This is a genomic window from Pseudoalteromonas sp. SR45-4, from assembly GCF_014163535.1.
Classification (GTDB): domain Bacteria; phylum Pseudomonadota; class Gammaproteobacteria; order Enterobacterales; family Alteromonadaceae; genus Pseudoalteromonas; species Pseudoalteromonas nigrifaciens.
Genome location: NZ_JACJDO010000010.1, coordinates 1 through 57,671 on the forward strand (window position 1 = coordinate 1; position 57,671 = coordinate 57,671).

Below are 57,671 nucleotides of genomic sequence, written 5' to 3' on the forward strand. Positions count from 1 at the left end.
AATAATAAGCAGTATCAGATTCTTACATCAATGCTTGATGTAATGCGTTACCCATCAAAAGAAATAGCTGATTTGTACATGCATCGCTGGGAAATAGAAATAGGATATCGAGAAATAAAACAAACGATGCTGCACTCAAACTATATCCTACGCTCAAAAAGGCCGGATATGATAAGGCAAGAGTTGTGGGGGTTACTAATTGCCTACAATATTATAAGAATAGCCATGCGTGAGGCAGCAGAGTTACTGGAAGTATGGCCAAATCAACTGAGTTTTTCTCATTGTTCAAGGCATATCAACGTATTTCTGTTAACTATCCCACTGACCAGTCCGGGAAATTTACCAAAACACTATGAGCATTTATTAGAAACGCTGACGCTATTTCAGTTACCGACAAGGCGTCATGAGCGCCGCTTTCCACGATGTGTGAAAAAGAAACCATCTAAATATCCGTATAAAAAAAAGCCAGTCAGTGTTAACTGACTGGCATTAGGCCTTTTAGCCCTTTTTTTTATGCCTAAAATATTTGTCAGCCTTGTTAATATTACAATCACATTTAATAATTGTAATAAAGTTAATCCACCTTAATAAGGTGGATTAACTTTTAGTTATTTATTTGGCTTTCAAGGCTTTATCGCCACGGCCAATGCCAACTGCACCAGAACGCACTACTTCAATAATGTCGGTTTCGTGGCGTAGCGTATCTAAAAATGATTCAATTTTATCTGTGCTACTCACTAACTGTAGGCTATAACTTAGCCGGCCCATATCTAAAATAGTCCCTTGGAATACATCTGCTACGCGGGTAACCGCTGCGCGTGTTGTTTCGTCTTGGGCAAATACTTTAACCAATAATAGTTCACGCTCAATATGACTCATTTCGGTTAAATCAATAATTTTTAGTACATCAACAAGCTTGTTTACCTGTTTGGTAATTTGCTCTACTACACGGTCATCACCCATAGTGGTAATAGTAATGCGCGATAAAGACTGATCATCCGTTGTGCCAACTGTTAGGCTGTCGATATTATAAGCACGCTGCGAAAATAATCCTACAATACGCGACAGTGCTCCTGGTTCGTTTTCTAATAATATAGATAAAATACGACGCATTATGCTTTTACTCCTTTACGTAGCCACATCTCATCAATGCCACCAAACTTAATTTGCATTGGGTATACATGTTCTTTTTCGTCTACAAGAATGTCTAAAAATACTAAACGATCGTTAATCGACATGGCTTTGTCGATAGCCGGTTGTAACTCATCTAGGGTGTTTACTTTAATACCTACATGGCCGTAGCTTTCTACTAATTTAACAAAATCAGGCAAAGACTCCATGTAAGATGATGAATGACGCCCGCCATACACCATATCTTGCCATTGGCGTACCATGCCTAAAGAGCGGTTATTTAATGACACGACTTTTACCGCTAAGTTATATTGTAAACACGTAGCTAGCTCTTGAATATTCATTTGAATAGAGCCGTCGCCAGTAATACATACCGATTCTTTATCCGGGAAAGCAAGTTTTACACCCATGGCTGCAGGTAAGCCAAAGCCCATAGTGCCAAGGCCGCCTGAGTTGATCCACTGACGCGGATGTTTAAACGGGTAATACTGGGCTGCAAACATTTGATGTTGGCCAACATCAGAGCTTACATAAGCATCGCCATTGGTGGCTTTATAAACTGCTTCAATAACGGCTTGCGGTTTAATTGCATCACCATCGGTGTTATAGCTTAAGCACTTTTGTTCGCGCCAGCTGATAATTTGACGCCACCAATCTTCTTGGGCGCTGCGATCAATTTGAATAGGGCTCTTATCAATACCAGCTTGTAGCTGCTCTAGTACGGTTGCAAGACAGCCAACTACCGGAATGTGAGCTTTAATTGTTTTAGAAATAGACGTTGGATCAACATCTACATGCACTATAGTGGCGTTGGGACAAAATTTTTGCACATTATTGGTGACCCGATCATCAAAACGCGCCCCTAATGCTAATATTACATCGGCATTAGCCATGGCTTTATTGGCTTCAAGGGTGCCATGCATACCTAGCATGCCTACAAAGTTTGGATGCACACCTGAAATGCCACCTAGCCCCATAAGGGTATTGGTAATTGGCGCATTTAGTGACTCTACCAAGTGAGTTAATTGCTCAGAAGTGTTTGAAATTACAATTCCGCCGCCAGAGTACACTACCAGCTTTTTTGCTTCTAGTATGGCGGTAACGGCTTTGCGTATTTGTTTTGAGTGGCCTTTAGTATTTGGGTTGTAAGTTCTTAAATCGGTAGATTTAGGAAATTCATAATCAAACTTTATCTCAGGGTTTAGCATGTCTTTTGGCAGCTCTACTACCACTGGGCCTGGGCGGCCTGTGCTGGCAATATAAAAAGCTTTAGCTAAAATAGTTGGGATATCTTTTGCGCTTCTGCAGTTAAAACTGTGCTTTACTATAGGGCGCGAGCAACCAACGATATCGGTTTCTTGAAAAGCATCATCACCAATCAAGTTGGTAGGTACTTGTCCTGATAGCACGACCATTGGAATGGAGTCCATATAGGCTGTAGCAATGCCGGTAATACAGTTTGTAGCACCTGGGCCTGATGTTGCCAATACTACGCCTACATCGCCAGTAGCACGCGCATAACCATCGGCCATATGTGTGGCGGCTTGCTCATGACGAACTAAAATATGTTCAATGTCGTCTTGCTGGAAAAGCGCATCGTATAAATCTAATACTGACCCCCCGGGGTAGCCAAATATGTATTTAACCTTTAATTCTTTTAATGCCTGAACAACTAGTTCAGAACCATTATATTGTTGTTTGCTCATCCTCATTCCTCTGCCGTTATTTTTATGCATAAAAAAACCCCCGCATGGGGCGGGGGTTTTTAAAAAGCAGTATCACCTTTCAATACATCCCCACTGGGCTTATAACTAAGACCAGTACGAGTACGACTAATAGGCGAATTATAGTATTCATAATTAATTACTCTATTACAAAGCGTTAATACTGCTTTAAACTAAAATTGTGTATGTGGTTATTTTTAAGGGTTTTGAGGGAGTATGTCAACCGTGAAATGGCTTTTCTGCATTATTTTTTCTCATCATGCTATTTTTGTGCTGGAGTTAGTTGTTTTTTGAGGTTTTAAAGTGAGTGGAGGGAGGTTTTATGCAGGTTTGCAATTTTGAATATTAAAAAGCCAGCAATTGCTGGCTTTTTATATCAGTACGCTTACAAGTACTTATGTATGTACTTTATACTTTATATTACAAACGGTCGATAACAGCTTGAGTAAAGTCTGTTGTACCGTGGCTGCCGCCTAAATCGCGAGTAGTACGATCGCCTGACTTAATCACATCAGCAACTGCACTTCTAATGCGCTCTGCGGTGTCGCCCATGTTTAAATGCTCAAGCATTTGAATAGACGCTAAAATTACAGAAGTAGGGTTAGCTAGGTTTTTACCTGCAATATCAGGCGCACTGCCGTGTACTGCTTCAAAAATTGCAGTATCTTCGCCAATGTTAGCACCTGGTGCCATGCCTAAGCCGCCAACTAAACCAGCACATAGGTCTGATAAAATATCACCAAATAAGTTTGTGGTTACTATTACGTCAAACTCTTCTGGCGTCATTACTAGTTTCATACAGGTTGCATCAACAATCATTTCGGTTGATTCAATTTCTGGGAAACGTTCTGCAACTTCACGCGCTACTTTTAAAAATAGGCCTGATGTAGATTTTAAAATATTTGCTTTATGTACCGCTGTTACTTTTTTACGGCCTTCACGTACTGCTAGCTCGTAAGCAAACGTTACGATTTTTTCTGCGCCTTCGCGAGTAATAACAGATTTTGCTTCTGCTTCGTTACCATCTTCACTTACAATTTGACCAGCGCCAGAGTACATACCTTGGGTGTTTTCACGAATAGTGATGATATCAATATCATCATAACGTGCTTTTGTGCCTACAAACGATTTAACAGGACGTACGTTTGCGTACAAACCAAATTGCTTACGTAGTGTTACGTTTATAGAAGTAAAGCCTTCACCAACTGGCGTAGTTAAAGGACCTTTTAAGGTGATTTTGTTTTTAGCGATAGTATCGATTGTGTCTTGCGGAAGTAACTCACCTGTTTTTTCAAGTGCAGCTAGGCCAGCATCAACAAATTCATAATCAAAATCGCATCCTGCGGCTTTTAGTATTTCAAGTGCTGAGTCGATAATGCTAGGGCCGATGCCGTCGCCTTTGATCACTGTTATGGTTTGTTTGGCCATTAACTTATCCTTTAAAGAGTTTGATTTGCACATAAATTGTGGCTCCGAGGGAGCAACTGCTTGTTAGAAAATTTATGTGAACGAGCTTGAGAATTCAAGGGCGCATTTATACCAATTATTAAGTCATTTTGCCAGTTTATACTATTAATACTGGGTATAACCGCTGTTTATAGTTAAAATAAGTAGCTTAAATGCTATCAAACAAAGCTAATGTTTGAAGTTTGTCATAAAAATCGGCTTGATTGTCCCAGCCCTGAGCTATTAATTGCTGCTTAAGTGTTTGCTGTTGCCAAGGAGTTAATGCTGTTTTTGGCTTAAACACGCTTTGCGCCACGACTTTAAATGCTACCCATAACTTACTTTGCTCAGTGAGTTCGTTTTTAGCTACTTGTTCGGCATCTAATAATGCAAAGGTCCATGGGTTATCGCTTAAAAGCGCTGATAACTGCTGATTTAAATGCTTACTATCCATGTTTTCTATGCCAAAAAATGCGCACATAGGTGTATCGGATGATTTATTTGGGGCGTGCGCTATAGGCGTCTTTCTTGAAAGTTGCGTACTACAATGTATTAATAAGTAATGCGCGTAAGCATATAAAGGCAAACAAATATGCTCAAACTGATATTGCTTATTGTTATAGACCAATAGCCTCATTATATCGACCATACATTTGAGTCGATTAACTAAAAAAGCATGTAAAGGATGCGGAATAGCAAAAACTAGTTGCTCAAACACCACGCGCTGTATAATAGCTGGGGCATTATTGTAGCCAACCATAGACAAACTATGCGTTAAATTTTTAGCGGCTTGATGCTCTTTGTTATACGGTTTAACTGCTTGGCATAAGCTTTTAATAACATTAGGGTGTGGGGCTAATAAAGTATTTATATTGTTAAAGCTATACTCTTGTTGCAGTTTAATAAGCCCAATTAGATCATATAATGTGTTTTGGGTACTGGGAGTTGCGGCTTTTATATTTACATATTCAGTATCCCACACTTTATAAAGTATACGTTTATCAGCGCATAGCCATTGTACTGCGTTATCGTTAAGCATTGCTTTTACCCTGTACCAAACTATTTTGTTCTTTAAGCTTTTAATAAGTATGTGGCGCTGCTCGGCGTCGGTTGCTAAATAAATCATTGCTTGTTCGGCATATAAAACTCGGCTCCCGGGGAGCAAAGGGCCAATATGCGCAATTAATGATTTTAAGAGTCGCTGAGCAAATAAATTTGGGGTTCGCAAATATAAGTCTGCTATCGCTTTATAAAAATTTATTTGCTGATTTGCTGCATTACACGTGAGGTTAACTGCCAAAATATTAGCTAACGCCACAATTATTGTGCCGCCATCGTATAACATTATTTTAGGGGTGCTAACTAAAGCGTGTTTATATTTACTCAGTTTAGCTAATACTTGAGTAATACTATGGGCAGGTTGCTTTGCGGTTAGTAATACGCGCGCTGCAAGTTTGTGGCGTAATTGCCATATTTGGCTTTCGGTACTGGTAAACGCTATTTGTTTGGACAGTTTATTAAGTTGAGCGCCTACGCACAAGTGCTCAATTAATGACGCACTAATATACAGCTCACTTAGTTCGTCATCGTAATTTTGGCTTACGCACAGTGCGGTTGTTAAAATACATTGGTTAATTACAAGGTTGGCAGCAAAGTCGTACTGAGTTTTATAAAGCATAAGTTGCGCTTGTAGAGCACTCGGATTTTGCTTATAAAGGGTTCGGTATTGCTCTGCAACTTTGCACACTAGCGGATAAAAGGTAGGCCATTGTTTTTTATTATTGTATGAAGCTAAAAATAGCTGCGTATGCTCAAGCAACCTTTTTAGCTTTATTGATACAGGCTCATCCATTATGCCGTTTCCCTAACCTGGTTTTAGATATTGATCGTAAGCACTGGGACCCCATAAAATGAGCTGCCCGTTTTTAAATAATAACCCGGTACATTCATCTATAGTAGTAATGCCGTCAGATGTTTTATGCTGGGTACGATAAAAAACAATTTGCCATACTTGCTCCTCATCACGCTTAGCAAAGGTAAGATCTGGGCTACCTAAATATTCGAGTACACTATTGAGGGTTGCAGTGTCTTCTATTTTTAGCTTTTCGATATAGCGTTTATTATAGGCTTCTCTGTCTTGCCAAATCATAGCTTGTGGATCATCTTTATAAAAAACGATCACTAACGTGGCTATTAGCGCATACAGCCCTAAACCTAAAATTAAATATCTAAAAAACTTTTTGAACATTACTTACTCTACTAACCATCACTGCTAATAGTATACGTATTGTCGTACGGCAGTGCTATTAACTTGCGACTAATTAAGCCTTAACTGCTTTAAACTAAAGCCTAAGTTTATATCGGTGCGTAAACTAACCAGTTGCTTTGAAATAACATACATATCCATATTCTCAGTTAGCTTTTTACGTAAGCTGGCACTAAGAGCATCGTCATTGAGTGCATCCTCGACAGAGCTATAGTTATTAACAAGTAGCTGTGCCGATTTAGTGCCTATGCCTTTTACGCCCGGAATATCATTGGTTTTATCGCCAGCAAATGCCCAAAAATCTACTAGTTTTTTTTGCTCAACGCCAAAGCGTTGCTTAATACTATCTTGATCTAAATAATGTTTTTTAAAATAATCATACACAGCTATATGCTCATTTAAAAAAGGTAAAAAGCCTTTATCAGTTGAGACAATCACACTGCTGATGTTGTTATGTGATGCCTTATTTGCGAGAGTTGCAATAATATCATCAGCTTCATCGTTTATTGGTTCAAACACTACAATACCGGTTTCTTCAATGGCGGCTTTAAATTGCACTAATGCATCTTTAAGTATTTGTGGCATAGGAGCACGGGAGTGTTTGTAATCTTTATAAAAATGATAGCGCCAACTTTTATCGCCATCAAATACGGCAATGGCATGGGTTGCTTTAGTGCTGCTTAAAAGTTTTGAGCAGGCATGCGCTACACGTGAGCAGCTTGCTTTAAGCATTTGCTCGTCACTGTGATGTTTTTGATTCGCGTCTACCGCGTAAATGCGCCTAATTAAATTAAGCGCATCAATAAGTAATAAATGGGGTTTCAATACAGAACTCACGCCTTGATTGTGTAGCAGGGGACATATTTACTGCCGGGCAGTTTCATTCTTCCCTCGTCAACATAAGCTTGTAATAACTTATCCATTGCTTTCATTAAACTAGGCTCGCCACTTAGAATATAAGGCCCATGTTGTTTAATTGCTTTTACGCCTTCTTCTTTAACATTACCGGCAACAATGCCCGAAAATGCGCGGCGTAAATTTGCAGCTAATAACTGTTTTGGTTGTTCTAGGTGCAAGTCTAGGTTCGCCATTTGTTCATGCGATGGTATAAATGGCTGTTGAAAGTCATTTTCTATTTTTAATGTCCAGTTAAAATAGTATGCATCGCCTTGGCTTTTACGATAGTCGCGAACATTAGCCATGGTCGACTTTAATTTTTGCGCTACTAATTGTGGGTTATCTATAATAACTTCAAATTTGCTGAGTGCTTCTACACCCAGTGTCATTTCAATAAAGTGGCACAGCTCTTTAAAGTAGGCTTCACTTTGTTTGGGTCCTGTTAAAATAACCGGTAGGCACTGCTTGTCATTTTCTGGGTGTAATAATATCCCTAATAAATAAAGAAACTCTTCAGCAGTACCAGCGCCACCAGGAAAAATAATGATAGCGTGAGCTGTGCGTATAAAGGCTTCTAAACGTTTTTCTATGTCGGGTAAAATGACTAATTCATTTACAATAGGGTTAGGCGGCTCTGCTGCAATAATGCTGGGCTCGGTTAATCCTAAATAACGATTGTTTTTAATGCGCTGCTTAGCGTGGCCAATAGTAGCGCCTTTCATTGGACCTTTCATAGCGCCAGGGCCACAGCCGGTACAAATGTTTAAGCCGCGCAGGCCCAGCTCATAGCCTACTTGTTTGGTATATTTATACTCAACTTCACTAATAGAATGCCCACCCCAACATACAATCATGCTTGGTTCGCTGTTTACTTTTAGTGCATCGGCATTTCTGAGCATATCAAAAACCATGTGGGTAATGGCTTTTTGTTCTTTAAGATCTTTTTCGTATTTTTGACATATAAATAAAATATCGCGGATCACAGAAAATATATGTTCGTGAATACCGGTAATAATTTCACCATCAACAAATGCGGTATCAGGTGCGTTAATTAGTTCTATTTTTATGCCGCGCTCACGGCTAACTAAACGAATATCAAAGTCTTGGTATTTATCGTAGATGTCGCTACTTTCATCTGTATGGCTGCCTACGTTGAGGACGGCAAGCGCGCAGTTTCTAAATAATCGATAGCGTTCACTAGCGGAAGATTGCTCTAATAAATCAACTTCTAATTGCGACAGTAAATCTAAAACCCCAGTTGGGTTTAACTGTATTAACATCGGCATTCTCCTTGCTGTTTAATACCAATTGGGTGCAAGTGTTGATTGTTCTAGCAGGTTAAGCTCATTAAGGGCACTTGAACTTATATAAGTAATATATAAGGCGCCGTACTTTTTTAGAGCGGTTGCTATAATTAACGACTCATTTAATACAATTGGCATAAAATGTAAAAAACTAGCTAGTTATAAAACTCAAAAAAATTGAGCTAAATAACATTATTTACGTATACACAGACGATCCCGACCTGCGTTTTTGGCTTCATATAAAGCATCGTCTGCTCTATCAAATGCCTTTAATAATGTGTCACCTTGTTTAAACTGAGTTGCACCAAGTGACACTGTAATTTCTATTTGCTTATCTTTAAACTTAAACGGGATCTTTTTTATATTCTTTTTAAGTTTTTCGAGTTGTGGAATGGCATGCTCTAAAGAGGTGCCTGGCATTAAGAGTACAAATTCTTCGCCGCCATAACGCGCTATAAAGTCTGTTTTTTCTATCGATTTTTGCAAGGCTTTAGCAATAACTTGTAGCGTAATATCTCCAGCCGTATGACCAAACCTGTCGTTTATTGACTTAAAATAATCTACGTCTATTACCGCTAGAGTAACATCGGATGCTTGCACATTAAATAAGTGCATTTCGTGATTATACCGCTCATCGAAGGCGGCACGGTTTGGCAGTTTGGTTAGGCTATCGAGCAGGCTTTGAAAACGTTGATCGTTAAGGCGCTTTTTATATTTAGTGAGTTTATTTTCTAAGCTGCCAATACGATTATTTATTTTATCAAAGCTGGTTATAAGTACTTTGCGATCTTTGCGTTCAAGTTCTTCTTTGGCAATAAAATCTTCACCGAGGGACTTTAGTTCATGATCAACCAATTTTCTTAACGATGAAATTGAGGTGGTACTCTTGGTTTGCTCATTAAGATTATTAATTTTAGTTTTAATACGTTTATTTAATGCGTCAAACTCAATCCCCATAGATTCGGAATGTTTACTGGTCGAAAAAATCGAATGGTGTAACTCTTCTAAGGTTTTATTTAAAGACACTAAAAAACTTTGCGCAGATTGGCGCTCGTTATTAATATTTTTTACAATAATACTAATAATTTCAATTGCGGCAGCGAGTAAGTCATCTACTGTATTACTTTGTAAAATGGCAGTTCTTATTGATTGAATTTGCTCTGCAGCTTCATCTTCAAGTACCAGCTGGTGGGCAAGTTCTAATAACTTTTTAGCAATTACTTGAGTGTCGGTATGTTGCTCTGCGGGTATTGCATTAAATTTAGTCTGTAACGCTTGGTTATAAATAGTAATTAATTGATTTAATAGCGGTATAAAACCATGGGTTGACTGAACGTTATTAAGCTCATTATCTAACAAGTTACGCAGCGCTCTGCGTGTGTCGTCAGGTAAGCCATTGGTTTTTTGTAATTGCTTGCCAGCATTTTTTACACTTGTGCGTAAATCTCGCTGATGGGCGAGTTGAGTGGCTTCTTGGCTTTTTAAAAGTACTAAAATATCATTAATTAACGGCGATAAGTGCTCAAAGCTAACCCCTTTATTAAGCGCGCTTCTAAATTTAGCTAGACGATTATCTAATTCAATATCAAGACCCTTACAGCTTAAAGACAATTTAGCTGCAAAATTTGACAGAGTGTCTACTTGAGTTTTCCTTGCGCTCTCAATTACTATTCGTTGCTCAATAGCTTGTTTGAGTTTTTTGTCCATAGAATTAGATTTATCAGGCACCTAAACATACCGCCATTGTGTTAATTAGTATCAGTTAAGTTTACAACAAATTTATATTAAGTGTAGTTATCTCATTAAAAACTTTGCATTTTAATAAGATATTGTCAATAAACGTATCTAAAAGTCTATTTATCGCTTTTAATTCACTTTTAAATAGCGCCTTGTTAGTCTTCTTTACACACTAAGTTATCTTTATGAGCCATTATGAAAAAGCTATTAGCGCTGTCTATTTTAGCCGCATGTTCTGCCCCTACGTTTGCTGATGTAAATTATTCATTAAACATTTCTCAGCCACAGCACCACTTAGGTAATGTTACGGTAGAGTTTCCCAAAACGGCACAAGCGCATTTAGACATTAAATTACCTGCATGGCGCACTGGGCGTTACGAAATATTAAATTTAGCCAATGGGGTGCGTTACTTTGATGCAAAAGACAGTACGGGTAACCCCCTAAAGTGGGAAAAAATTGATCACAGCACCTGGCGTGTACATTTAAATAAGCCAACTAAAGTTAACTTAGCATATCAAGTATACGCAAATGAGCTTGGCAAACGTGCGCGTCATATTGATGACAGCCATGCATTTATTGATGCATCAGGCTTTTTTATGTTTAGTGACTCATTTCGACTAGAGCCCGTTACGGTTAATTTAGAGGTGCCTAAACAGTGGCGATCTGTTTCTGGAATGAAAAATTACAAAGGTAAAAATACATTTAAGGCGGCAGATTATGACGTACTTGTAGATTCACCAATCGAGACAGGTATTAACCAATTACACACCTTTAAAGTTGATGGCCGTGAATACGATTTAGTTATATGGGGTGATGGTAATTATGATGTAGAGCTCATGCTAACTGATCTAAAAAAATTAGTGGCTACTGGCAATGTAATTTGGGACGGCTACCCGTATGAACGTTATGTATTTATGGTGCATGCAACATCGGGAGCGGGTGGTGCTACTGAGCATTTAAATTCGACTATTATTCAGCGTCCGCGAGACCAATTTGCTAAACGCGAAGATTACTTAGCCTTTATAAGCACTGCGGCACATGAATTTATTCATACTTGGAACGTTAAAGCATACCGTCCAGCGGGCCTTACACCTTACGATTACACCAATATGAATTACTCTAAATTACTCTGGATAGCAGAGGGCTCAACCAGCTATTTTGAAGATCATTTATTAGTGCGTTCAGGTATTCAAAGCACTGATGAGTTTTTTAACCTACTGAGTAAAACAATTAATCGTCATTTACAAACACCAGGTCGCGAAGTACAAAGCGCCAGCGAAACCAGCTTTGATAAGTGGATAAATCAAGGTGGGGATCACGCGCGTAATTACTCAACTAATATTTATTCAGAAGGCTCATTGTTATCACTTGCTTTAGATATTGATTTACTAGAAAAAAGCCAAGGTAAAATAAGTTATCGCGATGTACACAAGGCACTTTATAAGCAACATAAATTACCTGCAGGTTTTACTTCTTTAGATGTACTCAATATTTTAAAAGACCTAACCGGGCGTGATTACAACACTTGGTGGCAAACTAATGTCGACTCGCCAGTTTCACTAAATTTTGACGAGTTACTCAATAAAGTAGGTTTAACATTTGAGCGTCCAGAAAAAGCGAAAGCCTTAGCTAGTATAGATGCTGTGGCAAAAAATACCGGCCAACTCCTTACGCTTTCGCATGTTAAACGCGGTGGCAGTGCATGGCAGGCAGGCTTAACAACAGATGATAAAATTGTTGCTATTAATAAGCATCACGTTGGTAAGGATTTAACCAGCAGCCTAGAAATGTATAAAGCAGGGGATAAAATTACAATTGATTATATTCGCCGCGATGCACTTGCTAGCACCAGTTTAGTTTTATCAGAAGATTTTGATAAACCTAAAAAGGTGATTGCTAATAAGCAAGCATCGAGTGAACAAAAGGCGTTGTTTAAAGCATGGATAGGTGTTGAGCATCCTAATAACGCTAAAAAAGATTAACATTAATGAGTTAAAAATTAATAACTAAAAGGAGCAACGGCTCCTTTTTATTTTTACACTCTTATATTGCCGCATTACCTAAAAGCATTTATTCGCTCCTTTAAGTGTTAATTTAATTATTGCGTTCTATTATTAACATTAAGTATTGTTTAGTAATTAATCAGAATGAAATCTAAAAATAATATACATACTTTAGCTCATCAATATGTTGTTAATGACCCATTACATCAATTATTTGATGCTGTGAATGCTATTTCTGTACAGGGGTATGATGAACAACGCCGTGTTATTTATTGGAATAAAGGCAGCGAAGTGCTTTATGGTTATACGAATGTTGAAGCAACAGGTAAAAAGCTTGAAGATTTAATTATACCAAGTGATTTACGAGAGGCCGTGGTTGCTGGCCACGGAAATTGGATTAATAATGGCATAGAAATTCCTGCAGCAGAGCTAACTCTTCGTGATAAAAATAATAATGATGTTTCGGTGTTTTCAAGCCATGTAATGTTTATAAATCAATATGGCATTAAACAAATGTATTGTATTGATATTGATTTAACCGATGTTAAACAGGCGCAAGAACAGGCTATGTTCAGAGAGAAAATGTTGGAAACAATATTTGAGGCTATTCCTGATCTATTTTTTGTAATGCAAGAAGATGGCAAAATCCTTGATTATCAAGCCAGTAGCAGTAGTAGCAGTAATCTTTATGCTTTACCTCAGCAATTTATTGGTAGCAGTATGTTTGATTTATTACCAGACGATGTTAGCAGTAAGTTTAGAAAAAATATTTCCCAAGCCTTAAGCCAAAAACAGATGGTGAGCTTTCAATATGAACTAACCATGCCATTGGGAGTTGTGTACTTTGAGGCAAGAATTACCCATGTTTCTCAATATCAGCAAGTTATGGTTATTATTCGAGATATTACCGAGCAGCACAAGGCAGAAGAGCTGATCCGTAAACAAGCTTATTATGATAATTTAACCTCATTACCTAACCGCTTTTTAGCACTTGACCGACTATCGCATATGCTTTTTGAAGCACAAAGAAACAAGGGGCATGTGGCTGTACTTTTTATTGATTTAGATAACTTTAAAAAAGTAAATGACTCGTTTGGCCATGAACTAGGCGATAAGCTACTGGTTAAATCAGCTGCAAGATTACAGCAAGTCATTCGCAAAGAAGACACCATAGGGCGTTTAGGAGGAGATGAATTTATTGTACTATTGCGGGGTATTAATAGTCATTATAACGCAATAGGTATTGCAGAAAAGCTACTGAAAAGTTTTACCTCGCCATTTAAAATTGAAGGGAGAGAACTTGTACTCACTATGAGTATTGGGGTTGCTATGTACCCCGAAAATGGCGATACAGCGTCTGATCTTTTACGCAATGCAGATACGGCAATGTATCAAGCAAAAGCCTTGGGACGTAACAGTTACTCGTTTTTTACTCCACAAATGAATGTAGTAATTCAGCGCCGCCTTGCGATAGAGGAGCAGATGCAAGGTGCGTTACAGCGTAATGAATTTGAACTATATTACCAACCGCAGTTAGATGTTAAAAATAAACATGTTACCGGCGCGGAAGCTTTGCTACGTTGGTATAACCCAGTGCTGGGGAATATACCGCCCGATGAATTTATTCCAATAGCCGAGCATAATGGGTTGATTATCCCCATTGGGAAGTTTGTTATTAAGCAAGCCTTACAGCTTTTAAAAAAATGGCAAAATAAGCAGCTAAATAAAGGGCAACACCATAAATATACTATGGCTGTTAATTTATCCCCAAGTCAATTTAGAGACACAGCGCTAATTAGTTTTATAAAAGACACTCTTAGCGAGCTAGATGTAAAGGCTAAATATTTAGAGTTAGAAATTACCGAAGGGGTGTTAATGAATGCTAAATTGAATATAAACGACACTTTGCAAGAAATAACTAAATTGGGCATAAAGCTATCAATGGATGACTTTGGTACTGGGTATTCATCATTAAGCTATTTAAGGCAGTACCCTTTTAATGTTTTAAAAATAGATCGCATGTTTATTAATGGCATTACATCCAAAAAAGAAGACTGTAATTTAGTCAAAGCAACTATAGCCATGTCGCATAGCTTAGGGTTAACCGTGGTTGCAGAGGGAGTGGAAACGAAAGAGCAGCTTGTTTTACTTGGTGAGTTAAATTGCGACTTTGTACAAGGTTACTATTTTAGTAAGCCATTACCTGAGAAGTTGTTATTGGATTTTTCACCAAGGTTTTTATAAATAATCACATATTATATAAAGTAGTTATAAGTAAATACAAAATATAGCTGCCTCAGTTTGCTATTAACGCTATATATGAAGGTTTATAGGCCACATTGTAACAATTTATTACCACGGTATTGACCTGCATAATACTTCACGAGTAACCTGTTATAGAAACAATAAAAAGGACTCTATAATGCGTTTAACACCTCTTGTCGCTACAATAGCATCAACTTTAGCAATTACACTCTCAAGCACTGCAATTGCAGATGAAGGCATGTGGCAACCACATCAGCTTCCAGAATTAGAATCAATATTAAAAGCCAAAGGGCTTGAAATAGATGCTAAATCTATTTCAAAATTAACCGAATTCCCGATGAATGCGGTAATTAGCCTAGGTGGTTGTACGGCATCATTTGTATCGCCAAAAGGTTTGGTGGTAACAAACCATCACTGTGCTTATGGCTCTATTCAATACAACTCAACAACCGATAATAATATTTTAGAAAATGGCTTTTTAGCTAAAACTCCAGCGCAAGATTTACCCGCAGCTCCTGGCTCTCGTGTTTATGTTACTAAAACCGTAACTAACGTTACCGACAAAGTAATTAAAGACACTCAACAGTTAAGTGCTAAAGCACGCTACGATGCCCTTGAAAAAAATGAAAAAGCACTGGTGGCTCAGTGTGAAGCCGATGAGAGCTATCGTTGTAATGTGTATTCGTTTCATGGTGGCTTAGAGTATTACCTCATTAAGTCGCTAGAAATAAAAGATGTACGCTTAGCATACGCTCCCGCTATGGGCGTAGGTAAATATGGCGGTGATATAGACAACTGGATGTGGCCGCGCCATACCGGCGACTTTGGTTTTTACCGTGCGTATGTAGGAAAAGATGGTAAACCAGCACAGTACAGCGAAGATAACGTACCTTATGAACCCGATTCTTACTTAAGTGTAAGTGCTAAAGGTGTGCAAGAGGGCGACTTTGTAATGGTAACAGGCTATCCAGGGCGTACTAACCGTTACCGTATTGCTGCAGAAGTAGATAACGTATTTAACGACAGCTATCCTAAAGCGCGTGAACATAATTCAAAATACGTAGCACTTATTGAAGAAAACGCAGAGGACGGCAGTAAAGCGCGTATAGCTTACGAAAGCACTATTGCAGGTTACAATAATTACATTAAAAACTATGGCTCAATGATAGAAAGCTTTAAAAAAGGCACCATGTTTGAGCGCAAAAAACAGTTTGAGCAAGAACTAACTCAATGGATTAATAGTGATAAAACACGCAAGCAGCAATATGGCGATGTTTTAAATGAGCTATCGGCATTAGTAGCGCAATCGCAGCTGCATAGCGAGCGCGATCGTATGTTAGGTTATGTACACAGATCACAAATGATCAGTACCGCTCGCAGCTTATACCGTTTAGCGTATGAGCAACAAAAGCCAAATGCAGAGCGAGAGTCTGGATACCAAGAGCGTGACTTACCGCGCATTAAAGCTGGGCTTGAGCGTATGACGCGTCGCTTTGATGCCAATGTAGATAAAGCTATTTTACTGCACTTTTTAGAGCTTTATGCTGCACTTCCGAAAGAAGAGCGCTTTAGCGAGGTTGATAAGGCATTTAAACTACAGAATGGTTTTGATAAAGCGAAACAAAGTGCATTGCTTGAGCAAATGTATACTAAATCAACACTTGATAACGAAGTTGTACGCAATTCATTGTTTGAGCAATCGTTTAGCCAGCTAAACCAAAGCCAAGACCCATTTGTGCAATATGCTAAAGCAATATTTAAAGTAATGAAAGCTGAGGAAGATAAATCAAAAGCACTTGCAGGCAAGTTACAAGCTGCTCGCCCGCAGTTAATGAGCGCTATTATTGCCTTTAATAAAGCACAAAATAAGGCCGTATATGCAGATGCAAACAGCACATTACGAGTAACTTACGGCACGGTAGGTGGCTACTCACCTCAAGATGGCTTGGTAGCAACACCCTTTACATCGCTTGAAGGGTTACTAGCTAAAAACACCGATGTTGACCCATTTAATGCACCTAAAAAGTTACAAGAGCAAATTAAAGCCAAGCTTTATGGTGATTACACCGGCGGCATGAACACAGTACCCGTTAACTTTTTATCAAACGTAGATACAACCGGCGGTAACTCAGGCTCGCCAACACTCAATGGTAAAGCCGAGCTGGTGGGTTTATTGTTTGATGGCGTATATGAAAGCATCATTGGCGATTGGGATTATAACCCAGAACTAAACCGCTCAATTCACGTAGATTCTCGTTACATGCTATGGGTAATGGACAAGGTAGATAATGCCCAAAATTTATTAGATGAAATGAAAATAGTAAAATAAGTTAAGCGTAAAAATAAAGCCGAATCTTTATTTTAGCTGAACTTTATAGCAAATAATAAAATGCCACTTGTTATTAACAGGTGGCATTTTTATATTAAAGAATGAGAAAGGAGGTTAAATTGTGAGCTATAATTTAAGCACAACACTTTTTATACTTTTTACCACTACCGCATAAACAAGGAGAGTTACGCTCAGGGACTTTATCGAATACTTGCGGTGTAGACTTAACCAGCGCGAATTCAAGCTCTCTTATATCTTCATCACTTTGAGTATTAAGCTCTACTGTAGCAAATAACTTATGTTCTTGTACTATTGCTTCTACTTCTAACTTGCGTTGTGGTGAATTAACCACTAACAATAATGGATGAAGCTCGCTGCCCACTTTTTCATTGCGCTTAGGACTAAAACCGTTACTGTTATTTTTACCCATTATATCGGGCTTACCCATAAAGAAAAATTTAGACATTATACTTATATAACCGTTCTACATTATTTAGACGGCGTATCCTAACAGCTTAGGCATAATATAACTAAGATGTACGCACTATTAGCCAATTTAAATAGTGAAGTTAAAAGTAGCGTTAATAAGTATAACGACCTATCAAACTATCAATATTAAACTAAGCACTTAAATTAAAAGTGAGCATACCCATGGAAAGTTTAAAAATTGGATTATTAATATCGGCAAGTATTATTATACTTATTGGTTATTTACGCATTATTACAGATGAAAAAGGTAATTTGACATCCTCCACCACCTCGCCAAGCGCCTGAAAAAGTTCAGAAAAGGAGGGGGATTCCGATTAGTTTAAAACCATCGGGGCCTTGTGATCACTCATAAGGCAAGTTCCTGCTTCAACAAGCTGACTAATGTCAATCTCTCCACAGGCTAGAACGCGATGACCTCGCGCTAAAATATTTAATGCGCCAACATGATCCGCATTATCTTGATAACCGCACTTCGCACATTCAAACTTAGACTGCGTTAATCGGTTATCTTTTGATTGATGACCACACGCCGGACACGTTTGACTGGTATGTTTCGGATCAACAAAAATAACCTGACCGCCGAGCCAATCCTGCTTATATTTCAGCATCCCTTTAAACATTCCCCATCCTTGATTGAGAATGACGCGGTTTAAGCCAGATTTTTGTTTCACCATTTTTCCATGCTGCTCACTGTTGCCTTTGCTGTTTTTCGTCATATTTCTAATTTTAAGATCTTCTAGCACGATGATTGCGTGGCTTTTGCTCAACTGTGTTGAGATCTTATGTAATTTGTCATGACGAATATTGGCAACTTTCGTATGAAATGTTGTGATCTTTGCTTTTAATTTTTTCCAGTTACTTGAAAATTTCACTTTTCTAGCAAGTTGCTTCTGTAATCGTTTGATCCTGATTGTCTGTTTACTGGTATCTATCGGCTCCACAAAACTGCCATCAGAAAGGGTAATTAGGCGTTTCACGCCTAAATCTCCCCCAATCATGGCGTTTGATGGGTGCTTAGGTGGTGCTACTTCTTGTTCAACTTGGATTGAAACAAACCAGTGCTTTCCTTTTTGTGAAACTGTGACGTTTTTAGCTTTTCCTAAAATAGCTTGGCTTTTTCTAACATTAACCCAACCGATTTTAGGTAAAAAAATACGTTTCCCATTCTTGTCGATTTTAAAGCCTTGAGGAAAACTAAAGCTATTCACCTCTCCTTTTTTCTTAAAAGTAGGCATCCGTTTGAGTGGTTGGTTTTTATCGAATGCGTCTTTAAAGGCGCGTTCAAGTTGTTTTAATGTTTGTTGGATAGTTTGTGCGGGCGATAGTGTTAAAAAGCCATACTCCTCGCTTTTTTTCCAAAGTTTGGAAAAGAAATCCAACTCTTGGTAGTAGCAAATTTTTTGTTTATTCTGTAACTTAAATAAGTTAATCGCTAAGGCTTTATTCCACAAGAATCGACAATTTCCCGCATATTGCGCCATTTTAGCGTTAATATCGGGTGTTGTTTTTAAACGAAATTTATAAGCTTTGCGAATAACCATACTGTTATTATATACAGTTAATCAAAAAGGAACAACCCACTTAGTCGCTTCGCGACTATTGCCTTATATCACCGACCTAAAGGAATGGTGTTTTACGGCAAAAGTTGATAAATTTAAATAACTATAGACTAACAGGGGGAGTATTATTTGTGTGCAAAGGGATATATACAGGCACGTGCGACCTGATTGCAGGTGAGACATCAAAAAATATGAATCTGCATGTATTATTTATTTAGGCGTAATACTCTTTATTATTGGTTTTAGTTTACAGCTAAACTAGTTATAGCTTTAAAAGTTAACAGTGGTTGTTTTTAAAGGTTAAAAATTTCAATTGTCATTCGTATATTTCAAGTGCACTTAGTAGCATATAAGTGCTAATTTAACGCTAAGTGAATTAATAACAGGGAATATACTAATGAAACTAGAATCTTTAGCGCTGCATCATGGCTACGAATCAGAATCAACCACAAAGTCTGCAGCAGTGCCAATTTATAATACGTCATCTTATACGTTTGATAACACCCAGCATGGTGCTGATTTATTTGATTTAAAAGTACCTGGTAATATTTACACCCGTATTATGAACCCAACTAACGCAGTATTAGAGCAGCGTATCGCGGCTATGGAAGGGGGCGTAGGCGCACTGGCTGTAGCCTCTGGCATGGCAGCAATTACTTACGCAATTCAATGTTTATGTGAAGTTGGCACCAACATTGTTAGTACTAGCCAAGTATATGGCGGCACTTACAACTTATTTGCACATTCATTACCACGCCAAGGTATTGAAGCACGGATGATCAAAGCAGATGACTTTGAGGCCTTTGAAAACGCAATAGATGATAATACTCGAGCAGTATTTTGTGAATCAATTGGCAACCCTGCAGGTAATATTGTTGATATTGCCCGATTAGCCAAACTAGCACACAGTAAAGGTGTGCCCCTTATTGTTGATAACACAGTAGCAACGCCGTACTTATGCCGCCCATTCGAGCTGGGTGCCGATATAGTGGTGCATTCATTAACTAAATACATAAACGGGCACGGCACTGCCATTGGCGGCATGATTGTTGACTCAGGTAAATTTGATTGGAAAGCAAATGCTACGCGTTTTGCCATGATGAACGAGCCCGATCCGTCTTATCATAATGTTGTTTATACCGAAGCCTTTGCAGAAGCCGCGTTTATTGGTCGCTGTAGAGTGGTTCCGCTTAGAAATACCGGTGCGGCACTTGCACCAAAAAATGCATCAGACATTCTAATTGGCCTTGAAACCTTAGGTTTGCGAATGGAACGTCACTGCGAAAATGCACAAAAGGTGGCTGAGTATTTACAAAAGCACCCTAAAGTTTCATGGGTTAACTATGCAGGCTTAGCGTCAAGTCCATACAACGCAATGTGTAAAAAAACAACTAATGGTAAAGCATCGGGTATATTAAGTTTTGGTATTGTAGGTGGCTTGGAAGCAGGCACTCGTTTTATCGACGCACTCAATATGATACTGCGTTTGGTAAACATCGGTGATGCTAAGTCGCTAGCGTGTCATCCTGCATCAACCACGCATCGTCAGCTTAATGATGAAGAACTCGCTAATGCAGGTGTGAGCCGTGATTTAGTGCGTTTATCGATTGGTATTGAAAATATCGACGATATTATTGCAGATGTAAGTCAAGCGCTCGATAAAGCGTAAGCTATTTATAAGTAATAACATCGTTTAAAATGCCTCTATACACTGAGGCATTTGTATTTTTTTCATTGAAAAGCATATAATTAAGTATCTAATTTGATAATCAGTTGATTTAAGTAAGCCTAGGCAGTATAGATATTATCAATAAGGTTAAATTTACCTAGAAAAATAGCTTAAAAGTGGCTAACCGCGATTATAATTGTTATGTTACTTGTAACATAATAAATTAATTACCTGTGATGAAAAAAAATAAACGCTCTTCACTTCAAAATATAGCGGATGCAGTAGGGGTAACTAAAATGACGGTAAGTCGTTATTTACGTAACCCAGAGAAAGTATCAGCAACAACTCAAATCAAAATTAAAGCAGCCATAGATTCACTTGGTTATATTGCTAATAAAGCCCCTGATTTATTATCCAATGCCAAAAGCTACTCTATAGGTGTGCTTGTCCCATCGTTAACTAATCAAGTGTTTTCGCAAGTTATTCGCGGAATTGAAGATATTACTGAGCCTGCTGGGTATCAAACAATGCTCGCGCATTATGGCTATAGCCCCGACATTGAAGAAAAGAGAGTTGAATATTTATTATCATATCATGTTGATGGGTTAATATTATCGGAAACCACGCATACCGACAGAACCCGAAAAATGATTGCTATGGCGGATATTCCTGTGGTTGAAATAATGGATATTCATCACACTCCAATACAACAAGCGGTTGGTTTTGATAACGCTAAAGCTGCTTTTGAGATGACCAATGCGCTTTTAGATAAAGGCTACCGGAATATTGTTTACCTTGGTGCAAGGTTAGATATGCGCACACAATTGAAGTTTCAAGGCTATAGCGACGCAATGTTACTAAGGGGGCTTACTCCTAAAAGTGTGATGACAAATGAAGCTTCGTCGTTTAGTTTGGGCGCTAAATTATTGCAAAAAACACGTACTGAACACCCAGATACTGACTGTATATTTTGTACTAATGATGATTTGGCTATTGGTGCTATTTTTGAGTGTCAAAGAAATAATATTTCTGTTCCTCAACACATGGGGGTTGCAGGCTTTCATGGCCATGATATTGGTCAGTCTATGGTGCCTCAGCTAGCCAGTGTGATCACGCCGCGTTATCAGATTGGTAACCTTGCGGGGGCTAAATTACTCAGTCGTATTAGTTCAACAGCAGATATTGAAATACCCGATGAGCAAATATGTGATACCGGTTATGTGATTCATTTAGGTGAAAGTGTTTGATTAACTATGTCACTCATAAAGCAACCAAATATTAAACCTAGAATATTGAGTTGTAAGTGAAATATGGTGCTTGCCTCCATCAAACAGTAAAAGCTATAACACTCGAAGTAAACACCGATGCTGCTATTTAAGCACAGCATCGGACATATTCAGGGTTTTGAATAAAAATAATTTATAAAAAGAGGGAAATAATCATAGCTACAATAGCACCCGTTGTACCAATAATGGTCTCCATCACCGTCCATGTTTTCAGCGTTTGCATTTCAGTTAGGCCAAGGTAGCGATTAGCTAACCAAAAGCCAGAGTCATTTACATGCGATAAAACGATTGAGCCTCCACCAATGGCGATAGTAACCGATGCAAGTTGAGCGCCATCTAGTCCAAGCGGCTCTAACATAGGTATAATTAAACCGCATGCTGTAAGCATAGCAACAGTTGCAGAGCCTTGAATTACGCGTACAGCGGCTGCTAGTATAAAAGCTAACATAACAATCGGTAAGCCAGATCCCGCAAGCATATTACCAAGCGCTTCCCCTACACCCGAATCAACCAATACTTGTTTAAATACTCCCCCAGCGCCTGTTACCAAAATGATAACGCCAGCAGGTTGTAAGGCACTACTGCAAATTTCCATTATACGATCTTGAGGCACACCACGTTTTACACCCAGTAAATAAAATGCCATTAAGCAAGCTGCAAGAATTGCAGTAAATGGGTGACCGATAAACTCCAACCAATGATGTAAGTTAGATTGTTGTTCAACAAAACGAGAGCCAATCGTATTTAAAGCAATCATTAATAATGGCAGTGCAATTAAACCTAGAGCTAAGCCAAAACTAGGCTCGCCCTCACCGTCTCTAGTATTATCATTATTTTGGGCGTGTTCAGGTAGTTCAACATGAATTGACTTAGCAATTAGCGATCCCCAAAGAGGGCCGCCAATGATCATAGCTGGAATAGCAGCAAGCAAACCAAATAAAATCATATAACCGTAATCGGCACCAAGTTGAGATGCCACTAAAATAGGGCCTGGCGCAGGGATAAGAAATGCCTGACAAGCAGCAATACCAGCAAGCAATGCGATACCTATTTTAATAACACTACCACCGCTTTTACGTACCACAGCAAATGCAATACCAATTAAAAGTACCACAGCAACATCAAAAAATAGTGGTAAAGCACATATAAAACCAGTAAAGGTGAGCGCCCAGTTAGCGTTTTTCTCGCCAAAACGATGTAATAAGGTATGAGCAATACGGTCAAGCGCTCCAGTCTCTTCCATTACTTTGCCAAACATAGCACCTAATGCAACCACTACAGCAACAAAGCCTAAAGTGCCGCCCATTCCTTTTTGGATAGTTCCAGCGATCATTTGTGGGCTCATTCCAGAGAATAGCCCGGCTATCATCGAAACTAAAATTAAAGCGACAACCGCGTGTAGCCTTACTTTCATGACTAAAAAAAGTAACAGTAGAATAGAGCCTACCGCGGTTAGTATTAAAGATAAATCTGACATATGTTCCCTACTTAAATCCAACTCAAATTATGACGGTTAACTTGTGTTTAATTTCATATTATATTAAGTTACGCGTAACATGTTACCAGTAACTTAATATAAAAATTCATTCAAAGCTAATGAATTTTTAAAAAAGTAGAGTGAGATTAGCTAAATGAGCCACATAAATATGGGTCGAATATTTATTATTATGGGTGTATCAAGCACCGGAAAGTCGAGTATTGGTTATGCGCTTGCGAAAAAAATGGACGCTAAATTTATTGATGGCGATGATTTACATCCCAAAGCAAATATTTTAAAAATGTCATCAGGACAACCGCTTAATGATGATGATAGGGTGCCGTGGTTAGAAAGAATTCGTGACGCTGCGTTTAGTATTGAGCAGAAAAATGAAGTGGCCGTTATTGTTTGTTCAGCCTTAAAGAAAAAATACCGAGAGCAAATATGCGAAGGAAATGTGAATATTACTTTTTTACATTTACAGGGAAATTTTGAATTAGTTAAGCAGCGAATGCAAGATAGAAGAGGGCACTTTATGCCTACTGAGCTATTAAAAAGTCAATTCGAGACATTGGAAATCCCCCAAGCAGATGAGTTAAATGTAATTAGTATCGACATTAATAAATCATTTAAGCAGGTTGTAAGCGCTTGTTTTCAAGCTACGCAAACCGATATAAATTTAGCTAGCGGGTAACCTATAAGGTATAAATACAAAAATAATGAGTAATAAAGTAGATACCATTTATTTCAAACGTTCAATAACAGGCTAAATTTAACAACAGTTAGTTTTAGTCTATTATTGAAGTTAAAGTTTTATAACCCAGATGTTTAGCTTACCTATTAAAACCCCAGCTATTCATTGCTTAATCGGCTCGTGGGGTTGCTAAAATCACCTTTTTTTCATCTTCAGATAAAATAATCCACTCAAAAATTTCATCATTGGTACGACCGCAGCCGGTACATAGCCCACTGCGTCGTTGGCAAACTCCAATACAATCGGTTTTAAATTTAGACTTGCTAGTTTTTGTTTGAAAACCCATAAAACCCTATAAAAAAATTATTGTTTAGTAGCCACTGATTTGCCAATTTCTAATGAGGTAGACCACGATTTTAAACTAGATAACGTTTTACCTGTGTAGATTGAAATAACAGGGGTGTTTTCATCAAGTACGAAAGTAGTACGAATCGAGTTTTTTGACTCTTTTTGGCTTTCATGCCAATTACTTTCAAGCAAGCATTGGCGAGTAAAAGCGACAGCTTTTTGATGATCTGTTACAGCAGCCATTTGCTCTTTGTAACTATTTTGACAGCGGTAAATAACATTGTCATGATCAAACGCAGTAATTTGGCACTGTTGACCCACTAAGTGATAGTTAGTGCTCCAGCTATCCATAAATTTTGTGGTTACTTTGGTTGTTTTTAGCGATTCAAAACGGGTATCGTATGCACCTAGTAAGGTTTGAATTTTATTACATGGTGTAAGTTGATCTATGGCGGCTGTTTGCTCAGTAACAACGCTAGAACAACCTGAAATTACCAAGCCAGTAAATACGACAGAGGCTAACTTCTTCATTCAATATATCCTTTTAATTAATGAATTTAGTGCGCTATGTGCTAAAGCACACTAAATAATTTAAGTGTGCTTTTTATAGGAAGTTGTTGGTATTAAAGCTACAACTTACTTATGGCGACCTATTAAGCATTTTACTACGTCTTCAAGGGCTAAGCCTTGGCGTTGTAATAACACTGTAAGGTGATAAATTAAATCAGCCGACTCGTTTGTTAGCTCATCGTTATCGTGTTTCATTGCTGCAAGGGCAACTTCTACGCCTTCCTCGCCTACTTTTTGACAACTACGGCTTAAATCTTCTGCAAACAAAGACGCTGTATAACTTTTAGCTGGGTCGTCGTTTTTACGCGCTACAATAACATCTTCAAGTTGCGCTAAAAAGCTTAGGCTTGGTTTTGCATCATCGCCAAAACAGCTTTGTGTGCCTAAGTGGCACGTTGGGCCTTCTGGGTTGGCAAGTACTAAAATAGAATCGTTATCACAATCGGTATGCACTGACACAACATTTAAATAGTTTTGAGATGACTCGCCTTTGGTCCATAAACGCTCTTTTGAGCGCGAGTAAAAGGTTACTTTTTCAGTTTTTAATGTCACGTTAAGTGCTTCGCTGTTCATGAAGCCTTGCATTAAAATAATACCAGAGCGTGCATCTTGAATAATAGCAGGGATCATTTCACTTTTAGTGAAATCAACTTGAGTTTGGTTGTCGAGTGTTAATATCATAATCTTGCGGCCACTTGGTTATTAGTTAAAAATTGTTTTAGTTCACCAATGTTAATCACATTTTTATGAAAAACACTGGCTGCAAGTGCGCCATCAACTTCACTTTGTTTAAACACATCTACAAAATCTTGCATAGATCCAGCACCGCCTGAGGCGATAAGAGGAATATTACACAGTTCGCGTATTTTACTTAATTGCTCAATATCATAACCGTTACGTACGCCGTCTTGGTTCATACAGTTTAATACTATTTCGCCAGCACCAAGATCTTGTACACGTTTAACCCATTCTTGCGTTTTATAGCGGGTACGGCTTGACGCATTAGGATCGCCAGTAAGTTGGTACACTAAGTATTCACCGGTCACTTCATCGTAAAAGCTATCTATACCGACCACTACGCATTGCTTACCAAATTCATCGTGCAGCTCTTTTATTAGCTCAGGGCGGGCAATAGCAGGGCTGTTAATGCTGATTTTGTCTGCGCCGCGTTCAAGTACGCGAGCTGCATCGGCAACCGACTTAATACCGCCTGCCACGCAAAAAGGAATATCAATATGGCGGGCAATACTCTCTACCCAATTTACATCGAGTAAGCGTTTTTCAACACTGGCACTAATTTCGTAAAAAACCAGTTCGTCTGCACCGGCTTCGCTGTAAGCTTTTGCCATAGTTAAAATATCACCAACTACTTCATGGCCTTTAAACTTTACGCCTTTGACTACTTGGCCGTCTTTAACGTCGAGACATGGAATTATACGTTTTGATAACATGGGAAAGTCTCGCAGGTAGTGTGTTTATTTTTGAAAGTCATAGCTACTATTCTTTTCGTTAATATTTTGCATGAATAACAACAACATCAAAAACATTATTGTCGGCAAAAGTGATCTTAATAATTACCTACAGTATATATATATCTAAGCGTTATTTATAGGCGAAATATCTTATAGTTAATTACTTTTAAAGCTATTCAGAGGATTGTATAAATAACAAAAAGTGCGTGTTTACGGATGCTAATTACGTGCTGTATTAATGCGTTAACCTATAATGAACGGCTCTAAGCAGCCGCTAACTTAGCGCTTTTTAGGATATACATAGTGAAGCTGTAGGAATATTTGAGTTTTTCAGTTCAGTTCATTTAAGTTATGTATTGTTAAAATTAAATGCTCAACTTAAATTGACTTGTGGTTGGCTGTTATTAGCATGGTCATGCTTTTTACTTTTATGTTCATACATTCTTTTATCCGCTTTGTTAAGCAACTCATCTAAGTTTGCTGCTTCGTCGGGATATAACGCATAGCCAATGCTCACTGTAATTAAGAGTTCGTTATCTTGCAACACAATAGGTAACTCAATAGCGTTTAAGTATCTGGTTATTTGTTTTTCTATTTGGTTGACGTTTTCAATATCGGTGCTTATAACAACGAACTCATCCCCGCCAATACGCGCGATACAGTCTGTTTTACGGGTAATATCCTTTAAACGATCGGCTATTACGGTTAATACAAAATCGCCAACTATATGGCCGTGAGTATCGTTTATTGGCTTAAGTTTATCTAAGTCAAAATATAAACAAGCTACTTTACTGTTCTCTTGTTTAGCTTTTCTAAACTCACATTCAGCAAACTTTGTTAGGGTGTTGCGGTTTGCAAGCCCGGTTAAATAATCGGTTTGAGCTAGTTTGAGTACTTCGTTTTCAGCGATAATACGCTTTGAAATATCAGAATTAATACCGACTATGCTATCACCATATACTCGGCCATCGGCGTTTATATAACGTATTGTTCCACAGGGCAGTATAATTTTAAATTCAGCATGAAACTTTTCATTGTTTGCTATTGCCTTGGTCAGGCTATTTGTAACACTATCATAATCATCAGGATGAATTGTTTGTGACCACTGAGCATAGTTACTAGAAAAAGTACTCTTTTTAATGCCATAAAGTGTGTGCATCCAGTCATCCCAAATAAGCACATCGGTTTTAAAGTTCCATTCCCATATGCCAATATTAGCCGCATCTGCGGCTAATGCCATTCGATGATGCAAATTATCTAGCTCAATTCTAGCTTCTCTGAGCTCAGTAATATCTTCAGCAATACCAAGTAAAAACTTAGCCTTACCTATACTATCTTTTATAATCACCTTGTGAGTACGTAAATAACGAGTTGTTCCATTTATGGTTACGGGTTCTTCGTTAATTGTTAGCGAATTGTTGGAGTTCAATACTTTGCGATCAGCTTTTACAAAAAACTTTGCTTGCTCTGCTGGGAATATATCAAAGTCATTTAGTCCAATAAGCTGTTCTTGTGATTTACCAAGTAATTTTTCAGCGGCTTTATTTACATGACTATAATTTAGGCTCTTAGTTTCTTTAATAAATAAAATGTTAGGTAGGGCATCAAATATAGTTTGTGTAAAGGCTTCTTGGTTTTGAATATCGGTTAAATCTTTAATAGTAGCGACTAAAGGGGCGTTAGTTAGCTCACTTATAGGGTTGATTGCGATTGTTATAGGAAACTCTTGCCCACAATTTTTGCACCCCTGTAATAATTGACTTTTGCCAAAGTTGGATTGATCTTCATTAAATGAATGATAAAGCTTTGCATGCTTTTTTGGCAGCAATATAGCAATGTTTTTGCCAATTAACGCTTGTTGATCAAAACCAAATACTTTAGCGGTTGGAGGGTTAGCAAATTCGATAATGCCTTGGCGATCAAAACATATCACTACGTCTTGTACTGTATTTAGTACTGCTTTTAATTTTGCCGATAACAAGCTTCTGGCGCGTAATTCCATACTGCCTACTAAAAATAAGCTCAATACTAGCACTACAAATATAATCACTTGGGCAAGTTGTGCGCTGTTGTCATTTGCAAGGTAGGTTGTATGGCTAGATTCAAATACATACATAGAGAGCATACCAATATAATGCATACCCGAAATAGCACTGCCCATTACCAGCGCTGCTAAGAAGTTAACCCGCTTTTGTTTATTTTGCGTTGTTTGGCGTAATTCATTTATTTTTAAAGCTAAACCCGAAAGTGCTACGGCAACAAATACAGAGAACGTAAACAGAATGGGCTCATAAGCCATATGCGCTGGCATTATCATGGCTATCATACCTACGTAATGCATACTGCAAATACCTAAGCCCATAAGTATACTTCTAAACCATAAGTGTTTAAAACGCTCTAAATTAGGGGATATAACAAAATAACTAGCAAATATACTGGGTAAAATTGAAACTAGTGTTATAGGTATATTGTATCTTACAGGAATAGGGAGTTGGTAGGCTAACATGCCAACAAAATGCATTGCCCAAATACCTGCACCTAAAAAGCATGATGACAGTAGGGTCCAAAAAAGCTTTTCGTTTTTAAGTTGCGCGCCTTTAATACGAGCAGAAAGTAAAAATGAAATATAAGATGCAAATACCGCTGTAAATACAGATGCTAAAACAAGTATGGGGTCATATTTGGCTGTGATCACCGCTGCTTTGAGCATTTCTGGCGTTACAAAATGTAGCGTTAAATGATTAGTCAATGCGGTCCCTCACCTTAATTATAAGCTCTAAGGGCCTATTTATGAATAACTTAAGTATAGTATACAAATATAGTGTTGACCATTAAATGCTTAACTGAAAAATATTACTTTGGGTTATTTTAGTACCGTTAGTATGAGGGTTTTTAGAGGTTTTATAACGGGGAAATAGGGTTAAGCAAGTTGGTTATGTTAAGTAAGTTGCGATATAAAATGAGTTTGTTGGATTAACTATGGAGTTAGCTTTAACGTATTGATAATAAAAGTATGAAGTAACATTGTTTTAATACTTCAGAGGTAAGCACTTTTTAAGTGCATCAGTACTTACAGCGCGTGGGCCATGGCGCTAATAGCGGGGCTGTTGTTAACGCTCGCCATAGAAGAGATATTAATTATGCTGCCATAATCGCTATTTTTCATGTGAGGAGCCACTAATTGACAAAGTCGGCACATGGTAAACACATTCATATCAAATACGCGTTTAAATTGGCTACTTTAATGTCGCAAGGGTTTTATTTACCTGTACCATCGCCGCCAACAGTGTTAACAAGTACGCTGATGGGCACTTTATTAAAGTTATGAAGCTAGTTATTTATCAACAGCATAGAGCGATATTTTATGTTGTGGGTTGGGTATAAAAAAGCATGCGGCCAGATAATATTTTACATTAGCTGGCCGTATATTTTATTTACTTTGCAATATTTAGTTTATTACCTTAGGCATTAACTGGCGTACGTTCATCCTTTTTAACGCCCATAAAAATAGCGTAAAGCACAGGTATAACAATTAAGGTTAGTAATGTGGCAAAGAGTAGGCCAAATACTAATACAACCGCCATTGATTGGAAAAACGCATCAAAATAAAGCGGTATTACCCCAAGTACTGTTGTTAGTGTTCCCATCATTACTGGTCTTACTCGGCTATTAGCCGAATCGACAATGGCATCATAACGTGGTTTACCTTGCTTAATTTCCATATCCATTTGATCAACCAATACAATGGCATTTTTAATGAGTAGACCAGATAAAGAGAGCAATCCTAATATCCCCATAAACTCAAGTGGGGTTTGAGTTGTTACTAAGCCAAATACCACGCCTATAAGAGCCAGCGGAACCACAAGCCAAATAATAATAGGTTGTTTTAAAGCATTGAATAACACCACTACAATTAGCACCATAGCTAAAAGGCCAAGTGGTAGTGTTGATGCAAGCATTTCATTTGACTCTTTTGATTGCCCATACTCACCATCCCATTCCAATGTGTAACCGGCAGGTAAGTCAATCGCTTCTATTTGTGGCCTTACTCGATTAAATAATTCAGATGCAAGCTGCCCAGGAAGTGGATCGGCTTGAGCCTTAATTGTCCACATTCTATCTTCGCGCTTTAAAATACCATCACGCCATACGGTTTTAAATCCATTAGTAACTTGCTCTAATGGGATTGTTTTACCTGTGATTTGGCTAGGAATTTGAATGTTGCCTATATCATTAACATTCGAGCGCTCTTTTAGGGGAGCTCTAACAATAATAGGAATTAACTCTTCACCTTCTCTATATTGGCCAACCGTTTTACCAGAAAAGTTTTGTTGTAACGCTTCAGCAATTGCTTTGCGTGTTACACCTGCACGCTGGGCATTAATTGGCGAGTATTGCGGTTCAATAACCCTAACTTGCTGGCGCCAAGTATCTTTAATTGAGAGTGCACCGCCGTCATCAATCATGATTGCTTTCGCTTTATCGGCTAATTCACGAATTACTGCGGGTTCTGGCCCTTTAAATGTAGCCTCAATTTTAGAACCACCTCCGGGTCCCATTACAAAACGCCATACTTTGCCCTGCGCTTCTGGGAAGGTGTCATCTATATACGCTTGTACTTTAGGGATCATAGTATCAAGCACTTTATAGTCATCTACTTTAGCTAATATTTGGCCATAAGAACTGTTTGGTGATTCTGCTCCATAAATAAGCATAAATCGTAAACCGCCACCACCAATTAAGGTTTGTAGGCCCTCAATACTCTCTTGTTGTTGAATAAAGGATTCAAGCTTGATCATATCTTTTTTGGTTTTTTCGATATCAGTTCCTTGCGGTAACCAAAAATCTACTACCATTTGTGGTGTTGTAGAGGCTGGGAAAAACCCAGATTTTACAAACTGAAATCCCCACATTGATGCACTAAAAGTAAATATCACTACAGCAACTGTTAACCAGCGATGATTAAGCGAGCTAACAACAATGGATTGATAAGCCGCCATAATCATATTAGGCTTAGCTGTTGTAGAGGTGTCTTTATCTTGTTCTTTAAACAAGCAAAAACAAAATAGTGGCGTTAGGGTAATTGCAAATAACCAACTGTAAAGTAAAGAAATTAAAATAACCCAAAATAAATGCCCAGTAAATTCGGCAGTATCACCCGGTGCTAAACCTATAGGTGCAAAGGCCACAATACCTACCAAAGTGCCGCCTAATAAAGGCCACCTTGTTTGCTTTACAACTTCAGATGCTATTTCTAGCTTTTTGCGCCCTTGTTTAGTACCCACCAGTATTCCCTCGGTGACAACAATGGCATTATCAACCATCATCCCTAAAGCAATAATTAATGCCCCAAGTGAAATTCGGTGCATGGGTATGCCGCTAAAGTCCATGGTTGCTAGCGTGGCAAAAATAGTTAGTAGTAATACTGCGCCAATAACAAGCCCAGAGCGCAGCCCCATAAATACAAGTAAAGTAACAACAACAATAATTAATGCCACAATTACATTTACTACAAAGTTATCTACCGATGCCTGAACAACCTTACCTTGATGATAATATTCATGCACTGTTATACCAATGGGTCTCACGTTTTCAGCTTGTTTAACGCGCTCATCTACGCGCTCAAACACTTTAACAACGTTAGTACCAAGCACACTGGCAACCCCTAAAGAAATTGCCGGTTGCCCGTTGTAACGTACAAGTTTAGTTGCTGGGCTTTGAAAACCACGATATACATTAGCAATATCTTTTAAATATATAGCTTTACCGTCATTGGTGGCGCTCACTAATAGATTTTGTATTGTTTCAATAGAATTAATAGAGCCGGTTGGATCTATAAAAATACGTTGATCACCAATTTGCGTATTACCGGCACTTATTACTGTATTTTGCTTATCTAAAATTGAATAAATATTACTGATTGAGCTACCTAAAGTGGCCAAATCTTCACGGGCTATTTCAACAAAAATACCTTCTTGTTGAACACCGGTCATGGCTACTTTAGCAACGCCTTTAACTTGTAAAATATCACTTTGCAGGTTTTTAGCGTAAGCATGCAGCTCATCAGGAGAGTAACCCTCGGCTGTAATTAAATAGCTCAAACCATATACATCGCCAAAATCGTCAAATATTTGTGGCGTACCTGTACCTGGTGGAAGGGAAGGGCGAGCATCATTAATTTTATTTCTTAGTTTGGTCCATATTATCTGTAGCTCAGACTTTGTCGGCGAAAACTCCGATTTAATCTCAACTTTGATCTCAGACATACCCGATGAAGAGGTAGACGATATGGTATCAATTTCCTGCAATTCTTGAATAGCACGCTCTAAAGGCTCAGTTACTTCTCGGGCTACCTCTAAAGGGCTCGCACCAGAGTAAGGAACAAACACTTGTGCGGTACGAATTATAAACTCAGGGTCTTCAAATCGTGCCATGTTTTTATATGAAGAGAAGCCAAAGCCTAACGTCAGTATAATAATTATGGTACTAATGAGTTTGTTATTAATAGTCCACTTTGCTAAATCCATTACTCAAGCTCCTATGACTTAGTCCAAGCGCGTACTTTCATACCATCGGTTACATAATTTGCACCGGCACCAACAATTACATCGCCGGCTTTTATACCACTGGTAACAACTAGTTCTTCACCAATACCGTTTACTAAGGTGACAACCGTTTTACTCACGATCATAGATTCACTTACTGCCCATACATAGTGCTGGCCATTTTCTTCAAAAATAGCAAATGTAGGCAGAGTAATTTCATTTGTAGTCGACTTATTATCAAATTCGATACGTAAACTGGCATTCATGCCGGGTAAAATATTTAGGTTTTGCGGTACAGCAAATGAAAACCTAACTTCATAAGTTTGGCTAGACGTATCAGCTTCTAAATTAGCGCGACGAAATGTAGCAGGAATAGGAGTATTAGCAGCTGATTCTAAAAGTACAAAGGCACGGCTGTCTGTACGCGAGTCAACGGTGGCAACAATAGAAGATGGAATATTAACAACCACTTCCATTTCGCCTTTACCAAATAAAGTAACTATATGCTGGCCTGCATTTACATTCTCAAGCGCCTCTACTGGTACAGCGGCTACAATTGCATCATAAGGGGCAACTAAAGTACTGTCTGTCAGTGCTTTTTTTGCTGAGTCATAGCGAGATTGAGCAACTTCTTTTTTCGATTTTAGCTGCTCTATATCTCTAGCCGAAATTACGCCATCTTTAGAGAGCTTAATTCCGCGATTAAAGTCATTATTAGCTGTTTCATACTGTATTTTTGTAGAGTTTACTTCGTTAATAAAGTTACGCTTTTCTAACGATGCCAGTTCGTCACCTTTTAATACGGATTGCGCTGCAATAACATTGAGTTTGTCTATTTTACCGCCAACTTGAAATGCCAACTTTGCGCTTTTTATCGCATCGACAGTAGCAGGATAAGTAAGAATGTTTGATTGCGCAGTATCTTTAATGGTAATTAATTTAACAGGCTTTGGGGCCTTTTCAATTTTTGTATCTACCTCAGGCTCAGAGCAGCCCGACAGTAGTACTGCTAATGCAATGCTTAGCGTATATCGATTTTTTACTACATGTTTTATATTCATATTTTATGCCTTTTATAAAAATCAGGTACGCTTAAACTATATAAACCGGTAAACCTACAACAAACTGTGTAACTATTAATAACCTTATTACTTATAAGGAGTATCACCATTGCTTTTATTAACTTTCCCAACGACTTATGAATAATTATACCAAATCGATTGAGTGTAATTCTGTATTGTTATGTTGTTATTAGAAGTAAACGCTATAAAGCCAAATACTGCAATTATAATTGTTATTATAATGTTAATTTAATATTTGTTATACAAAGAGTGTACTTTAGCGCATATTATTAAGAATATCATTGTAAATTCAATGCGTTAATATATCTGTGCGTTAATGTTTTTGTTTGTGCGATTGTGTAACTCAGTGATACAGGTAAGTATATTATGTTGCAAAATTGCGAGTTTGAAAGAGCTTACCATATTGCTAGGGCTACTTTAAGTACTGTATGAGGCTAGGTTAAGGGCTTTACCTGAGGTGTTGCTTAATAATTAAGTTAATGAATAAAAGCACAGTATAGGTACTGTGCTTTTTTGTATATATATTAGATTCTTAGCGTGTTACTGCTAGTGCTTCTTCCACACTAAAGGCGCCATCGAGCAGTGATTTACCTAAAATAATACCGCCAATACCCAACTCTTTGAGCTTTTTAATGTCATCAAGTGAGCTTACGCCACCAGATGCTTGTACTTTAATAGTTGAGTTATGCTTAATTAAATCCTCGTACAGCGCGAACGATGGGCCGGTCATGGTGCCATCCTTACTGATGTCCGTACATAAAAAATCGATAACACCTAAGTTAGCATAAAAATCTACTAGCTCAAGTAAACCAAACTCAGATTCAGTTAGCCAACCATGGGTTGCCGGAGCCCAGCCAGTGGCTGTTTTATTTACATCAAGGGCAATAACAAAGTGCTCTGCGCCAAACTGCTCAATCCAGGCTTTAACTTGTTCGCGTTTTTCAACCGCCATTGAGCCAATAACCACTTGGTTTGCGCCGGCTTTTAGCCAATCACTTACATCTTGCTCACAGCGAATGCCACCGCCAACTTGATACGGCACATTAAGTGCTTTTGTAGCCGCTTGAATGTGTTGCCACTGTTTTTTACTTGGATCGCGGGCACCTTCTAAATCAACTAAGTGAAGTTTACCTGCGCCGCTGTCGGCGTATTCTTTTAAACGCGCGCCTAACTCGAATGGGTAAAACTGTACAGTCTCGTATTTGCCTTGGTATAAGCGCACAATTTGATTTTGTAATACGTCTAATGCTGGAATAATCACAGTGTGTCTCTTTATTAATAGATGAGGGGCAGCCTACAACTGCCAATCAACAAAATTTTGTAATAAACGCGCGCCTATTTTAGCGCTGCGCTCTGGGTGAAACTGCATGCCGGCATAGTTATCTTTGGCCACTATGGCCGAAAAACGTTGTCCGTACTCGCCACTTACTAATGTGGCGTTGTTTACCGTGTGCGCAAAGCTGTGTACAAAGTACACTTGCTCGTCTGGTGTTAGTCCTTTTGTTAAGGCATGCTCTTTATTTATGGTTAAATTGTTCCAGCCCATATGCGGTGACGTAAGTTGACCTACATCAAGCGCTGTTACATGCCCAGGTATTTTACCTAAGCACTGCACGTTACCTTCTTCGGTGCTTTCGCACAGTAACTGCATACCTAAGCAAATACCCATTAGCGGGCGCTGGTATTCGTTTATAGCGTGTTGCCAACCGTTATCTACTAAGCGTTTCATGGCAACCGAAGCATGGCCTACACCTGGTAATATAGCGCGCTCAAAACCCGCTAATTGCTCTGGTGAAGTAATTACTGTTGGCGTTTGCCCTAGGCGTTCAAACGCAAAACGTACTGAATTTATATTGGCACAACCGGTATTAATTATGGCAATCATAAACATCCCTTAGAGCTGGCTGTTTGCTGGGTCGTGTCTTGTGCTACGGCCATACGAAGAGCACGTGAAAACGCTTTAAATAAACCTTCTACTTGGTGATGGCAGTTACCGTCGCTTACCGATAAAATTAGGCTAATTGCGGCGTTATCACTTAAGCTTTTGAAAAAGTGCTCAACCATTTGTACGTCTAAATCACCGGCTTTTTCGCGGCTAAAGTTAGCGTTTAATACAAATGATGCACGGCCCGATAAATCAATTTGTGCTTCAGCTTTACACTCGTCCATAGGAAGGGCAAAACCATAGCGTGCAATTTGCGATTTAGTGCCAAGCGCTTGTTTAAGTGCGACACCAAGAGCAATACCAATGTCTTCAACAAGGTGGTGCTCGTCTATGTGTAAATCGCCTTTAGCTTTAATGTTTAAACCAATGTTTGCGTGGGTGCGAATTTGATCAAGCATGTGATCAAAAAAGCCAAGTCCGGTGTCTATGCTGCCATTTTTAGTTTGATCTAAGTTTATGGCTACATCAATTTGGGTTTCTTTAGTGTTGCGTGTAACACGACCTTCGCGGTTTGCGGTGGTCAATTTAGTTACTATCGCACTCCAATCGCCGTCGTATAAAATACCTTCACAACATAAGTTTTGAGCAAGGCCAATATCGGTCTGGCGATCGCCAATAACAAAAGAGCGCGCTAAGTCTACTTTGCCTGAGCGCATAAGCTCGGTAAGTAAGCCCGTTTTAGGTTTACGGCAATCACAGTTTTGCTCGTCAAAGTGTGGGCAAATTAATACCTCGTCAAAGCTAATGCCTTGGCTTTGCATTATTTCCATCATTTTGTCTTGTGCTATGTCAAAATCAGCAGTAGGAAAGCTATCTGTGCCTAAACCATCTTGGTTAGACACCATTACTAAACGGTAACCTGCGGCTTGTAATTGTAATAACGCAGGAATAACACCAGGTAAAAATGCTAGCTTTTCAAGGCTATCTACCTGTTTGTCGGTAATTGGCTCTTCAATAATAGTGCCGTCGCGGTCTATAAATAAATAGGGGTTACTCATGATACTTCCTGTTGTGCTGAAATTGCTGAGGCTGTTGGCAATGCTAGGCCATCAAGCCAAATTTTTACTTGTTTAAGTTCTTGTTCGCTACCAATTGAAATGCGTAGCCAGTCGCTTTCACCATATAAGGTAAAAGCGCGCATAACCAAACCTTGCTCAAGTGCGATTTTAAAATAGTTTTTATCGGCTAACTTTAAAGTAACAAAGTTACCTTCACCAGTGAGAATTTTTAATACAGCAGGCGATTCACTTAGCCACTGTACAAGTTTAGCTTTTAAAGCGTTTAAAATAATCACTTGGCGGCGCATTGAGGTAATTGCGTCTGGGGCAATTGCTTGCGCTGCAATACTTGCTACTACGCCAGATACCGGATACGGCGCTATTACTTTACGAATTGGCGCAAGAGTTGCTGCTTGTGCAAGCGTAAAACCGGTTCTAAGGCCTGCCAGTGCAAATGCTTTTGAAAGGGTACGTAGCACCACTACATTACTAAATTGGTTTATTAATTTTGTAGCGCTTTGCTCTGGGCAAAATTCTATATAGGCTTCATCAACAATAACCAATGCTTTATCTGCAAGTGCTGTTGCAATTGCTGTCACTTTATCAAGTGGGGTTAAGCTGCCTGTGGGGTTATTTGGGTTACAAATAAATACCAATTTTGAGCTGCCAACCGCATCTACTATTTCATCAACACTGCCATTTAATAATTGCGCTTGTGTTAGTGCGTTAATGGCGACATTGTGTGTATCGGCAGTGACTTTATACATGCCGTAAGTTGGCAAAAATAGCGCAATGCTGTCTTTTGCGCTTTCGCAGTATGTTCGCACTAAAAGCTCTATGCCTTCGTCGGCACCACGGGTCATTAGCACGTTTTCGCTTTCAAGCTCTGCATACGCCGCGTAGCGGTCAATAACCAGTTGTGGTTGTGGATCTGGATAGCGGTTTAAATCTTCAGCACTCAGCTGGATGGTTTTAGCATAGGGGCTTTCGTTGGCATTTAACCAAGTTGTGCCGCTTAACTTTTCACTTTTAGCTGAGCTGTAAGCAGCAAGCGCTGCAATATTTGCTGGTAATAAGTTATTAGCTTGCGTGCTCTCATTGCTCATTTTTAATTGCCTCTAAGCGAATTGAAACCGCATTTGCGTGAGCATCAAGGCCCTCGGCATTTGCAAGGGGTAAAATAGCTTTTGACAGCTGGGTTAAACCACTTTTAGTAATTGTTTGCACTGTGTAGGTGCGAAAAAAATCAAGTAAGTTCAAGCTAGAATAGCTTGCGCTATAACCATAGGTTGGTAATACGTGATTAGTACCTGATGCATAATCGCCTGCCGATTCAGGCGTATAATCGCCCACAAATACTGAGCCCGCATTTTTAACTTTATTTAGGTAGGGTGTGGAGTCTGCTAGTTGCAAAATTAAGTGCTCAGGGCCGTACTGCGCTGATACGTCAAACGCTTGTGCGATTGAGTCAACTAAAATAAGTGACGAGTTAGCCAAGGCTTGCTCGGCGGTTTCTTTGCGGCTTAATTTAGCAAGTTGGCGAGTAAGCGCCTGCTGAGTTTGCGCAATAATACGTTCGCTGTTACATAATAAAATAACTTGCGAGTCAGCACCGTGCTCTGCTTGTGAGAGTAAATCGGCGGCTATAAATTCTGGGTTTGCACGTTCATCTGCAATAACCAGTACTTCAGATGGGCCTGCAGGCATATCAATGGCCATGCCAGGTACAGTTTGCGCCACAAGTTGCTTAGCCATAGTGACAAAGCTATTACCTGGGCCAAAAATTTTATTCACTTTAGGCACTGACTCTGTGCCATAAGCCATTGCTGCAATTGCGCCTGCGCCACCACTTTCTATTAGCGTGGTAATGCCGCATAATTTTGCTGCGTATAAAATAGCGGGGTTAATGGCTTTATCGCCTTGTACGGGGGTAGCAAGTACAACGGTTTTTGCACCGCTTAATTGGGCTAATACACCTTGCATAATAACCGACGATGGCAGTGGAGCACTGCCACCGGGTACATATATACCAACAGCTTCGATGGCTTGATATTTCAGTTCACACACAACGCCCGGTTGGGTCGATAATTTAATATCTTTAGGTAATTGCGCTTCATGAAAACATTTTACATTTGCATAAGCGGTATCAATGGCATACTTAAGCTCTGCACTGAGCGCCTGCTCAGATGCGTTTATTTCATCAAGCGGCACACGTAAACGTGGGTTCGCTCTATTATCAAACTCTTTAGCCATGTCTAGCAAAGCGTCGTCGCCTTGCTCTTTTACTTTAGCTAAAATAGTTTTACATATAGCTTCAACCTTAGCGCTGGCCGAAACCGCAGGGCGTGTTAGCGCCGCTGCTTGTGCTTGTGAAGATTCCTCATTCCAACGAAGCATGTTACTTACTCCATCATTTTTTCAATAGGCATAACTAAAATTGAGTTAGCACCTAGGGCTTTTAGCTGCTCCATGGTTTCCCAAAATAAAGTTTCGCTGCTTACCATGTGCAGTGCTACATAATCATCACTACCGGCAAGGGCAAGTAGGGTAGGTTGACCAGAGCCAGGCAAAATTTCGCAAATTTCTTCAAGCTTATTTTTTGGCGCGTGTAGCATAATGTATTTGCTTTCTTTAGCTTGTCTAACACCACGTAGGCGCGGCATAAGCTTATTAATAAGTGCTAATTTATCGGTATCTTGTAGGTCTTTATTTTGAATTAAACAAGCGTTTGATTCTAAAATAGTATCGCCTTGCATTAATCCATTCGCTTCAAGCGTTGCGCCAGTAGAAACCAAATCACAAATTGCATCAGCAAGGCCTGCACGTGGCGCTACTTCAACCGAGCCGGTAAGCATAACCGTGCTGGCGTTAATGCCTTCGCGTTTTAAGTACTGTTTTAAAATTTCAGGGTAGGTGGTAGCAATGCGCTTGCCTTCAAACCAGCTCTTGTCTTGCTTACCAAGCTCTTGTGGCCACGCTAGTGCTAGGCGGCAGTAACCAAAGTCTAGTTTAGACAGTTTAGTTACTTCGCTTGGGATACCTTGGCGCAAACGCTCAGCTTGCACTTCTACTAGTACGTTTTCACCCACTATGCCTAAATCACATACGCCTTCCATTACTAAGCCTGGAATGTCGTCATCGCGCACACGTAATACATCAATTGGCATATTAGTTGAGTGTGCAATTAAGCGTTGTTCACGAAGATTAAGTTTGATACCTAGCTGTTTAAGTAGCTCTTGGCAATCTTTTGAAAGGCGGCCGCCCTTTTGGATGGCGATACGTAGACGATTACTGTTGTTCATTCTTCATTTTCCTTTAATTTAAAAACTAAAAACCCCGAGGCGGAACCTCAGGGCGAAAATGAATCAATTTTTTATGACTCGCCAGAGGTTCCTTTTAGGAATAACCTCTCAGCGAAAGACCTGACAGGTTATTCCGATGAATGGTGGTGATGTACTGATGTCAGGTTTAAGCGCATTTTATTGTCCTATTTAACAAACGTTTATATAGTTAACGTGTGTTGTTATGTATCTCGATTTGTGCGTATCATAAAAACATAAAGCAGCATAATATGGCAAGCCTTTTTTTACATAATTAAAGAATATGTTATAACCGCCGATATAAACTAGGATTAATGTATATTGACTTAAGCTTTAAAAGCTCAAACCATAAATTGATTTTGGTATTGAAGGAGGATGTATGGATATTATGATCCCCTACTTAGGGCCAATTACGCGTTTAGCGCTCGAGCCTAAAGGGGCTTTTTATATTGCGGGCGTAAAACAAGGTGCGAGTACTGACAAAGTCGCATTAGACGAGCGTAAAAAACGTGAGTTAGAAAAAAAACAAAAACTGTCACTTATCAACGAAAACACCGATAACTCGGGTATTAAAAAAGATGAAGACGGTACGCCGCACCTAGATACATGGGCATAAGTTGTTAAGCTGCGTTATTAAGCGCAGCTACAAAACAGATCAAATACGCCCCAAAGTAGGTGCTATTTGATCATGTATATAACCAGTTAACCGCAGCAAAGTAATAGCTTAATTAGCCGTTTTTTTAGTTTGCTTTGCAGATGCAATACTGCTGTGAATAAGTGGTGAAATAGTTAAACCTTGAATAATAATTGAAAAAATCACTACTACATAGGTCACAATTACAATTAGGTTATGTAAATCAGAGCAGCCAATAAAAACTTCTTCACGGGGTATGGCCGCTGCCATGGCTAATGCTAAGCCACCTCTTAATCCGCCCCAGGTTAATATTTTAACGCTATGCTTGTCGTAACTTCTAAATTGTTTAAACAATACAAAAGGGGCACCTACACTAATAAAACGGGCTATAAGCACAGCAGGTATCATCAGCAAGCCTACGCCAATTTCACTTAGCGTAATGGGCATGGTCACTATGAGCATGCCAATAATTAAAAACAGTAGCGCATTTAAAAAGCTGTCCGTGGCATGCCAAAAGTCTTTTACATAACGGGTATCATCGGGCCCTGTGCGTTCAGTGGCTTTAGAGCGAGTAATATTACCTAACAAAATACCGCTGGTTACCATAGCAAGCGCGCCCGATATTTCCCATAAATTAGCCGCTGCAAATCCTGCGCTTGGGATAGTGAGAGTAATAAGCAAGCGAATATTTACGTCGCGACTATTAATAATTAAAAAGTGGCCAACCAGTGCAATAGCCAAGCCAAACGCTATACCACCAAGGGCATCAACAAAAAACAGCTCGGCTATATCTTTAAAGTTTGCATCGGTACCATAAAAGGCTACTGAAAAAATAGTGGTAAATATAACTAAACCAATCCCATCGTTAAAAAGCGATTCGCCCTCAACTTGTACCGAAATACCCTCAGGTGCACGCATTTGCTTAATGATAGCCAGTACTGCAATTGGGTCGGTGGGGCTAATTAATGCACCAAATAATAAACAGTATATAAAAGGCACTGGCCAGCCAAAGGCTGCAAATAAGTAAAAACTTAAATAGCCAACTATAAAAGTAGAAACCAAGGTAGAAAACAAGACTAAAACGGTTATTTCCCAGCGTTGTTTTTTAAGAGCTTGCAGGTTAATTTCCAGTGCGCCGGCAAACAACAAAAAGCCTAGCATGCCTTTAAGAAGTAACTCATTAAAGTTAATACTTGAGACAATTTGGGTCATAGCTAACGCGTTTTGATCGCCCAAAAGCTTAACGGCAATGATCAACAATAATGAAATGACAACCGAGCCTGTGGTAATGGCAATAGTGGTTTGCATTTTAAGAATATATTGATTTGCAAATGCAATAAAAATAGCAAGTGCAGAAAGAAAGCAAATGAGGTACCAAGCATTCATCGATTAACCTTAATTAATTATAAGCGACACACAAAAAGCGAGTTTCAAGGCTGCTATGGTACTCCTGTCGTATTATAGTGTCACAATATTTATAGGCGAATTAGGCGTTTAATTTAACTTTACTATCGCAACTGGTTAATAGTAAATGAGCCATTGTTAATAGTGTTGTCATAACTTTAAAGCTAAGTTAGTAATAACGTGTCTTGGTAATTTAGGATGAATAATTAAAATGAAGATTTTATTTTATAAATAGCGTCATAAAAGTAAAACTACTTTGTAATTACTTGCCCTTGGTGGTTAGCTTACGTAAAATCGCGCTATTATTTATTATAAAGTGATTGGTATTATCAAACAGCTGTTTAGTGCAACCGGGCCTTTGGCGTTATCTTTAGATGGGTATACACCACGACAGCCACAAATAGATATGGCCGTTGCCGTTGCTGATGCGTTAAAAAACAGCTCACAACTAGTAGTTGAAGCCGGTACGGGCACAGGAAAAACCTTTGCCTACTTAGCCCCCGCGCTTAAATCAAAAGGTAAAACCATCATATCTACGGGCTCTAAAGCCCTGCAAGAGCAGTTATATCATCGCGACTTACCTCAACTCGTAAAAGCGTTAAGTGCTTCTAAAAAAACGGCCTTATTAAAAGGCCGAGCAAACTACTTATGTACTTATCGACTTAATCAGCATGTGGCTCATGTACCTACCGACGATTCTGATGTAATGCACCAATTAGCTATGGTGGCTAAGTTTGCCAGCGAAACACAGTCAGGCGACTTAGCCGACTGTATTGGTATAGAAGACGATGCAAAAGTATTACCTTATGTAAACTCCACCGCAGACAACTGTTTAGGCAAAGAATGCCCCGACTTTCAGGCTTGTTATATAAGAAAAGCACGCTTAAATGCGGCTGATGCCGATATAGTGGTAATTAACCATCATTTATTTTTTGCTGATATGGCGGTAAAAGACAGTGGTTTTGCAGAGCTGATGCCCACAGCAGATGCTTATATATTTGACGAAGCACACCAATTAAGCGAAATTGCTAGTGATTACTTTGGCGAAAGCGTTAGCACTAAAAAGCTGGTGGATTTAATTAACGATTTACGTGCCATTTATCGTGCCGAAATCCCTGACATGCTGCAGCTAGGTAAAAGCTTAAATAAACTCGAAACCAGTGTTGCCGATTTACGTCTGCAGTTTGGCGTTGATGGCAGCCGTGGTGATTGGCGCACCAAGCTCAGCGATAAGCAAATTTGCGCCGCGTTGCATCGGGTTATTAGCGACCTAGACTTTGTTTATCAGGTATTAAAACTTTGCTTAGACAGAAGCGATAAAATAGAGCACCCGTTTGAACGTGCACTTGCATTCAAAGGCCAGTTGGAGCGGGTATTCGATATCACGCAAACAGGTTTTAGCTATTGGTACGAAACCACCCGCCGTTATTTAACTATTAATATAACGCCATTAAATGTATCAGTTAAATTTGCTAAAATGATGGCCGATACTGGCGCAGGGTTTGTATTTACCTCGGCTACATTGTCGGTCGATAATCAGCTTAACCACTTTAACGCTAGCCTTGGATTAACACCCAAACAAAGCATGATGGTAGATAGCCCGTTTGATTATCCAAACCAAGCACTGCTGTGTTTGCCGCGTTACTTACCAGAGTCGCATGCAGACAATATGCCCCACGCAATTGTAAAATTAACCCTAGAATTAATTAAGTCGGCTAAAGGGCGCTGTTTTGTACTTTTTACAAGTTACCGTATGATGCATTTAGTAGCCGAAGGGCTTACTACGCAAATAGACTACCCAGTTTATATGCAAGGACAAATGTCGAAACGTATTATTTTAGAAAAGTTTACTCGCCATGGTAACGCAGTGCTATTAGGAACAGCTTCATTTTGGGAAGGAGTTGATGTACGCGGCAGTACGCTAAGCTGTGTTATTATTGATAAGCTTCCCTTTGCTGCGCCAGATGATCCTTTGCTACAAGCTAAAATGCAAGACTGTCAAATGCAAGGAAAAGACCCCTTTGCACATATACAATTACCACAAGCAGTTATTGCGCTTAAGCAAGGAGTAGGGCGATTAATACGCGACAGTAAAGACAAAGGTGTACTTGTAATATGCGATAACCGCCTAGTTACACGCCAATATGGGCAAGTGTTTTTAAAGAGCTTACCGCCAATGCGTCGCACGCGAAGCTTAGAAGATGTCAATAAATTTTTACAACAAATTAATTAGAGTAATAAAATGATCAAAAGTAATATTCTTGCCCTTGATGCGTCTACCGAAGCGCTATCAATTGTTTTACATTTTAAGGGGCAAACATTTCATCATTTTGAAGAATGCCCACAGCAGCATAGTCAAAAAATACTGCCATTAATAGATCAGCTATTAACCAGCGCAAACTGTAAATTAAAAGACTTAGACGTAATTGGCTTTGGTCAAGGTCCAGGTAGTTTTACGGGAGTACGTATTAGTGTAGCTATTGCACAAGGCCTTGCATATTCAACTAAATTGCCACTTGTAGGGGTATCTACGTTAGCTATTATGGCGCAACAAGCGTTTGAGCAACACGGCCATGAAAGTGTTTATCCTAGTATTGACGCCCGCATGGGAGAGATTTACTTTGCGCATTACCAAGCACAAAATGGCTTAATGCAATTAGCTAATCAAGAATGCGTAATTAAACCTGAGTTGTTAAATCAAGATTATATAGCCAATAGTGCACCACAATCGGTTGCTGTAGGTACAGGGTTTAAAACATACCCTGATGCGTTGAATGATTTTGATAACGTAACTATTAATAGCGAGATCACACTGCCCGATGCACGCTACATGCTAGCATTTGTAGAGGCAGGCTTTTTAGCGGGTAACGTTGTAAAAGCAAGCGATGCACAGCCTAAATATGTACGCGATACTGTTACTTGGAAAAAGCTTCCAGGTCGAGAGTGAAAATTAAATAACGAGTATTTGCAAATCGGTTGTTTTTAAATCATAATTTTAAATAGATTAAGATTGGAGACGCGTAATGACGCTGCCTATTGGTTCAGGTTTTTTTACCGGAGATATTCCGGGTAGAGTTAGCTCTGCTAAAGTAGTTACTAATAAACCTCAAGGTTTGTTAGAGCACACTGCTGCGCCAAAAACGAATACCGATTATGTTAAAAACAGTCGTGAAGGCGTAGAGTTAGCCAATCAATTTTTTAAAGCAAGCGCAGCAAATACACAATATAATCAAACTATTTACGACCAACCCTCAGCACAAGTAAGCAAGGCTATTTCCACTTATACCGAATTTGCAAATTTAGAACGACGTGCTGAAGTGCAAGATTTAATTGGTGTAGACATTTACGCTTAAATTACTCAAGCATAAAATTTAAAAATAAAAAGCCCGAACATATTAGATGCTCGGGCTTTTTGTTTGTTACATATTTATTGTATTTAATAACGTTATTTTTCTATAAATGCAATTAGCTTATCGGCAATGTCAGTATTGTTTTGTGAGCCCGTAAATTGCTCGCTACCTTTACCATAGGCAAATACTTGTACATCAACTGCTGTGTGGCCACCAGTTGTCCAGCCAGTAAAACTGGCATCGTTAATAATACTTTTAATGGCTAAATTTAAAGGCTTTTTACCCATTTTTTTAGCTTGCTCAAGTTTAATTTGGTGCTCAGCACTAAACTCAATATTAGTATTAGCCGACCAAACTGTTTTTAAATCACTGGCATCCATTAATAGTGAGGTTAATTTACCAGCCGAGGCTTTAACGCCTTTAACTATTTCGGTATCCCACTTGTATTGTCCGTGGGCACCAAGTGTTAAACCACCTGTTGAGTGATCTGCGGTAACAATTAAAATCGTGTCTTGGTTTTTATCAACGTATGCTTTTGCTTTTTCGACCGATTTAGCAAAGTCGTCCATTTCTGCCATAGCACAGGCTATATCGTTAGCATGGCCACACCAATCAATTTGGCTGCCTTCAATCATCACAAAAAAGCCTTTTTTGTTTTGGCCATCTAACAAATCAAGTGTTTTAGTGGTTAATCTTGCAAGGCGAGTAGGGTGTTCATCAATTGCGTATGGAAGGCCTTTTTCGGCGTATAAACCAATGGCAGGGAGCTGCGTAATTTGGCCTAGGTTATTAATGTCGTCGGAGTATTGATAACCAGCGGCTTTAAATTCTTCAATTAAGTTACGGTCTTCACGAATAAAATATTTAGTCCCTCCACCTAGCATTAAATCAACGGGTAGCTTGCCGGCAATTTTATTATCAATGTAATCGTTAGCAATTTCATCGTAGTTACCGCGAGATTCATTATGAGCCGCAAAGCTTGCCGGTGTGGCGTGGTTAATTTGTAAAGTAGCGACAAGTGCAGTGGTCATACCGCGCTCTTTTGCAATTTCTAACATCGTTTTAACGGGCTTTTTATTGGTATCTACGCCAATAGCACCGTTATAGCTTTTATGACCACTACTTAACGCTGTAGCGCTTGCTGCGCTGTCGGTAACATAAGTATGATCGTCTGGGTAGGTGTGTGCCATACCGGTTAACATAGTATCGAATACAGTGCTTTCAATTGCCTTTGTGTTTGGATCGTCTTTAAAGTAACGATAAGCAGTTGTATAAGCTGGGCCCATACCATCACCAATCATATAAATAATGTTTTTTGGTGCCGAATCTGCATAAGCACCTGTTGCGCTGCATAAAAGCGCCAATAAACTGAGCTGTTTTTTCATGTTTGTACCTTTTAAATGTACTTAATTTAATAGCTTGGAGTTATTGTATACAGTTAATATGAAAAATAAATTAATATCGATGAACGACTAAAGCAAAGTGTTAAAGTTATATTGCGCTTAAGCTTTATTAAATCAGGATTATATAAACTAATTTACTTGCTTAGTTAGTTATAATTACTCCTTTGTTTTAAATTAGCTGGTAGCAAATACCTATCATTAAAGGTTACATTGTCTATAACTACTGAAAGATAGATTTAAAAACACCTTTTAAAACACGTTAGAGCTAACAGTTATAAATAATCATTAATAAAATTAATAGGGGTATGCTGTGGAACCATTTAATATTCAAATCAATAATTTAAATATTCATGGTTTAAAAGCGGGAAGTGGAGATGAAGTTGTAATTGCGCTGCATGGTTGGCTTGATAATAGTGCAAGTTATATCCCTATGTTAGCAAATGCCAAAGTACAGCAAACGTGGTATTGCCTTGATTTTGCCGGACACGGTTTGTCGTCGTGGCGTAGCGACGACACACACTATTATTTTGTAGATTATATTGATGATATATATCAGTTTATAAATGCTTTAGGGGTAAAAAAAGTACACCTAGTAGGGCACTCTATGGGCGCTATGGTGGCGGGGTTGTTTGCAAGCTGTTTTAGTGATTATGTAACGTCTGTAACATTTATAGAAGGGATTGGGTGCGTAACAACCCCAAGTGAAGAAGTAACGCAAAAACTTAAAAGTGCTATTTTAAACCGAGGCAGGCTAAAAAATAAAAAGCCAAGAGTGTATCAATCTAAAGAGCAAATACACCAAGCACGTGCGCAAACAACAGATTTAAGTAGCCAGCTTGTTGAGGTGTTAATGGCGCGCAATATTAAAACAATTAAAAATGGATTTGCATTAACAACCGACCCAAAGCTTAAAAATCATTCAGGTTTTAGGTTTGATGAGGCGCAATGTATTGGTGCAATAAAAAATTTAATTGCGCCATGTCAGTTAATACTAGGGGATACAGGCTACACTTTTGTAAAACAAAATTTAGAAAACTATGCTAAATATTACAATAGCTTAAATGTAATAACTGTAGAGGGCGGGCATCACTGTCATATGCAAAGTAGTGCGCACTGTTTTGAACAGATTCAAGCATTTATGGTGCAAAGTAGCGTGTGTTAATTGTATATTAGCGTTAAATGTGGGACTATTCTTCATTAGAGTATTTGCTCAATTGTCAAAGTGCCTTACTTAGATTAAGGTTAATAAAAATATAACTATAAACAGGGGCTAAGAGTGGAAAAAATTTGGCTTAAGCGCTACCCAGAAGGTATGCCTGAAACTATCGATCCTGAGCACTATGCCTCATTACTCGAAGTGTTTGAAAAAAGTTTTACCGACTACAAAGATTTACCCGCATTTACAAATATGGGTAAAACCTTGTCTTATGATGAAATTGATACTGCAACTAAAAAAGTTGCGTCTTATATTCAAAATGATTTAGGCCTTAAAAAATGTGACAAAGTGGCAGTTATGATGCCTAACTTGTTACAAACGCCCATTGCTATTTTAGGTATTTTACGTGCCGGCTGTGTTGTTGTTAATGTAAATCCACTCTACACAGTGCGTGAACTTGAGCACCAACTAAAAGATTCTGATACTTCAGCAATTTTTATATTGGCTAACTTTGCCGATACACTCGAAAAAGCGCTACCGCATACCGATGTTAAACATATTGTTGTTACCCAAGTGGGCGACATGATGGGTGGGATTAAAAAGCATGTTGTAAACTTTGTTGTTAAGTACATTAAAAAAATGGTGCCAAGCTATACTTTGCCAAATACCATTGATTTTTGCGACTTACTTAAAGCCGACGAAAATGCCTATGTACGTCCAGAGGTTAACTTAAGTGATTTAGCTTTTTTACAATATACCGGTGGAACAACGGGTGTATCTAAAGGCGCAATGTTAAGCCACGGTAATATGGTAGGTAATCTTGAGCAAGTTTCAGGATGTTTAGACCCAGTGCTTGAGCGCGGTAAAGAAGTGGTAATAACTGCGTTACCGCTTTATCATATTTTTGCATTAACGGCTAACTGCTTAACATTTATGAAGTACGGTGGATTAAATGTACTTATAACTAATCCACGCGACATGCCTGGTTTTATTAAAGAATTAAGTAAAGCTAAATTTACTGCTATTACGGGTGTAAATACTTTATTTAATGGTTTGTTAAACACGCCAGGATTTGCCGAACTTGATTTTAGTCACTTAAAAATGTCATTAGGCGGCGGTATGGCTGTACAACGCCCAGTTGCTGAAAAATGGCAAACAGTTACAAAATCTAAATTAATGGAAGGGTATGGTTTAACCGAGTGTTCTCCTTTAGTTACCGTTAGTCCTTATGACTTAACGGCATATAATGGCTCAATTGGTTTACCGGCTCCAAGTACCGAAATCAAATTAATTCTTGATAATGGCCAAGAAGCAGCAAAAGGTGAACCAGGAGAGCTTTGGGTTAAAGGCCCGCAAGTTATGCTTGGTTACTACAAACGCCCAGATGCAACCGCTGAGAGCTTACAAGATGGCTGGTTTGCTACCGGTGACATAGCCACTTATGACGACGAAGGTTTCTTTTATATAGTCGATCGTAAAAAAGATATGATTATTGTCTCGGGCTTTAATGTATTCCCTAACGAAATTGAAGAAGTTGTTGCCATGCACGACGGAGTGCTTGAAGTAGCAGCTATTGGTATCCCTCACGATACGAGTGGTGAACAAGTTAAAGTTTTTGTTGTAAAAAAAGACCCTTCTTTAACTGAAAAAGATATAATAAAACACTGTCGTGATAATTTAACTAATTATAAGGTGCCTAAGCTTGTTGAGTTTAGGGATGAGTTACCTAAAACTAACGTAGGTAAAATACTCAGAAGAGCCTTGAAAGATTAGCAACCATTAAAAAAGCCGACATATGTCGGCTTTTTTATTGTAGGAGACTAAGTGCACTACCAATTAATTGAAACCCAAAATCAGCTTAATACTTTTGTTGAGCAAATTAAAAACAAGCCCGTTTTAGCCATAGACACAGAGTTTATGCGTCGCCGTACTTTGTACCCAGAAGTTGCACTTATTCAAGTTTATGATGGCGAGCATTTAGCACTTATAGATCCACTGGCAGAACTGTCATTATTCGATTTTTGGCAAATTTTAAAAGATCCTGCTGTTTTAAAAGTATTTCACTCTCCTTCAGAAGACATAGAAGTTTTTCAAAAGTACGCTGGGTTTGTTCCTACACCATTATTCGATACTCAATTTGCACTGCAAATTTTAGGCGAAGGAAACTGCATGGGCTTTGCCCTTATGGTAAAAACCTTACTGGATATTGAAATAGATAAAAGTGAATCACGTACAAATTGGTTGCAACGGCCATTAACAAATAAACAATTAGAGTACGCTGCTGCCGATGCCTATCATTTATTACCCTGTTTTAATCTTATTATTGACAGTGTAAAAGCCGCCGATTTATTTAATATTGTTATTAGCGAAAGTGAGTTAGTGGCTAATAAGCGTGAATTTCAAACCCCAGATGAACTGCTCTATAAAGACATTAAAAATGCGTGGCAACTAAGGCCACATGAACTTGCAATATTAAGAGAGCTGGCTGTTTGGCGTCGAAATAAAGCAATTCGTAAAAATTTAGCACTTAACTTTGTATTAAAAGAACATAATATGACAGAAATTGCTAAACGAGGGCCAGCAAGTTTAAATGCATTAAGGCAAATTCCGGGCGTTGAGGCGATAGAAGTGAACCGCTCGGGAGTCGAAATACTAAAGTGTATTGAGCAAGCAAAAGCATTGCCTGAGGAGCAACACCCAGCAATTTTAAAGCGTTTAATAGACTTTCCTAGTTACAAAAAAGTAGCGAAAGAGATAAAACAAAAAATTAATAAAGTTGCCAAAGAACATAATATTCCAGAGGATGTAATGGCTTCTAAAAAGCAGGTTAATCAACTAATTAGTTGGAATTGGAAATTATCTGCAGCACAAAAAGAGCAGCATATTAAACCAGATTTGCTTAGTTCTTGGCGCTATTCTTTTGTAAAAGATACGCTAAAAGAATGGGATGTTTGATCGTATTTAAGTATCTAAGGTTAGCTTACATAGATAACTTACTTAATAGTGTATTGAGCTAACAGGTATAAATACTAAACTATTATAAGTGCACCTATTATTGGGAGGCAGTTATAATAGCTTTATTAATTTATTTGCTATTCATTTAGTGGTATTTTTTATATGCCACTGTTATTAAAGTGCTTTTTATGAAAGTTGAAACAATAAAACGTAAACTATTAGAACTATGTAAACCAGCTTGGATATTAGCTATTTTGGTTGCTTTTAATGGTTACTGGCTAATTAAACCTGTTGTTGCACGTATGCTCGAAATGCTACCGGGTGTATTAAACTGGTCGCTCGATTGGTTAAATTTAATTGATAAAATAGGAATAACAGAACTACCGCGCTTTATTTTAGGTGCAGGCTTAATAATAATGTCGGTTGGCTTAGCTTTAAAAGCACGTTTAGCGTGGGCTTTTTCACTGATACTATTAATAGTGGTCGCGGTTATTAGTATTTCATCGTCAAGCTCTGGGCTAATATTATTGTCTTACACTATGGTTGTGAGCATGTTATTACTCGTATACTGGAAAAGCTTTGATGGCTCTAGTATTACCGCAGGTAGTTTGTTTGCTCTAACGAGTACAGGTGCATTAATGCTTTATGCTGTGTTTGGCACTTTGTATTTAGGCAGCGAGTTTAGTACCCCTATTACCGATTTACCCACTGCATTTTACTTTTCTATTGTGAGCATGTCGACGGTAGGCTATGGCGATCTTTACCCTGTAACGTCTACGGCGCGACTATTTACCGCATCAATTATTGTTATGGGTATTACCGTTTTTGCTACTTCGATCAGTGCTATTATAGGCCCTGTGATTGGTGGTAATCTTAAAAAAATTGTTAAAGGTAGGATTTCGAACGTAATGAGAAAAAATCATTTTATTATTTTAGGTATTTCACCCACCGCACACAGTGTTTATGCCGGTTTGGTAGAGCGTGGCGATGCAGTTACTTTAGTGTGCCCAACAGGGTCTGAACACGAATACCCGGTAGATGCAGACATTGTTTATGGCGACTCAAGCTCAGCAGATATCTTAATAGAAGCGGGCGCTAAAAAGGCAAATTATATTTTAGCGTTACGTAATGATGATGCTGAAAATGCGTTTAGTATTTTAGCGGCTAAAGAAGTTGCTGGCGAGGACACCAAAACAATTGCTTTGGTTAATTCAAGTAAACATATTCCGCAAATTAAGCGCGTAAAACCTGACGTAGTATTTTCATTGCAATTACTCGGCAGTGAATTGTTAGTGAGAACCCTAAAGGGGGAGACTATTGATAATAAGCTAATCACTAAGTTGTTCTTTGGTGATGCAGAATAAGCTCGGCTAATTACTCAGGCCAATGTTTAACTATTTATTATAATAACCCTAAGTGTTAGCTAAACTGGTTCAACATTAAGTTGAAATAAAAAAGCTTAAATGACTCTCTTATTTCCATTTTATGGTAAAGCTATAAAATAAAGTCGTTAAAAATAAAAAAGCCGTTCACTTTAATGAACGGCTTTTTTGCGAGCAGTAATTTAATGCTTAATTACTGCCTTATACTTTTGGCTCTTCGTCAGGCAAGGTTACGTTTAGCTCAAGTACGGCTAAGTCATCTTCGTTCTGATCAAATTGAACTTGGACTGCGTCACTGCTCACGTTAACGTATTTACGGATCACATCTAAAATATCTTGTTTTAATTGTGGCAAGTAATCCGGCGTTCCTCGTTGAGAACGTTCGTGCGCGACTATGATCTGCAATCGCTCTTTTGCTAATGACGCACTGTTTTTCTTTTCTGAGCGGAAGTAGTCAAGTAAAGACACGTTAACCTCCAAATATCCGTTTGAATAAACCTTTTTTTTCTACATCTAAGAAGCGAAAGTCGACAGTCTCACCTAGTAAGCGGCTAATCGCATCTGCATAAGCTTGGCCTGCATCAGATTCGCTGTCTAAAATAACAGGTTGGCCAGAGTTAGATGCGCTTAATACTGCTTGAGACTCAGGAATAACGCCTAATAAATCAATCGCTAAAATATCCTGAATATCTTCAACCGATAACATTTCACCTTTAGAAACACGATCTGGATTGTAGCGAGTAATTAATAGATGTTCTTTTATGTTTTCTAAGCCTTCTTCAGCGCGCTTAGACTTACTGTGTAAAATACCTAAAATACGGTCTGAATCTCGCACTGACGATACTTCAGGGTTTGTTGTTACAATTGCTTCATCGGCAAAGTACATAGCCATCATAGCGCCAGCTTCAATACCCGCTGGTGAATCACAAACAATGTAATCAAAGTCTTCTTTTAATTCGTTAAGCACGCGCTCAACACCTTCACGTGTTAGGGCGTCTTTATCACGAGTTTGTGATGCAGGGAGTAAAAATAGTTTATCAACGCGCTTATCTTTAATAAGTGCTTGATTTAAATTTGCTTCACCATTAATTACGTTTACAAAGTCGTACACTACACGACGTTCACAACCCATAATTAAATCTAAATTACGTAAGCCAATATCGAAATCGATAATAACTGTTTTGTAGCCTTTTAATGCTAAGCCTGTACCAATTGCGGCACTTGACGTTGTTTTACCAACGCCACCTTTACCCGAGGTAACGACAATAACTTTTGCCATGAGATTTATCCTTTAACCAAAGCTGAAATTTCTAATGATTCATTTTTTTGTTGTATCTGCACAGCGCTACCCCAGTGTTCACCTTGCAGTGAATCACTGATCCAGTAATTGCCATTAATAGAAACAAGTTCTGCTTCTAAGCGATTACAAAATATATGTGCGTTTTTAAACCCTTTTGCGCCAGCGATTGCTCTGCCACGCAGGGTTCCGTATATATGTACGTTGCCATCAGCAATAACTTCTGCGCCATGGCTTACAGCACCTAGTACCACTAAATCGCGATCTTTTGCATAAACTTGCTGACCAGAGCGTACCGTGCCATTAATTATTTGTGCAGGCAAGTGCACTGTTTTTTCAACAATAGATGTATTGGGTTCTTTTTTAACAGATTCACTCTTAACGTCTTGTGAATAATTTAATACCGATAGGCCAGCAGCTTTGGCTTGCGTATGTTGCTCGTCTGAGCCATTACATACACCAACGGCATTAAAGCTCATGCGCTCAAGTAATGACTTTAAATGGACAAAATCGAGAGAGTTATTTTTTATCTCAATTAAGTTAACAACAATAGGCGCACCTTCAAAAAACTTGGGTGCTTGGGCTATTTTTATATACAGTTGCTCTGCTAAAAGATTTATATCAGTACTATAAAGATGTAAAACTGATAACGTAAAAAGATTCCCTTTTAGCTCAAAAATTTGTTCTGACATACACGCTCAATTGAATTATCTGATCAGAGATTAAATTTAGATAAACTCAGGCTGAATAAGGCCTTTATTGAAATTTTCAATCTAATTTTTCTAACTTATTATTGCTCTCATGTTATAGTGTGAATCATTGTTAAGCAAGAATTTATAGGGCCATAATGCTCACTGCGGTATATAAAAGTAAGAAAAAAGCGGATAGCTTCTTATTTGTTGAAAAAAGAGATGATTTTACTAAAGTTCCGGAACCTTTAATGGCTATGTTTGGTCAACCTAAATATGTGATGCTGATAAACCTAGCAAAACGTGAGGTGTTAGGTACAGCTGATTTAGAAACCGTAAAAGCAGCATTGACAGAAAAAGGGTATTATTTACAAATACCGCCTCCGCAAGAGAATCTGTTAAGCCAATTGCGAAAAGAAAACGGAGCCGAGAATGATTAAAAAATTAGCCATAATTTTATGTGGAGTATGTTTAAGCACATCTGTAATGGCAAAAACCCAAGCTGAATTTCAAACATATTTAGACGCTTTAAAGCAAGAAGCAATTGCAAAGGGTTACGACAGCCAGCTTATTGATCAAGCATTTGCTGGTGCAAGCTATAAAGAAAAAATAGTATCTGCAGATAAAAATCAGCCAGAAGTTAAAGAAACGCTCGAAACCTATTTACCTAAACGCGTACCGCAATGGAAAATTGATCGCGCCCGTAAATTATACGCCGAAAACCAAGACGTGCTAGAAAAAGTAGCTAAAGACTTTGGCGTGCAAGCGCGCTTTATTGTGGCAATTTGGGGCCTTGAAAGTAACTTTGGTGCTATACAAGGTGGCCATAATGTAATTTCATCGCTCGTTACGCTCGCATTCGATGGTCGTCGCGAAACCATGTATAAAAAACAGCTTTGGGCTGCGCTTGATATTTTAAAGTCAGGGCACATTACCCTTGATAAGTTTAAAGGCTCTTGGGCAGGTGCTATGGGGCAAACGCAATTTATGCCTACCTCATTTAACGCTTACGCGGTTGACTATAATAACGATGGTCGCAAAGATATTTGGACTACCAAAGAAGATGCATTCGCCTCTATTGCTAATTACTTAAAGCAAGAAGGCTGGAACGACTCGCTTACATGGGGTCGTCAGGTTAAGTTACCAGAAAACTTTGATAGTAAATACGTGCTAGTGCGCGGTACTAAAACGCGTAAACAATGGTTAGAATTTTGGAATGATTCAGAGCGCTCATTAGCCGAATGGCAAGCACTAGGTGTACGCCGTGCAGATGGTAGTGATCTGCCAAATGTAGATGTACGAGCAGCGTTGGTAATGCCAGATGATATAAATGGTCGTATGTACTTAGCCTACGATAACTATAAAGTATTTATGCACTGGAATCGCTCGTATTACTTTGCTACCAGTGTAGGTTATTTGTCAGACAGAATTGGCTATCCAAAAATATAATACAGATTAAATAAGTATCTAAAAAAAAGCCGCAATTGCGGCTTTTTTGAATTTTGGGTTTTACTTACTCTTTTTTAAATATTTTATCTTTTAAATCAATTACCTTACCGATGCCAGATCCTAACTTCATTAGCTTATTAAGCTGCTCAGGGGTTAAACGCTGTAATTCAGATGACCATTTAGTCACTGTTTCAAGCAGGTTATGAATTTCGCCCATTTGTTTTTGTGCGTAAAGTTCATCTTCGTTGCTTGCAGTATCTAATAGATTATCGCGCAGTAAGCTTAGAGTAGGCTCTACTTCGCGTTTTTTACGTTCTTCGAACACCCGGTTAGCCATATCCCAAATATCACCCGCAGGGGCATAATATTCTTTTCTGTCGCCAGGAATATGTTGTACTTTAATGAGCTGCCACGATTGCAGCTCTTTAATGCCCATACTAACATTGCCGCGTGAAATACTGAGGGATTCTGCAATTTGGTTCGCGGTCATCGGATTTTTAGTAATAATCAATAAGCCACACATTTGTCCAATAGTACGATTGAATCCCCAGCGGCTACCCATTTCACCACAGTGCATTACAAAGGAAAAATTTTTGTCGGATAAACTCATAGCTTCTTAATTTTTAGTAATTTCAGAAACTAATGCTAGCACGCTTATTGAGTATGGCAAGATTTTACAGCGAGTTAAGTAATTACTGTCAGACTAAAGTTTAATTTAGATTAATAATCACTCAGCTATATTGGTTTAAGTTGTAACGGGTATAAAGCAATGAAGTTTATTTTTAATACACATTAATACTTATTTTATAGGTATTACTTAAACGATGGAATGATTATGAAAGCTGCAATTAATAATGAATTTAAAGGTAAATTACAAATAATAGACATGCCTATCCCAGAGGTTGGCATAAATGATGTATTGGTAAAAATAGCGGCCTGTGGGGTGTGTCATACAGATTTACATGCATGTCATGGCGATTGGCCTGTTGCGCCTAAAATGCCTTTAGTGCCAGGTCACGAAGGCGTAGGTGTAATTGAAAAGGTCGGTAGCAATATTAAACACCTAGAAGTAGGCGATCGCGTAGGTGTGCCTTGGCTTTACAGTGCCTGTGGGCATTGTGAGTTTTGCTTAGATGGCAGAGAAACCCTGTGTTTGTCACAGCATAATACCGGCTACTCTATAGATGGTAGTTACGCCGAATATTGTTTAGCACACGGTGACTACGTGGTAAAAATACCCGAAGGGCTTGGCTTTTCAGAAGCCGCGCCATTATTTTGCGCTGGAGTAACCACGTATAAAGCACTTAAAGTATCGGGAGCTAAACCCGGGCAATGGGTGGCTATTGTGGGAGTGGGCGGCCTTGGGCACTTAGCTGTACAGTATGCTAAAGCAAT

At 38.7% G+C, this 57,671-nt stretch carries 48 protein-coding genes and 1 pseudogene (1 of these 49 running past the window's edge); 18 read left to right on the forward strand and 31 right to left on the reverse strand.

Annotated features, from left to right (window positions below; all coding sequences use genetic code 11):
• Positions 1 to 483, forward strand: a 483-nt coding sequence (locus tag H5058_RS06375) for a transposase (protein ID WP_182677342.1), incomplete at its 5' end; no start/stop codon positions are given.
• Positions 484 to 612: 129 nt separating this feature from the next.
• Here H5058_RS06375 and ilvN read toward each other — a convergent pair.
• From ilvN to H5058_RS06415, 8 genes are all read right to left on the reverse strand, one after another.
• Complete coding sequence (gene ilvN / locus H5058_RS06380) at positions 613 to 1,113, reverse strand: acetolactate synthase small subunit (RefSeq protein ID WP_011330087.1); 501 nt, start codon at positions 1,111 to 1,113, stop codon at positions 613 to 615.
• Positions 1,113 to 2,837 carry an acetolactate synthase 3 large subunit gene (locus H5058_RS06385; RefSeq protein WP_011330088.1) on the reverse strand — a complete coding sequence of 575 codons (1,725 nt, stop codon included), beginning with the start codon at positions 2,835 to 2,837 and terminating at the stop codon, positions 1,113 to 1,115. The genes ilvN and H5058_RS06385 overlap by 1 nt, the downstream gene beginning before the upstream one ends.
• 438 nt (positions 2,838 to 3,275) lie before the next feature.
• Positions 3,276 to 4,283, reverse strand: coding sequence for an isocitrate dehydrogenase (locus H5058_RS06390; RefSeq protein WP_011330089.1), 1,008 nt, complete (start codon positions 4,281 to 4,283; stop codon positions 3,276 to 3,278).
• Between the two features lie 187 nt (positions 4,284 to 4,470).
• The gene (locus H5058_RS06395; RefSeq protein ID WP_182677344.1) at positions 4,471 to 6,153 is read right to left on the reverse strand and encodes a hypothetical protein; all 1,683 of its coding nucleotides are present in this window, start codon (positions 6,151 to 6,153) and stop codon (positions 4,471 to 4,473) included.
• A gap of 12 nt (positions 6,154 to 6,165) precedes the next feature.
• Complete coding sequence (locus H5058_RS06400; RefSeq protein WP_089369274.1) at positions 6,166 to 6,549, reverse strand: DUF3192 domain-containing protein; 384 nt, start codon at positions 6,547 to 6,549, stop codon at positions 6,166 to 6,168.
• A gap of 69 nt (positions 6,550 to 6,618) precedes the next feature.
• Positions 6,619 to 7,392 (reverse strand): flap endonuclease Xni, encoded by a 774-nt coding sequence (xni, locus tag H5058_RS06405; protein WP_182677346.1) that lies wholly within the window; start codon positions 7,390 to 7,392, stop codon positions 6,619 to 6,621.
• A gap of 8 nt (positions 7,393 to 7,400) precedes the next feature.
• Positions 7,401 to 8,744 carry a nucleotide 5'-monophosphate nucleosidase PpnN gene (gene ppnN / locus H5058_RS06410; protein WP_011330093.1) on the reverse strand — a complete coding sequence of 448 codons (1,344 nt, stop codon included), beginning with the start codon at positions 8,742 to 8,744 and terminating at the stop codon, positions 7,401 to 7,403.
• A 216-nt stretch (positions 8,745 to 8,960) separates the two neighbouring features.
• Complete coding sequence (locus H5058_RS06415; RefSeq protein WP_182677402.1) at positions 8,961 to 10,475, reverse strand: GGDEF domain-containing protein; 1,515 nt, start codon at positions 10,473 to 10,475, stop codon at positions 8,961 to 8,963.
• Between the two features lie 225 nt (positions 10,476 to 10,700).
• Between H5058_RS06415 and H5058_RS06420 the strand changes: the two genes are divergently transcribed.
• The 3 genes from H5058_RS06420 (at position 10,701) to H5058_RS06430 (ending at position 17,103) form a co-directional block, all read left to right on the forward strand.
• Positions 10,701 to 12,488 carry a M61 family metallopeptidase gene (locus H5058_RS06420; RefSeq protein ID WP_182677348.1) on the forward strand — a complete coding sequence of 596 codons (1,788 nt, stop codon included), beginning with the start codon at positions 10,701 to 10,703 and terminating at the stop codon, positions 12,486 to 12,488.
• Between the two features lie 165 nt (positions 12,489 to 12,653).
• Entirely contained in the window at positions 12,654 to 14,753 is a 2,100-nt protein-coding gene (locus H5058_RS06425) for a bifunctional diguanylate cyclase/phosphodiesterase (protein ID WP_179806872.1), read from the forward strand.
• Between the two features lie 178 nt (positions 14,754 to 14,931).
• On the forward strand, positions 14,932 to 17,103 hold the full coding sequence (locus H5058_RS06430; RefSeq protein ID WP_086997434.1) for a S46 family peptidase: 2,172 nt from the start codon (positions 14,932 to 14,934) through the stop codon (positions 17,101 to 17,103).
• 133 nt (positions 17,104 to 17,236) lie between these two features.
• Here H5058_RS06430 and H5058_RS06435 read toward each other — a convergent pair whose 3' ends face one another.
• Positions 17,237 to 17,569: a PBPRA1643 family SWIM/SEC-C metal-binding motif protein gene (locus H5058_RS06435; protein ID WP_182677350.1), complete on the reverse strand. Its 333-nt coding sequence runs from the start codon at positions 17,567 to 17,569 to the stop codon at positions 17,237 to 17,239.
• A 337-nt stretch (positions 17,570 to 17,906) separates the two neighbouring features.
• Positions 17,907 to 19,133, reverse strand: a complete 1,227-nt coding sequence (locus H5058_RS06440; protein ID WP_182677352.1) for an RNA-guided endonuclease TnpB family protein — start codon at positions 19,131 to 19,133, stop codon at positions 17,907 to 17,909.
• Between the two features lie 415 nt (positions 19,134 to 19,548).
• Here H5058_RS06440 and H5058_RS06445 point away from each other — a divergent pair, with 415 nt between their 5' ends.
• Entirely contained in the window at positions 19,549 to 20,820 is a 1,272-nt protein-coding gene (locus H5058_RS06445; protein ID WP_182677354.1) for an O-acetylhomoserine aminocarboxypropyltransferase/cysteine synthase family protein, read from the forward strand.
• A 236-nt stretch (positions 20,821 to 21,056) separates the two neighbouring features.
• Positions 21,057 to 22,067: a gluconate operon transcriptional repressor GntR gene (gene gntR, locus H5058_RS06450; RefSeq protein WP_086997549.1), complete on the forward strand. Its 1,011-nt coding sequence runs from the start codon at positions 21,057 to 21,059 to the stop codon at positions 22,065 to 22,067.
• A gap of 172 nt (positions 22,068 to 22,239) precedes the next feature.
• Here gntR and gntU read toward each other — a convergent pair whose 3' ends face one another.
• Positions 22,240 to 23,583, reverse strand: coding sequence for a gluconate transporter (gene gntU, locus H5058_RS06455; RefSeq protein ID WP_089369281.1), 1,344 nt, complete (start codon positions 23,581 to 23,583; stop codon positions 22,240 to 22,242).
• Positions 23,584 to 23,737: 154 nt separating this feature from the next.
• Between gntU and H5058_RS06460 the strand changes: the two genes are divergently transcribed.
• Positions 23,738 to 24,277, forward strand: a complete 540-nt coding sequence (locus H5058_RS06460; RefSeq protein ID WP_208619501.1) for a gluconokinase — start codon at positions 23,738 to 23,740, stop codon at positions 24,275 to 24,277.
• A 169-nt stretch (positions 24,278 to 24,446) separates the two neighbouring features.
• On the opposite strand, the gene H5058_RS06465 is transcribed toward H5058_RS06460, so the two are convergent.
• The 14 genes and pseudogenes from H5058_RS06465 to hisG form a co-directional block, all read right to left on the reverse strand.
• Positions 24,447 to 24,623: a DUF1289 domain-containing protein gene (locus H5058_RS06465; protein WP_086997542.1), complete on the reverse strand. Its 177-nt coding sequence runs from the start codon at positions 24,621 to 24,623 to the stop codon at positions 24,447 to 24,449.
• Positions 24,624 to 24,640: 17 nt separating this feature from the next.
• Complete coding sequence (locus H5058_RS06470) at positions 24,641 to 25,156, reverse strand: hypothetical protein (protein ID WP_086997539.1); 516 nt, start codon at positions 25,154 to 25,156, stop codon at positions 24,641 to 24,643.
• Positions 25,157 to 25,261: 105 nt separating this feature from the next.
• Positions 25,262 to 25,876, reverse strand: a complete 615-nt coding sequence (hisIE, locus tag H5058_RS06475; protein WP_086997536.1) for a bifunctional phosphoribosyl-AMP cyclohydrolase/phosphoribosyl-ATP diphosphatase HisIE — start codon at positions 25,874 to 25,876, stop codon at positions 25,262 to 25,264.
• On the reverse strand, positions 25,873 to 26,646 hold the full coding sequence (gene hisF, locus H5058_RS06480) for an imidazole glycerol phosphate synthase subunit HisF (RefSeq protein ID WP_011330107.1): 774 nt from the start codon (positions 26,644 to 26,646) through the stop codon (positions 25,873 to 25,875). The genes hisIE and hisF overlap by 4 nt, the downstream gene beginning before the upstream one ends.
• Before the next feature lie 394 nt (positions 26,647 to 27,040).
• Positions 27,041 to 29,416: a diguanylate cyclase domain-containing protein gene (locus H5058_RS06485; RefSeq protein WP_182677356.1), complete on the reverse strand. Its 2,376-nt coding sequence runs from the start codon at positions 29,414 to 29,416 to the stop codon at positions 27,041 to 27,043.
• A gap of 321 nt (positions 29,417 to 29,737) precedes the next feature.
• Positions 29,738 to 29,893, reverse strand: a pseudogene (locus H5058_RS18695) (SDR family NAD(P)-dependent oxidoreductase); the annotation flags it as partial.
• A gap of 235 nt (positions 29,894 to 30,128) precedes the next feature.
• The gene (locus tag H5058_RS06495) at positions 30,129 to 33,194 is read right to left on the reverse strand and encodes an efflux RND transporter permease subunit (protein WP_182677358.1); all 3,066 of its coding nucleotides are present in this window, start codon (positions 33,192 to 33,194) and stop codon (positions 30,129 to 30,131) included.
• 11 nt (positions 33,195 to 33,205) lie between these two features.
• Complete coding sequence (locus H5058_RS06500; protein ID WP_182677360.1) at positions 33,206 to 34,273, reverse strand: efflux RND transporter periplasmic adaptor subunit; 1,068 nt, start codon at positions 34,271 to 34,273, stop codon at positions 33,206 to 33,208.
• 553 nt (positions 34,274 to 34,826) lie between these two features.
• Positions 34,827 to 35,555 carry a 1-(5-phosphoribosyl)-5-[(5-phosphoribosylamino)methylideneamino] imidazole-4-carboxamide isomerase gene (locus tag H5058_RS06505; protein WP_011330113.1) on the reverse strand — a complete coding sequence of 243 codons (729 nt, stop codon included), beginning with the start codon at positions 35,553 to 35,555 and terminating at the stop codon, positions 34,827 to 34,829.
• 33 nt (positions 35,556 to 35,588) lie between these two features.
• On the reverse strand, positions 35,589 to 36,179 hold the full coding sequence (gene hisH, locus H5058_RS06510) for an imidazole glycerol phosphate synthase subunit HisH (protein ID WP_041454940.1): 591 nt from the start codon (positions 36,177 to 36,179) through the stop codon (positions 35,589 to 35,591).
• Positions 36,176 to 37,237, reverse strand: a complete 1,062-nt coding sequence (gene hisB / locus H5058_RS06515; protein ID WP_024604828.1) for a bifunctional histidinol-phosphatase/imidazoleglycerol-phosphate dehydratase HisB — start codon at positions 37,235 to 37,237, stop codon at positions 36,176 to 36,178. The genes hisH and hisB overlap by 4 nt, the downstream gene beginning before the upstream one ends.
• On the reverse strand, positions 37,234 to 38,343 hold the full coding sequence (gene hisC / locus H5058_RS06520; protein WP_182677362.1) for a histidinol-phosphate transaminase: 1,110 nt from the start codon (positions 38,341 to 38,343) through the stop codon (positions 37,234 to 37,236). Before hisC ends, hisB begins: the two co-directional genes overlap by 4 nt.
• The gene (hisD, locus tag H5058_RS06525; RefSeq protein WP_182677365.1) at positions 38,333 to 39,634 is read right to left on the reverse strand and encodes a histidinol dehydrogenase; all 1,302 of its coding nucleotides are present in this window, start codon (positions 39,632 to 39,634) and stop codon (positions 38,333 to 38,335) included. Before hisD ends, hisC begins: the two co-directional genes overlap by 11 nt.
• 5 nt (positions 39,635 to 39,639) lie before the next feature.
• Positions 39,640 to 40,539, reverse strand: a complete 900-nt coding sequence (hisG, locus tag H5058_RS06530) for an ATP phosphoribosyltransferase (protein WP_011330118.1) — start codon at positions 40,537 to 40,539, stop codon at positions 39,640 to 39,642.
• Positions 40,540 to 40,936: 397 nt separating this feature from the next.
• Between hisG and H5058_RS06535 the strand changes: the two genes are divergently transcribed.
• Positions 40,937 to 41,173 (forward strand): hypothetical protein, encoded by a 237-nt coding sequence (locus tag H5058_RS06535; RefSeq protein ID WP_011330119.1) that lies wholly within the window; start codon positions 40,937 to 40,939, stop codon positions 41,171 to 41,173.
• Between the two features lie 108 nt (positions 41,174 to 41,281).
• On the opposite strand, the gene H5058_RS06540 is transcribed toward H5058_RS06535, so the two are convergent.
• Positions 41,282 to 42,577: a sodium:proton antiporter gene (locus H5058_RS06540; protein WP_182677367.1), complete on the reverse strand. Its 1,296-nt coding sequence runs from the start codon at positions 42,575 to 42,577 to the stop codon at positions 41,282 to 41,284.
• 334 nt (positions 42,578 to 42,911) lie between these two features.
• Here H5058_RS06540 and H5058_RS06545 point away from each other — a divergent pair, with 334 nt between their 5' ends.
• From H5058_RS06545 to H5058_RS06555, 3 genes are all read left to right on the forward strand, one after another.
• On the forward strand, positions 42,912 to 44,828 hold the full coding sequence (locus H5058_RS06545) for an ATP-dependent DNA helicase (RefSeq protein WP_179806859.1): 1,917 nt from the start codon (positions 42,912 to 42,914) through the stop codon (positions 44,826 to 44,828).
• Between the two features lie 9 nt (positions 44,829 to 44,837).
• Entirely contained in the window at positions 44,838 to 45,542 is a 705-nt protein-coding gene (gene tsaB / locus H5058_RS06550; RefSeq protein WP_179806858.1) for a tRNA (adenosine(37)-N6)-threonylcarbamoyltransferase complex dimerization subunit type 1 TsaB, read from the forward strand.
• 76 nt (positions 45,543 to 45,618) lie between these two features.
• Positions 45,619 to 45,948 (forward strand): hypothetical protein, encoded by a 330-nt coding sequence (locus H5058_RS06555; RefSeq protein WP_086993466.1) that lies wholly within the window; start codon positions 45,619 to 45,621, stop codon positions 45,946 to 45,948.
• 92 nt (positions 45,949 to 46,040) lie between these two features.
• Here H5058_RS06555 and H5058_RS06560 read toward each other — a convergent pair whose 3' ends face one another.
• A complete protein-coding gene (locus H5058_RS06560) occupies positions 46,041 to 47,330 on the reverse strand; it encodes an alkaline phosphatase (RefSeq protein WP_179806857.1) in 1,290 nt (429 codons plus the stop codon).
• A 328-nt stretch (positions 47,331 to 47,658) separates the two neighbouring features.
• Here H5058_RS06560 and H5058_RS06565 point away from each other — a divergent pair, with 328 nt between their 5' ends.
• From H5058_RS06565 to kch, 4 genes are all read left to right on the forward strand, one after another.
• The gene (locus tag H5058_RS06565; RefSeq protein ID WP_179806856.1) at positions 47,659 to 48,510 is read left to right on the forward strand and encodes an alpha/beta hydrolase; all 852 of its coding nucleotides are present in this window, start codon (positions 47,659 to 47,661) and stop codon (positions 48,508 to 48,510) included.
• A gap of 114 nt (positions 48,511 to 48,624) precedes the next feature.
• Entirely contained in the window at positions 48,625 to 50,277 is a 1,653-nt protein-coding gene (fadD, locus tag H5058_RS06570; protein WP_089369289.1) for a long-chain-fatty-acid--CoA ligase FadD, read from the forward strand.
• 51 nt (positions 50,278 to 50,328) lie between these two features.
• A complete protein-coding gene (gene rnd / locus H5058_RS06575; protein WP_011330127.1) occupies positions 50,329 to 51,459 on the forward strand; it encodes a ribonuclease D in 1,131 nt (376 codons plus the stop codon).
• Positions 51,460 to 51,647: 188 nt separating this feature from the next.
• The gene (kch, locus tag H5058_RS06580; protein WP_011330128.1) at positions 51,648 to 52,823 is read left to right on the forward strand and encodes a voltage-gated potassium channel protein; all 1,176 of its coding nucleotides are present in this window, start codon (positions 51,648 to 51,650) and stop codon (positions 52,821 to 52,823) included.
• Between the two features lie 219 nt (positions 52,824 to 53,042).
• Here kch and minE read toward each other — a convergent pair whose 3' ends face one another.
• The 3 genes from minE to minC are packed head-to-tail and all read right to left on the reverse strand — an operon-like array spanning position 53,043 to position 54,830.
• On the reverse strand, positions 53,043 to 53,309 hold the full coding sequence (gene minE / locus H5058_RS06585) for a cell division topological specificity factor MinE (protein ID WP_024604840.1): 267 nt from the start codon (positions 53,307 to 53,309) through the stop codon (positions 53,043 to 53,045).
• A gap of 1 nt (position 53,310) precedes the next feature.
• The gene (gene minD, locus H5058_RS06590) at positions 53,311 to 54,120 is read right to left on the reverse strand and encodes a septum site-determining protein MinD (RefSeq protein WP_011330130.1); all 810 of its coding nucleotides are present in this window, start codon (positions 54,118 to 54,120) and stop codon (positions 53,311 to 53,313) included.
• Positions 54,121 to 54,125: 5 nt separating this feature from the next.
• Complete coding sequence (gene minC, locus H5058_RS06595; protein WP_011330131.1) at positions 54,126 to 54,830, reverse strand: septum site-determining protein MinC; 705 nt, start codon at positions 54,828 to 54,830, stop codon at positions 54,126 to 54,128.
• A gap of 155 nt (positions 54,831 to 54,985) precedes the next feature.
• Between minC and H5058_RS06600 the strand changes: the two genes are divergently transcribed.
• Positions 54,986 to 55,267, forward strand: a complete 282-nt coding sequence (locus tag H5058_RS06600; protein ID WP_179806791.1) for a YcgL domain-containing protein — start codon at positions 54,986 to 54,988, stop codon at positions 55,265 to 55,267.
• Positions 55,260 to 56,276 (forward strand): lytic transglycosylase domain-containing protein, encoded by a 1,017-nt coding sequence (locus H5058_RS06605; protein ID WP_179806790.1) that lies wholly within the window; start codon positions 55,260 to 55,262, stop codon positions 56,274 to 56,276. The genes H5058_RS06600 and H5058_RS06605 overlap by 8 nt, the downstream gene beginning before the upstream one ends.
• A 64-nt stretch (positions 56,277 to 56,340) precedes the next feature.
• Here H5058_RS06605 and H5058_RS06610 read toward each other — a convergent pair whose 3' ends face one another.
• Complete coding sequence (locus H5058_RS06610) at positions 56,341 to 56,886, reverse strand: GbsR/MarR family transcriptional regulator (protein WP_011330134.1); 546 nt, start codon at positions 56,884 to 56,886, stop codon at positions 56,341 to 56,343.
• 225 nt (positions 56,887 to 57,111) lie between these two features.
• Here H5058_RS06610 and adhP point away from each other — a divergent pair, with 225 nt between their 5' ends.
• Positions 57,112 to 57,671, forward strand: partial view of an alcohol dehydrogenase AdhP gene (gene adhP, locus H5058_RS06615; protein ID WP_011330135.1) — the 5' portion only. It continues 451 nt past the right edge of the window; the window shows 560 of its 1,011 coding nt (coding positions 1–560); the start codon lies at positions 57,112 to 57,114; its stop codon lies beyond the right edge, outside the window.

Bases quoted from the DNA above. Each gene is read 5' to 3' on its own strand.
- ilvN (WP_011330087.1), bottom strand. From the start codon at position 1,113: ATGCGTCGTATTTTATCTATATTATTAGAAAACGAACCAGGAGCACTG.
- H5058_RS06385 (WP_011330088.1), bottom strand. From the start codon at position 2,837: ATGAGCAAACAACAATATAATGGTTCTGAACTAGTTGTTCAGGCATTA.
- H5058_RS06390 (WP_011330089.1), bottom strand. From the start codon at position 4,283: ATGGCCAAACAAACCATAACAGTGATCAAAGGCGACGGCATCGGCCCT.
- H5058_RS06395 (WP_182677344.1), bottom strand. From the start codon at position 6,153: ATGGATGAGCCTGTATCAATAAAGCTAAAAAGGTTGCTTGAGCATACG.
- H5058_RS06400 (WP_089369274.1), bottom strand. From the start codon at position 6,549: ATGTTCAAAAAGTTTTTTAGATATTTAATTTTAGGTTTAGGGCTGTAT.
- ppnN (WP_011330093.1), bottom strand. From the start codon at position 8,744: ATGTTAATACAGTTAAACCCAACTGGGGTTTTAGATTTACTGTCGCAA.
- H5058_RS06415 (WP_182677402.1), bottom strand. From the start codon at position 10,475: ATGGACAAAAAACTCAAACAAGCTATTGAGCAACGAATAGTAATTGAG.
- H5058_RS06420 (WP_182677348.1), top strand. From the start codon at position 10,701: ATGAAAAAGCTATTAGCGCTGTCTATTTTAGCCGCATGTTCTGCCCCT.
- H5058_RS06425 (WP_179806872.1), top strand. From the start codon at position 12,654: ATGAAATCTAAAAATAATATACATACTTTAGCTCATCAATATGTTGTT.
- H5058_RS06430 (WP_086997434.1), top strand. From the start codon at position 14,932: ATGCGTTTAACACCTCTTGTCGCTACAATAGCATCAACTTTAGCAATT.
- H5058_RS06435 (WP_182677350.1), bottom strand. From the start codon at position 17,569: ATGTCTAAATTTTTCTTTATGGGTAAGCCCGATATAATGGGTAAAAAT.
- H5058_RS06440 (WP_182677352.1), bottom strand. From the start codon at position 19,133: ATGGTTATTCGCAAAGCTTATAAATTTCGTTTAAAAACAACACCCGAT.
- H5058_RS06445 (WP_182677354.1), top strand. From the start codon at position 19,549: ATGAAACTAGAATCTTTAGCGCTGCATCATGGCTACGAATCAGAATCA.
- gntR (WP_086997549.1), top strand. From the start codon at position 21,057: ATGAAAAAAAATAAACGCTCTTCACTTCAAAATATAGCGGATGCAGTA.
- gntU (WP_089369281.1), bottom strand. From the start codon at position 23,583: ATGTCAGATTTATCTTTAATACTAACCGCGGTAGGCTCTATTCTACTG.
- H5058_RS06460 (WP_208619501.1), top strand. From the start codon at position 23,738: ATGAGCCACATAAATATGGGTCGAATATTTATTATTATGGGTGTATCA.
- H5058_RS06465 (WP_086997542.1), bottom strand. From the start codon at position 24,623: ATGGGTTTTCAAACAAAAACTAGCAAGTCTAAATTTAAAACCGATTGT.
- H5058_RS06470 (WP_086997539.1), bottom strand. From the start codon at position 25,156: ATGAAGAAGTTAGCCTCTGTCGTATTTACTGGCTTGGTAATTTCAGGT.
- hisIE (WP_086997536.1), bottom strand. From the start codon at position 25,876: ATGATATTAACACTCGACAACCAAACTCAAGTTGATTTCACTAAAAGT.
- hisF (WP_011330107.1), bottom strand. From the start codon at position 26,646: ATGTTATCAAAACGTATAATTCCATGTCTCGACGTTAAAGACGGCCAA.
- H5058_RS06495 (WP_182677358.1), bottom strand. From the start codon at position 33,194: ATGGATTTAGCAAAGTGGACTATTAATAACAAACTCATTAGTACCATA.
- H5058_RS06500 (WP_182677360.1), bottom strand. From the start codon at position 34,273: ATGAATATAAAACATGTAGTAAAAAATCGATATACGCTAAGCATTGCA.
- hisH (WP_041454940.1), bottom strand. From the start codon at position 36,179: ATGATTGCCATAATTAATACCGGTTGTGCCAATATAAATTCAGTACGT.
- hisB (WP_024604828.1), bottom strand. From the start codon at position 37,237: ATGAGTAACCCCTATTTATTTATAGACCGCGACGGCACTATTATTGAA.
- hisC (WP_182677362.1), bottom strand. From the start codon at position 38,343: ATGAGCAATGAGAGCACGCAAGCTAATAACTTATTACCAGCAAATATT.
- hisD (WP_182677365.1), bottom strand. From the start codon at position 39,634: ATGCTTCGTTGGAATGAGGAATCTTCACAAGCACAAGCAGCGGCGCTA.
- hisG (WP_011330118.1), bottom strand. From the start codon at position 40,539: ATGAACAACAGTAATCGTCTACGTATCGCCATCCAAAAGGGCGGCCGC.
- H5058_RS06535 (WP_011330119.1), top strand. From the start codon at position 40,937: ATGGATATTATGATCCCCTACTTAGGGCCAATTACGCGTTTAGCGCTC.
- H5058_RS06540 (WP_182677367.1), bottom strand. From the start codon at position 42,577: ATGAATGCTTGGTACCTCATTTGCTTTCTTTCTGCACTTGCTATTTTT.
- tsaB (WP_179806858.1), top strand. From the start codon at position 44,838: ATGATCAAAAGTAATATTCTTGCCCTTGATGCGTCTACCGAAGCGCTA.
- H5058_RS06555 (WP_086993466.1), top strand. From the start codon at position 45,619: ATGACGCTGCCTATTGGTTCAGGTTTTTTTACCGGAGATATTCCGGGT.
- H5058_RS06560 (WP_179806857.1), bottom strand. From the start codon at position 47,330: ATGAAAAAACAGCTCAGTTTATTGGCGCTTTTATGCAGCGCAACAGGT.
- kch (WP_011330128.1), top strand. From the start codon at position 51,648: ATGAAAGTTGAAACAATAAAACGTAAACTATTAGAACTATGTAAACCA.
- minD (WP_011330130.1), bottom strand. From the start codon at position 54,120: ATGGCAAAAGTTATTGTCGTTACCTCGGGTAAAGGTGGCGTTGGTAAA.
- minC (WP_011330131.1), bottom strand. From the start codon at position 54,830: ATGTCAGAACAAATTTTTGAGCTAAAAGGGAATCTTTTTACGTTATCA.
- H5058_RS06600 (WP_179806791.1), top strand. From the start codon at position 54,986: ATGCTCACTGCGGTATATAAAAGTAAGAAAAAAGCGGATAGCTTCTTA.
- H5058_RS06605 (WP_179806790.1), top strand. From the start codon at position 55,260: ATGATTAAAAAATTAGCCATAATTTTATGTGGAGTATGTTTAAGCACA.
- H5058_RS06610 (WP_011330134.1), bottom strand. From the start codon at position 56,886: ATGAGTTTATCCGACAAAAATTTTTCCTTTGTAATGCACTGTGGTGAA.